Genomic DNA, 49,016 nt, shown 5'->3' with positions numbered 1-49,016 from the left:
TCTCGATGATCTCGCAGCCGTGGCTGAGGAGCAGCTGCTTGGCCTCCTGACAGAGCACTGAATAGTTGGTGGCCGTCACCAGCACCTTCATTACTTAATCCCTCCGAGCGTCATGCCGCTTACCATGTTGCGTGAGACAAGCAGGTACAGGATCATCACCGGGATGGCGGCGACGATGGAGCCGGCCATGAGGGGACCCCAGGCGGCTACGTCGGCCACCACCATGTCCGAAAGGGCCAGCGGGATCGTCTTCTGTGCGGCCTTGGACACAATCACCAGGGCGTACAGGTACTCACTCCAGCACAGCGTGAAGGAGAAGATCGCCGTGGCGGAAATGCCCGGGGCCGAGAGCGGGAACACCACCCGGAACATCGAGCCGAAACGGGAGCAGCCGTCAATCATGGCGGCCTCCTCAATCTCATCGGGAATGGACGTGAAGTACGAGATGAGCATCCAGGTGGCGTAGGGTACCGTGATGGTTGGGTAGACCAGCATCAAGCCGTAGATGGAGTCCGCCAGGCCCGCCGACGTCACCAGCATGTACAGGGGGATGAACATGATGGAGCGTGGCATCAGATAGGCATAGAGGATCGACTTGGAGATGATCTCCCGTCCCCGGAAGCTGAGCTTGGCGATGGCGTAGGCAGCCAGCATGGCGAAGAAGATCGACACGACGGTGACGATCATGGCTACCACGAGGCTGTTCTTCACGTTGTTCAGGAATCCCGACGCGAAGAGTTTCTGGTATCCGGTCCAGACAAACTGCTCCGGCCAGAAGGTGGGGGTCATCCGGTAGATCTCACGCGTGGTCTTGAACGACGTGTTCAGCATCCAGTAGATGGGGAAGAGGGCGAACACCAACATAACGGCAAGCGTGCACCAGAGAATCAGCCGTTTCCTGAGGAAATGCACGATCTTCATATTCCTCACCTACTGGTTGGCTGCCAGCGTCTTCTTCGTGACGATGTTGATCAGCCAGATTAGCGGGGGCAGGGAGATCACGGAGATGGCGATGGCCTTGCCCAGGTTCATGTTCAGGAAGCCGATGGTGTAGCTGTACGTGGAGAATACCTGCGTGGCATTGGCCGGACCGCCGCGGGTCAGCAGCCAGATGATCTCGAAGTCGTTCAGCGTCCAGATCGTGGTGATGACGGCAGCCAGGACGGTGACGTCCCGCACCAGCGGCAGGGTGATACGGAAGAACTTGTAGATGGCGTTGGCGCCGTCGACCTGAGCGGCTTCGTAAATGTCTTTGGGAATGGCCTGCATGCCGGCCAGGATGGCGATGCCAAGGAACGGTGTGCCGCGCCACACGTTCACCAGGATTACCGATAACATCGCCAAGCGGGGTGTGGAGAGCCAGCCGACGGGCTGATCGAGGAGTCCCGTACGAGTGAGCAGGAAGTTGAGCACGCCGCCCACGTCGGAGTACATCCACTGCCAGGAGAAGACCGACACGACCGTGGGCATCGTCCAGGGGAGGAAGAGGAGCACGCGGAACAGGTTGCGGAGTGGCAACTCTTCATTCAGGACGAGGGCCATGACCATGCCGAAGACAACCTTGAGCACAACGGCAACCCCGGTAAAAATCAGGGTGTTGACCACGGCTCGCCAGAAGTACTTATCCCTGAACAGCTCAACGTAGTTGCCCAGCCCGATGAATGTGGCTGGCGCTCCGACCATCTTGTCTGTAAGGCTCACGTAGACGGCCCAGCCAAACGGCACCAGCATCACGGCCAGCAGGTAGATGAGTACTGGGCTCATCAGAAAGTATGCGAGCCTGTTCTGTTGTCTCGTCATGAATTTGGCACCCGCCTAGTTGATACTGTTTGGGAAGGGATGCGGAGGGGTCGGAGCCCCTCCACATCGGTTGTGCCGGACTGGTTGCTACTTGTTGTAGACACTCTCGACTTGGTCGTGCAGCGTGGCGATGGCCTTGGCGGGTGTGACGTTGTCCACCAGCATGCTCATGAACGCATCGTTGACGTACCGGAGGTTGTACACCTCACCGGCGGCCGGCGAGTAGTCGCTGGGATAGCCGAGGAACTTGAAGCTCGGGACGGACTCCACGAAGCCCTTGTAGTAGGGATCCTGCCAGATGGACTCTTCGGCCAGGGCCGGATAGACGGGGCAGTTGAGCGGAACGCCCGTTTCGATCCAGGTCCGGTACCAGTCTGCATCCAACAGGTACGCGATGAACTCCTTGGCCAGTTCCTTGTTCTTCGAGTTCTTGAAGATGCCGAAGTTGTTGCTGATGCCTGGGATGAACGAGCCCTTCGGGCCGGCGGGCATGGGGGCGATGCCGGTGTTGGCGTACAGCTCCGGGTCCTCGTTCTTCACGGTGTTCAGCACGCTGCCGGTGTTGAAGATCATAGCAGCCTGGCCGGAGAGGTAGGCCCGGTTGTTACCGCTGTCATCCCAGCCGACGGCGCTGGGCGGGGTCGTCTGGTCCTTCAGGAAGATGTCGACGATGAACTGGGCAGCCTCCACAGTTTCCGGCGAGTTCACGATGACCACGCCGTCCTTGGCGTCGACGCTGCCGCCGTACGACCAGATGACGGACCGGGTGAACCACTCAGCGTCGGAGTTGCCCTTGCCGTAACCGATGCCGGCGCCGTAGATCCCGTTGGCGGGATCGGTGAGGAGCTTGGCGTACTCCCGGAACTGCTCCCAGGTCTCAGGCGGACCCTGGAGGCCGGCCTTCTCGAACAGGTCCTTGCGATAGTAGAGGACCATGGACTCGGCCCAGAACGGGACGCCGTACATCTTACCGTCGAACGTCACGGCGGACTTCATGCTGTCGTACAGCGGTCCGTTCTTCTCCTCGATGCGCTTCACCAAGTCGGTGGTCTCCTCAAGGACGCCCTGGGCGTAGAACTGACCGACTTCCTGGTAGCCGAAGAACGAGACGTCCGGCGTGTTGCCCGACTCGATGGCAGCTGTCCACTTGGGGAAGAAGTCCTCATACGCGATGGCCTCGACCGAGACTTCCACGTTGTGCTCCTTGCCGAACTGTTTCGCCCGTTCGACGATCATCGTGTTCTGTTCCTCGACGAGCTGCTTCTTAACCCAGACCGTCAGTTTGGCCGGCGTGCCGCTGCTGCTCTCCGTCTTCGGGGCTGCTGTGGTTTGGCTCCCGCTGCTGGTCGAAGGGGTGGTCGACTGGGACGAGGTTGTTCCAGAACTGCCACTGCATCCTGCCACGAGACTGGTGATCAGAGCGACGAGCACTGCCAGAGATAGTCCTCTTTTCACACAGATCCCCCTTTGAAGTTTGGTTCCCATGTGAAGGTTGGTTGACTGAGTTGCGGGACCGATTAACAGGTGCTGTGGTTGGTTTTCCCTTCTGATCTGCGGGGTCAGTCGGGTTAACGCTAACTCGAGTATACGATTGGCAACTATGCGAGTCAAGGGTAAAATAGTATGGGAGGGAGCAATTCCGATGGCTCATTGAGCACTGGTCCTGTCGGGCCACTTCCGGTGTGCAAGGCCTCTTTCGTGTCGAGAAGGCGCAGCACACTTGGTTTCTGCGGCCGGATCGGGCGCGTGAGACCGAGGAGGTGAGAGCCGGCTGTCGTCGGCCTGGTCCGCCTTCCAGTACAAATCGGTAACCGACTGTACTTCTTTGTCAAACAACAGAGCACAAAAATCCCCTTGCCAGGTGTCAATTTCGGTGATATCGTTAACACTGAGGTGAACATATGGCACGGATCGTGGATGTTGCAGAGCGGGCTGGCGTATCGCCTATGACCGTCTCCAGGGTTCTGAACGGCACCGGGCGCGTTAGTCCGGCCACGCGGGAACGCGTGCTCCGTGCTATTGAGGAACTGAACTACGTTCCGAATCAAATCGCGCGCAGTTTGGTGCAGGGCCACACGAACGTGCTGGGCCTGATCATCCCAGATATCACAAACCCGTTCTTTACCACAATTGCCCGCGGCGTCGAAGATGCCGCTCGCAAGAGCCATTACAAAGTTCTGCTCTGCAACTCGGATGAAGATCCGAAGAAGGAGCGGGAGTATATCGAAACCCTCGTCGCCTCAAAAGTAGATGCGCTCGTCATGGCGCCTGTGGGTGACTCTTCAAAGGGAAGTCTCGACTTTCTGCAGAGCAACCAAGTGCCTGTAGTGCTTGTGGACCGGCGCGTAGAAGGGGTTGACGACGTGGACCTCGTCACCAGCGACAGCGTGGCCGGGACGAGAGCGCTGGTAGAGCACCTGCTGGGACTGGGCCACCGGCGCATCGCCCTGGTTGCGGGGCCGCAGACGATATCGACCGCCCGCGACCGGCGCAGAAGCTTCCTGGAGACTGTGGCGGCGGCGGGGGTGGAGCACGACCCGAGCCTGGAGGTGGAGGTTCCCTACACGAAGGAAGGGGGGATGATGGCCAGTCGCACCATCTTGGAGCTCCCCGAAAGGCCCACGGCCGTCTTCTGTTCGAACAACGCCCAGGCGGTTGGCCTGGTGCTTGGCTTCCGCCAGGCCGGGGTTCGCATTCCCGATGAGATTGCCGTGTGCTGTTTTGACGACGTGGAGCTGGCCTCCATGCTCGACCCGTTCCTGACGGTGACGCAGCAGCCAGCTTACACCTTCGGCACCATCGCCGTTCAACTGTTACTGGAAAGGATGGAAGGAAACGTCACCATTCCGCGCAGGGTTGTGCTCGAGCCAACGCTGACCATCCGGCGATCTACCATTGGAGGATCCACCAAACGCAGATAAGACTTGTGAGAAAGGAGCCGGAGTCATGTCTACTTCTCGGTTTTTTGGCGTCTACGCGATTCTGCTCACTCCCACCACGTCTGACGAACGAGTTGATGTGCCCGCGTTGAAGGCCGAGACTGAGCACGCTATTGCCGGAGGCGTTCACGGCTTGGTCGTACTGGGCTCCAACGGCGAGGGGCCCCTGCTGGAGCGGGAGGAGCAGGAAAAGGCCATCGCGGCGGTGGTGGCGGCCGCCCGGGGCCGGGTGCCCGTGCTGGTGGGAACCGGCGAGCCCGGCACTAACCTGGCCGTACAGTCCACCCTCCGGGCCAAGCGGCTGGGGGCAGACGGCGCCCTCCTCTGCCCGCCCTTCTACATTCCCATGACCCAGGAACAGGTCATCCGCCACTATGAGACCGTGGTGGAGCGCTGCGACTTTCCGATCGTCCTCTATAACTATCCTGGCGTCACCAAGGTGAAGATTGAACTGCCCACCGTGGAGCGCCTGGCCCAGGATCCCCGTATCGTCGGCATCAAGGACAGCGGCGGCGACTTTGCGTACCACCAGGCCCTCCTGGCCATGGAACGCACCGAGTTCACCGTGTTCCAGTCCTGGGAAGACTTCATGCACGCGGCGCTCTGGTCTGGCAGCGAGGGGTCGATGTCGCCGACGCCCAGCCTGGTACCGGAGTACAGCGTGGGGCTGTGGAACGCCATCCAGGAGGGAGACCGCACCAAGGCCCTTTCGATTCACAGGCAGTTGATGGCCTTCGTCAAGCTGGTGACGCGCGATCCGTGGCCGGCCGGCTGGAAGGCCGCCATGCATCTGCTCGGGTTCGGCTCTCCCGCGGTCTGCGCGCCCAACACGGCACTGTCGCCTGAGAAGATCGAGCAACTGCGGAAGGACATGCAGGCGCTGGGCATCCTTCGGTAGCCGCACCGCCGGGGGGAGATCTGCGATGAAAGCACTGGAGAGTGCAAGGCGGCTCCTGCGCCTCGAGGGCGAATCAGTACTCCGACTGGCGCAGTCGCTGGATGATAGCTTTGTCGAAGCTGTGGCCCTCATTGAGCGCTGCCGTGGCCGTGTGGTTTTCCTCGGCGTGGGCAAGAGTGGCCATATCGGCCGCAAGCTCGCCGCCACCATGGCCAGTACGGGCACCACAGCCACTTTCGTGCACGCCACCGAGGCGATGCACGGCGACCTGGGCATGATCACCCGGGACGACGTGGTTATTGCGATCTCACACAGCGGGGAGACCGCGGAGACGGTCGTGGCCGTGAAGGCTCTTGCCCCCATCGGCCCGAAGGTCATCGCGATGACGGCCCGCCCGGACTGCACGCTGGCGCGCATGGCGGATGTCGTCCTGCTCACCCGGGTCGAGGCCGAGGGAGACCCTCTCGGCTTGGCCCCCACGGTGTCCACGACGGCCACGCTGGCGCTGGGTGATGCCCTGGCGATTGCGCTCATGGCGAGGCGCGGCTTCTCCCGGGAGGATTTCCACCGCTTCCATCCCGGCGGAGCGCTGGGCAAGCAGTTGGAACAGGAAAAGCAGGCGACGACCCCGGGGCCCGTGGCCCGGCAGACCTCCCCTGCGGTGGTCGTCGTGGGCTCCTTCATGATGGACGTGGTCGTGCGCGCACAGCGGCGGCCGCAACCGGGTGAGACCCTGGTTGGAGACAGCCTGTCCATGTTCCCCGGGGGGAAGGGTTTCAACCAGGCGATCGCGGCCAGCCGGATCGGCGCTCCGTGCGCGATGGTCGGGCGCCTGGGCCGGGACGCCTTCGGCGACCGGTTCATGGAGGTACTGACCGCGGAAGGCGTCGACGCACGGTACGTCCGCCGCGACGCGGAGCATGGCACGGGGGTGGCCACGCCTGTAATTGACACGACTGGCCAGAACAGCATCATCATTGTTCCACAGGCGAATCAGCGGGTCACCCCGGAGGATGTGCAGGCAGCCCGGCCAGTGTTCGAAGCGGCAAGGGTGGTCGTGCTCCAGGGCGAGATTGCTCTGCCGGCCACCGTGGAGGCCGCCCGGCTGGGAAAGGAGCACGGGTGCCTCGTGATTCTGAACCCTGCCCCGGCCGGCTCTTTCCCCGAGGAGTTGCTGGCGTCCACCGACGTGCTGATTCCCAACGAGGTGGAGGCCGCCGCACTCACGGGGATCAACACGGATACGATGGACGGTGTGCGTGAGGCGGCGCGGAAGCTGCTTGCGCTGGGGCCCTCAGAGGTGATCATCACCCTCGGCTCCCGGGGCTGCTTCCGGGTCAACGCGGAGGGGGAGTGGCACCTCCCGCCGTTTCCCGTACAGCCGGTCGACACCACCGGGGCCGGAGACGCCTTCGTGGGCACCCTGGCTGCCTCCCTTGCGCAGGGGATGCCCACGGACAAGGCGCTCCTGCGGGCCAACGCAGCCGGTGCGCTGGCCACCACCCGCCTGGGTGCCATGCCTTCCATGCCCACAGCCGCCGAAGTGGACGAGCTGTTGGCGACCCACTCGGTGCGCTGAGTGTGAAAAAAGCTGGCCGGGGCCGAGCCCCGGCCAGCTTTGACGCGTACGCGCAGTTTACGGAACATCACCGAGACCATGGGGGCGCGGTCGCCGCTCGGACGGCTCGCACTTGCACAACTCCACCGCCAGCGCCACTGCCTCCTCCGGGTCCTCCACAAAGTGAATCGGCACCAGCCGCCGGTGATCCAGATAGCACCCCTCCACCAGTGCCGTCGGGAGCCGGTCGCCCCAGCCCCCCACGCCCCGCAGGGCCACCAGCGGCTTCCGGTGCAGGTAGGCGACAGCGATCTCCGCGAGCGTCCCGGCCCCGCCCCCCACGATGATGAAGGCGTCGGCAGCGTGGATCAGCACCTCGCTCCGCCCCTGGAACGTGAGCCCGGTGGTGACCGGCACGGTGACGTACGGATTGGCCTCCCGCAGGTCGTCGCCCGGCAGGATCCCGACCGTCACGCCGCCCGCCGAGCGGGCGCCCTCGCTGGCGGCGGCCACTACGCCGTCCCGGCCGCCCGTGAACAGCAGCGCCCCCCGGGCGGCGATGGCCCGGCCGACGGCGTACGCCGCCGCCCGCATCTCCTCGCTGATGGGCCCCGACTGTCCGATGACGCCGATCCGCAGGACCATGTTCATCCCCCCTGGTACGGATTACGCCGGCGGCCCCTACGTGTGAGCCATCTCCTCCTCCGGCGTGCCCACCAGCGGCTCGTCCGGGCTGCGGTTCACCAGCATCCGCTGCACCCAGGCTGCGGCGGCCATCATCGTCACGCCCGTCACCACGAAGACCGCGCGGGGGCCCAGGGTGTCGGCCACCCAGCCGCCCAGCGACGGGCCCACCACGGAGCCCAGGTTCATCGCACTGTTGTTGATGCCGTACGCCCGTCCCCGGAAGGAGGGGTGGACCACCTCCGCCAGCGCCGAGTTGACCGACGGCTGCACCGCTGCCGTGGCCATGCCGAAGACGAAGCGGAGCAGCATCAGCCAGCCCACCGTCCGGACCAGCGACTGCGGCAGGACCAGGAGCCCCGCCACCACCAGACCCAGTGAGAGCAGGCGTGCAAAGCCGATGCGCTCGCCCACCTGAGCCCAGCGGGCGGCTGTCAGCACCGTGGCGATGGCCGGGAGGGCGAAGATGAGACCCACGACGAAGTCGGTCGCCTCCCCGGCGCCGAAGAGCAGGTGGGTGATGGCCGTGACCCAACCCTCCTGCGCCAGGGTGGGGACGAAGTTCGAGAGGATCGGCTGCAGGGACTGCAGCGAGGCCTGAATCAGCAGGGCCGACACCATCAGCGCGGCCAGCCGCCGGTTGGAGACGGCCAGCCTGATGTCCGCGATCACGCTGGTGCGGGCCTTTCCCAGGCCGATAATCTTCTCTTTCACCACCAGCACCACGAGCAGGACGGCCAGCAGGTCCAGCGTGCCGGCCACCCGCATGGTCCAGCGGATGCCCACCAGTTCGGCCAGGGTGCCGCCCAGGAGGGGGCCCATGATGGTGCCCGTCGCGATGCCGGTCTGGATGATGGCCAGGTAGCGGCCCACCCGGTCCTCCGGCGTGTTGGTGGCCACCAGCGCGATGGCCGACGGGTTGAAGCCCGAGAGGGCGCCGTTGAGCACCCGCAGCCACAGCAGCTGCCAGTGGCTGGTGACGAAGCTCATCAGATAGTAGATCACGCCCAGCGCGATGCCCGCTCGCACCAGCATGGGCTTGCGTCCGTAGCGGTCCGCCAGGTTGCCCCAGATGGGCGACATGATCGAACTGGAGAGAAAGGTGACGGCGAAGATGATGCCCGACCAGGTGTAGAGGTTCTCGGTCACGCCCAGTTCCCCGATGAAGCGGGGCAGAAACGGCATCACCAGCGAAAAGCTGCTGGACGTGCAGAAAACGCCCAGCCAGAGCACATAGAGGTTCCGCTGTGCCTGATCCATGAAGATATAGTTCGCCTCCCCGAATAGTGACTGGATTAGCCAATCGGAGGCGAACTCCTGCCGCGACCCCTGTCCATCATCTTCCGCACACGTGCCGCATACCCTCCCCTGGAGGGGGGACGAGCATGAGCCGGAAGGAGTCGGTGGTCCGGGGCGCCGCGGCCCTGGCGCTGGCCGGGCTGTTCATCAAGATCGGCAACCTCCTGGTCCGGCTTCCCCTCACCCGCATGATCGGCTCCGAGGGTCTGGGCATCTACCAGATGGCCCTGCCCGCCTACAACGCCCTGCTCCACCTGGCCGTGGGCGGCGTGCCGGTGGCGGTGCAGAACCTCGTGGCCGAGTACGACGAGCGGGGCCGGTGGGATGTGGTCCACCGGGTACTGCGCCTGGCCCTCACCTACAGCCTGCTGGCCGGGGGGGCCGCCGCCTGCCTGATGCTGGCCGGGGCGCCCCTCCTGGCCCGCGCCCTGGGCGACGCCCGCTCCTACTGGCCGCTGGTCGCGCTGGCGCCGGCGGTGATCTTGAACGGTCTCGACTCTGTGTTCCGCCACTACCTGCAGGGGCAGAAGCAGATGACCCCCAGCGCCGTCGCCTCGGTGCTGGAGCAGGGCACCAAGATCGCCGTCACCATGGGCGCCGCCATGCTCCTCCTGCCGCTGGGTCTGGAGTACGCCGCGGCAGGGGCGGCCCTGGGCATCACGGCCGGCGCCCTGGCCTCGGTGCTCTTCATGCTCTGGCGGCTCGGCCGGGAGCGGGCCGCGGAGGAGGCAGGCACTCCGGTCAGCGGAGGAGCCGGGCCTGCGGCGACCGGGGCCGGCAGGCGGGCTGGCACGCCAAAGACCGGGAGGCTGCGCAGGGTGGAGGGGGCCGACCCGGCCGGGGCACCGCGCAGGCTGGGGCTCCGGATGCTGCGGCTGGCCTGGCCCGTCACGCTCGGGTCGGTCAGCATGCCGCTGCTCAACGTGCTGGACGTCTCCATCGTCCAACGGGGCTTCCTCCGGGCCGGCTACCCGCCCGCCCAGGCGACCGCGCTCTATGGCGCCTTCGCGGGCATCGCGGTGCAGGTGGTCTGGTTCCCCTTCGTGCTCACCAACGCCGTGGCCAACGCCATCGTGCCCACGCTCACGGCCGCCCAGGCCCGCGGCGACAGGCCCGGCGTGCAGCAGCGGGTGCTGATCGGGCTGCGCACGGCGAGCCTGATCTGCCTGCCGGTGGCCATCGGTGCGATGGTCCTGGCGACGCCCATCGCCCTGCTCTTCGGTGAGCCGCTGGCGGCCGACCCGCTCCGGCACCTGGGTCCGGTGGCCCTGCTGGGGCCGCTCACGTGGATGACCGTCGCCCAGCTGCAGGCCCTGGGTGAGACGGGCGTTCCGATGCGCAACCTGACGCTGGCCATGGGCCTGAAGCTCGCCCTCGACGCCCTCCTGGCGCCGATCCGGGGCCTGGATGTGAACGGCGTGGCCCTGGCCTCGGTGGCGATGTTCCTCACCGCCTTCTGGCTGAACGCGCGGGAGTTGGAGCGGCTGCTGGACGAGCCGCTGCCGTGGGGCCGGATCCTGACGGGCCCGATGGTGGCCTCGCTGGTGATGGGCATGGGCCTGGCCGGGATGACGGCCGCCCTCTGGGGGACGGCGGGAAGGGTGGAGGCGCTGGCCATGGCCCTGGTGGTGGCCCCCGTGCTCTACGGCGGGACCCTGATCGCCACCCGGAGCATCACCCGGACCGAACTGCTGGCGATGGCCGGGCCGTTTGCCCCCCGGCTGGAGCGCTGGCTGGCGATGCTGTGGCCGTGGAGCTAGGGGAACACGAGACGGAGCCGGGGGCGGCGGTGCGGACCGGCTCTGGTCGCGCGGAGACCACCTGGCGCGTCACCAGGTGGTCCCTCCTTAAATCGCCTCGGTCCGGGGGGTCTCGCCGGCGGCCTTGGGCAGGTCCTCGCCCGCCTTGGGCGCCTCGCCCTTGAGTTCGTAGTAGAGCCGCTCCAGCGCCCGCAGCATGATGATCATCTCGTCGGGCGACCAGATCTTGGCGATGTCGGCCATCTCCTTGGCCAGTGCGCCCTTGATCTCCCAGACCCGCATGCCCTTCTCCGTGAGCCGGATGTTCACGACCCGCCGGTCCTCCGTGCTGCGCTCCCGCACCAGCCAGCCGTCACGCTCCAGGCGGTCGGCGACGCCGGTGAGGTTGCCCCGCGAGCAGTTCAGCTCGTCGGCCAGGCTGCCGAGGGTCGTGGCCTCACCTGCCATCGCCGCCAGGAGCAACTGGTACTGTGGCATCGTCAGGCCGTAGTTGCGGCTGAGGAAGCGTTGACAGCGCTTCTCCACCAGGTCGGCGATGGTCTGAAGAAGGGGCAGGATGTTCTCCGGGGTGAAACGATCTGCCGGGGCCGAATCGGCCTGCTGTCTCAACCCATTCACCAGCCTTTCTCTTTCTCTGTGTCACGGCCTTGACCTAGTGGCCGGGGGCCGGACCAACGCATCCGCAGAAGCAATTATCCCATGTTCACCAAATAATGTCAATAATGGGAGTACGTGAAACTGGGTTCAATTCCTCCATTTCTTCCGAGGCAGGTTCACATGGGACTGATCGCTCTCTTATCACTATGATCCCCATTTACCGTCTAATCATACGAGAGTGTTGCGGATTTTGTGCGTTTAGGACATTTGCTCAGAACGAAACCTTGTGGGATCTGCACGGCGCTGGTCGCACGTCCGAACCGTCGGCGCCGGACTGGGCTGCGTCCAACGTGAAGCAAAGTCAGGGCCTGCCCAGAGCGACGCCCACGCCGACGCCCGCCCGCACTAGGCCACTCCAGTACGAGATGTTGCGCACCGCCCCGTTCCCACCCACAGGAGTGACGGCCAGACCATCATCTCCAGCCCTGTTTCCCATGCCATCCTGCTCGCCCTGATTGCAGACGTGTGGTAGAATTACCGGAAAACATGGTTCAGGAGTGAGCACGATGGCGGTTGTCGCCTTCCAGGGGGAACTGGGGGCCTACGGCGACGAGGCTGTGCGCGCCCGGTTCGGCCCGTCGGTGGAGCCCTATCCCTGTAAGTCCTTCCAGGATCTTTTCGAGGCTGTGGCCAGCGGCAAGGTGGACTACGGCCTCGCCCCGGTGGAGAATTCCCAGGCCGGCTCCATCAACGAGGTCTACGACCTGCTGCGGCGGTATGACCTCTACGTCGCCGGCGAGATCCTCCACCCCGTGAACCATGCGCTGATGGCCCTGCCGGGGCAGTCCCTCGCCGACATCCGCCGGGTCATCTCCCATCCCCAGGCCCTGGCCCAGTGCGACCGTTTCCTGCGGGAGTTGGGCGTCGAGGTGGTGGCCACTTACGACACGGCCGGCTCGGCCAAGATGATCCGGGAGCAGAACCTGACCGGAGTGGCGGCGGTGGCCGGTCTGGGGGCCGCGGAGCGGTACGGGCTGGAGGTTCTGGCAGAGTCCATCCAGACCATCCGCGACAACGTCACCCGGTTCGTGCAGCTGCAGCGCGCCCCGGCGCCGCGGGAGGAGGGGCCGCAGAAGACCATGCTCTTCCTCGCTCTGGCCCACCAGCCGGGGTCGCTCTACCAGGCGCTGGGGGCCCTGGCCCGGCGGAATATCAACCTGTTGAAGCTGGAGTCCCGTCCCGCGCGCAACCAGCCCTGGGAGTACGTGTTCTACCTCGACTTCGAGGGCCACCGGGACGATGAGCCCGTGCGCGAGGCCCTGGCCGAACTGGCCCAGTATGCGAACTACGTCAAGGTCCTGGGCTCTTTCCGGCGGGCGGTGCCTTCCTCCTATTCCTAGTGCTCAGGAGGAGTTTGTCCGTTGCGCGGCGAACAGCAATCCTTGGTGGCGTTACTCCCTCAAGGAGGAAAGGCGTTTGACCAAGAAAATTCTCATCGCCGACGCAAACCATGCGCGCCGCAGCCTGCTCCGGGCCACCCTGAACGACCCCCGCTACCAGATCATTGAAGCCTCCGGGGGGGTACAGGCGTTGGCACTGCGTGAGGTGCACAGGCCCGATCTCGTCATCCTCGACGAGTCGATGCCTGGCATCAGCGGTGTCGAGGTGTGCCGTGCCATCAAGCAAGGTGCGAAGGCGGGAACGACGCCGGTTATCCTGCTCAGTGAGAAAGAGCCCCCCGTGGGTTCCACCGGGGATGAGGGGGAGCCCGACGTCTACCTGTCCAAACCGTACAGCCCCCTGCGCCTGCTCAGCGCGGTCGAACAGCTCCTCGGTCCGGTGGAGGACTGAGCGATGAAAGACGATGTGGCGTGCATGACCCGTGTGGAGTTGGAGCGTGAGGTCCGCTACTGGCGTGAGCAGAGCCTCCTCCTGGCGAACGACTTCGGCCACGTGAAGGCGCAACTGGCGCGCAGCACTGCCGAGCTGGAGGCCCTTCGGGCCCAGCTCATCACCTACGCCGAGGATCTGAACCGGGAGTACCGGCTCGTGCGGGAACGCACCGTAGAGGTGGAGCGGCTGCTGGTGGCCACGGTGGGTGCGCTGGCCAACTCGATCGAAGCGCGCGACCCGTATACCCGGGGCCATACCGACCGCGTGAGCCGCATCACGCTCGCTTTCTGCGCCCGTCTGGGCTGGGAGCGGGAGCGGCTCTCCATTGCGCGGATGGGCGCACTGCTTCACGACATCGGCAAGATTGGCGTTCCGGATGCCATTCTGCGCAAGCCGGGTCGCCTGAGCCCCGACGAGTACGCACTGATGAAACAGCACCCGCGGATCGGCGCACAGATCCTGCAGGGGATCGAGGCGCTCGTACCCGCGATTCCCTTCGTGCTCTGCCACCACGAGCGGTGGGACGGCAAGGGATATCCCCAGGGCCTAACCGGTCCGGAGACCCCGCTGGAGGGGCGGATTCTGGCCATCGTTGACGCGTTTGACGCCATGACCAGCGCCCGGGTCTACCGGTCGCCGCTGGCCATGGACGTGGCCATCGCCGAGATCACGCGCTGTGCCGGCACCCAGTTCGACCCCGAGCTGGTGCCCGAGTTCGTGCGACTGTATGAGGACGGGCTGATCCACCAGGCGCTGGAGAGCGAGACCTCGCTGGAACTCTACGCCGTCTAGGCGGAAGCAGAGAGAACACGGAAACAGAGCAAACACGGGAGGACGGGAGTGCCCGTCCTCCTTCTTCTGTGCGCGCACGAATGGCCGGCGTCTCCGGGGCCCCGGTCGTCCGCACGCCCCTTGGAAAATGTGAAAAAGTGTTCAAGAGGTGGTTGACACGATCGTGACACCTGGGTACAATCCCAATCAATACCCCAACGCGTTAGCAAAGCAAAGCGAGTGGGCCAATGGGCACCACTGGCACCATTTGCAATAGGGCGAAAAGCGATGACGGGGCTAGTAGAACCGATCCGCGGGTTCCAGAGAGCGGCCGGCGCTGGGAAGGCCGTACCTGCCCGGTTCGAATCTCACCCCGTAGCTGCCCCGCTGAACGCCGGCGCCGCCGGGCCGCAAGGCCGGCGTGTGCGGTCAGTAGGTGGGTGCCGGCCTCCGGGCCGTTATGCAGACGAGGCTCCTCCCCCGCGCCGGGAGGGGCGAAGTAGGGTGGTACCACGAGGCCAAGTCGTCCCTATCGCTCGGGAACCCGGGCGATGGGGATCTTTCTTTTTCTCCGACGTACAGGCGATGACAGGAGGTGAGGTCGGGTGAAGCGCATCCTGGCGGTGTTGGTGGAGAACCATCCGGGCGTGCTGGCGCGGGTGGCAGGGCTGATTCGGCGGCGCGGGTTCAACATCGAGAGCCTTGCAGTCGGGGTGACAGACGACCCGGCCATCTCCCGGATGACCCTGGTGGTGGAGGGCGACGAGCCCACCCTCAACCAGGTCTCCAAGCAGCTTGACAAGCTGATCGAGGTGATCCGGGTGATCGACCTGGACGCCGAGAGCAGCGTGGCCCGCGAACTGGCCCTCATCAAGGTCAGCGCGGACCCCGTGCGGCGGCCCCAGATCCTCCAGCTGGCCCAGGTCTTCCGGGCGAGCGTGGTGGACGTCGGCCACGAGGCGGTCATCCTCGAGGTGACGGGCACCCACGACAAGGTGGAGGCCCTCATCAGCCTGGCGCAGGAGTTCGGCGTGCAGGAAGTGGCCCGCACGGGCATCATCGCCCTGGCGCGCGGCGCACAGTCGGTGAGGCTCACGAGGGAGGAGCGGTACGATGACGCGGCTGTACTACGATTCTGATGCGAATCTGGGCGCCCTGCAGGGGAAGAAGATCGCGGTCATCGGCTTCGGCAGCCAGGGCCACGCCCACGCACTCAACCTGAAGGATTCGGGGCTCGACGTGACCGTGGGCCTGCGGGAGGGCCGTCCCTCCTGGGAGCGGGCGCAGCAGGCGGGCCTGAACGTCGCCCCGGTGGCGGTGGCGGCCGAGATGGCCGACGTGATCATGATCCTCATCAACGACGAGAAGCAGGGCGAGGTCTACGAGCGGGAGATCAGGCCGCACCTCAGGCCCGGGAAGGCCCTCGGCTTCGGCCACGGCTTTTCGATCCACTTCGGCCAGGTGCAGCCGCCCCCCGACGTGGACGTCTTCATGATCGCCCCCAAGGGGCCCGGCCACCTGGTCCGGCGGCAGTATCTTGAAGGACGGGGCGTCCCCTGCCTGCTGGCGGTGCACCAGGACGCCACCGGCCGCTGTAAGGAGATCGCGCTCGCCTGGGCGAAGGGCATCGGCGGCACCCGGGCCGGGGTGATCGAGACCACCTTCAAGGAAGAGTGCGAGTCCGACCTCTTCGGCGAGCAGGCCGTGCTCTGCGGCGGCATGACCCAGCTGGTGAAGTACGGTTTCGAGGTGCTCACCGAGGCGGGCTATGCGCCCGAAATCGCTTACTTCGAGTGCCTGCACGAGCTGAAGCTGATCGTGGACCTCATGTACGAGGGCGGCATGGCCGCCATGCGTTACTCCATCAGCGACACCGCCGAGTTCGGCGACTATGTGAGCGGCCCCCGGGTGATCGGCCCCGAGGTGAAGGAGCGGATGAAGCAGATCCTGGCCGAGATCCAGAACGGCTCCTTCGCCCGCACCTGGATCGTGGAGAACCAGGTGGGCCGGCCGCAGTTCAACGCCCTGCGGCGCCAGAACGCGGAGCACCCGATCGAGCAGGTCGGGGCCCGGCTGCGGGCGATGATGCCCTGGCTGCCCAAGCCGGTGAACGCCCAGGGGAACGAGTAAAGCGAGCACATACGTGAGCAGATGCGGCGAAGCCGCCTGAAAACCTTGCGAGAGGAAGGTGACGGCGATGACGCGGCGGATTCGGATCTTCGACACCACCCTGCGGGATGGTGAGCAGGCGCCCGGATTCGGCATGACGGCGGAGGCCAAGCTGGAGGTGGCCCGCCAGCTGGCCCGCCTGGGCGTGGATGTGATGGAGGCCGGGTTCCCGGCCGCATCCCCCGGCGACTTCGAGGCCGTGCGCCGGATCGCCGAGACCATTTCGGGGCCCACCATCGCCGGTCTGGCCCGGGCCAACGAGGCGGACATTCGCCGCTGCTACGAGGCGGTGAAGGGGGCGCAGAAACCGCGCGTCCATACGTTTATCGCCACCTCGCCGATCCATATGGAGCACAAGCTGCGCAAGAAGCCGGAGGAGGTGGTGAAGGCCGCCCGGGACGCCGTGGCCCTGGCCCGGTCGCTGGGGCCGGAGGTGGAGTTCTCGGCCGAGGACGCCACCCGCTCCGACTGGAACTTCCTGGTGCAGATCTTCACCGTGGCCGCCCGGGCCGGCGCGACAGTGCTCAACGTGCCGGACACGGTGGGCTACACCACCCCGAAGGAGTACTACGACCTCATCCGCTTCCTGATCGAGCACGTGGACGCTCCCGAAGGTGTGCAGTTCTCCGTCCACTGCCACGACGACCTGGGCCTGGCGGTGGCCAACACCCTGGCCGCCATCGAGGCCGGCGCCACCCAGGTGGAGTGCACGGTGAACGGCATCGGCGAGCGGGCCGGCAACGCCTCGCTGGAGGAGATCGTGATGGCGCTAAAGGTCCGGCGGGACCAGTGGGGCGTGGAGACCGGCATCAACACCCGCGAGATCTACCGCACCTCCCGCCTGCTGCAGAGCGTCACGGGCGTGTCCGTCCAGCCCAACAAGGCGATCGTGGGGGCCAACGCCTTCGCCCACGAGTCCGGCATCCACCAGGACGGCATGCTGAAGCACCGCGACACCTACGAGATCATGAAGCCCGAGGACGTGGGCGTGCCGGCGTCCGCCCTGGTGCTGGGCAAGCACTCAGGCCGGGCCGCCTTCCGGGCCCGCCTGGAACACCTGGGCTACCACCTCACCGACGCCGAGATCGACTCGGCCTTCCAGCGGTTCAAGGAGGTGGCCGACCGGAAGAAGGCGGTCACCGACCAGGACCTCGTGGCCATCATTGGCGACGAGCAGGCCCGGAGCACGGTGGAGGAGGTCTGCCGTCTGCTCTCGTTCCAGGTGGTGGCGGGCAACGAGACGATGCCCACGGCGACGGTGAGGCTGGAGCGGGACGGCGTGGTGCACCAGGAGGCGGCGTCGGGCGACGGGCCCGTGAGCGCCCTCTACCACGCCATCGACCGGGCGGCGCGCTTCGAGGGGAGCCTGCTGGACTACCGGCTCAACGCCGTGACCGAGGGGCAGGACGCCCTGGGGGAGGTGACGGTGCGGGTGCGGTCGGGCGACCGGGTGGCGTCGGGCCGGGGCACGTCGACGGACGTGATCGAGGCCTCCGCCCGGGCTTACATCAACGCCCTGAACAAGATCCTCTCCGGGGCTGCGCTCACCGTGTCGGACGACCCGGCCCCGGGCTGGCAGATGCGAGCGTACGGAGACTAGGGGCAAGGAGGGGACGGCGGTGTCGATTCAGGTTTACGTGGACGGAGCGTGGTACCCGAAGGACGAAGCCAAGGTCTCCGTCTTCGACCACGGCTTCCTGTATGGCGACGGCGTATTCGAGGGCATCCGGGCCTACGGCGGCCGGGTCTTCCGGCTGACGGAGCACCTGGACCGGCTCTACGACTCGGCGAAGGCGATCTGGCTGGAGATCCCGCTCACGTGGAAAGAGATGGAGGAGGTGGTCCTGGAGACGCTCCGCCGGTCGAACCTGCGGGACGCCTACATCCGCCTGGTGGTCTCCCGGGGGAAGGGCGACCTGGGACTCGATCCCCGCAAGTGCCCCCGGCCGACGGTAGTCTGTATCGCGGACGGGATCACCCTCTACCCGGAGGAGGTCTACACCCAGGGGATGCGGGTGATCTCGGTCTCCACCCGGCGCAACCCGCCGGATACCCTCCAGCCGCAGATGAAGACCCTGAACTACCTCACCAGCATCATGGCCAAGATCAGCGCCGCCACGCAGGGCTACCCCGAGGTGGTGATGCTGAACAAGGAAGGCTACGTCTGCGAGGGCACCGGTGACAACATCTTCATCGTGAAGAAGGGCCGGCTGATCACGCCGGCGGTGCACCTGGGGATCCTCCCGGGCATCACCCGGAACGCGGTGATGGAGTACGCCCGGGACCTGGGCTACACGGTGGAGGAGGGAACGTTCACCCTCTTCGACGTCTACACCGCCGACGAGTGCTTCCTTACCGGCACGGCGGCGGAGATCGTGCCCGTGGTGGAGTGCGACGCCCGGAAGATCGGCACCGGCCAGCCCGGCGAGGTGACGCAGCGGCTGATCGCGGAGTTCCGCCGGCGCACCCAGGTCGAGGGGACGCCGATCTATCCGGAGTAAGGTGCCGTCACGGCACCCTCGCACTGGGTAGACCCATGGAAGGCGCACCTGCTGGGGGCACATCCGAAGCAAGGCACACCCACCGGAAGGTGCGCCCACGGGAGACACAGCCGACGCAGGACAGACCTGCAGGCGGCCCACCCGCTCAGGATATCCCTCCCGGGGTTCACCGATCCGGGCATCCCTATCGTGGGCCCGCCCACACTGCGCACGGCCCGGCTACCCCCCACGCCAGAGACAGAGCCACACACAGAGGGGCCGGAACGGAGAAAGAACATGGAGGGGCAAACGATGCGCAGCGATACGATCAAGAAAGGCCACGACCGGGCGCCGCACCGGGCCCTGCTGAAGGCCACCGGCGTGACCGACGCCGACATGAACAAGCCGTTCATCGGCATCGCCAACAGCTACATCGACATCGTGCCGGGCCACGTTCACCTGAAGGAGTTCGGCGACCTGGTGAAGGCGGCCGTGCGGGAGGCCGGCGGTGTGCCGTTCGTCTTCAACACGATCGGCGTGGACGACGGCATCGCGATGGGCCACATCGGCATGCGCTACAGCCTCCCCAGCCGGGAACTGATCGCCGACGCGGTGGAGACGGTCATCGAGGCGCACCAGCTGGACGCCATGATTTGCATCCCCAACTGCGACAAGATCACCCCGGGGATGCTGATGGCCGCCGTGCGGGTGAACATCCCCACGATCTTCGTCTCGGGCGGGCCCATGGCCGCCGGCCGGCTGAAGGATGGGCGGAAGTCGGACCTGATCACCATCTTCGAGGGCGTGGGGGCCCACAGCCGAGGCATGATCACGGACGCGGAGCTGAAGGAGCTGGAGGACCTCTCCTGCCCGGGCTGCGGCTCCTGCTCCGGCATGTTCACCGCCAACTCGATGAACTGCCTCTGCGAGGCGCTGGGGCTGGCCCTGCCGGGCAACGGCACCGCCCTGGCGAAGTCGGCCGAGCGGGAGGCGCTGGCCCGGGCGGCGGCCCGGCGCATCGTGGAGATGGCGATCGCCGGCGGCCCGAAGCCCCGGGACCTCGTGACGGTGGAGGCCATCGACAACGCCTTCGCCCTGGACATCGCCATGGGCGGCTCCACCAACACGGTGCTGCACACCCTCGCCATCGCCAGCGAGGCAGGGGTGGATTACCCGCTCGCCCGCATCAACGAGCTTTCGGCTCGGGTGCCCTACCTCTGCAAGGTCTCCCCGGCCACGCAGGAGGTCCACATCGAGGACGTGCACGCCGCCGGCGGCGTGATGGCGATCCTGAAGGAGCTCGCCCGCAAGGAGGGCACGCTCCACCCCGACTGCCCCACGGTGGCGGGGAAGACCATCGGCGACCTGTGGGCCGAGGCGGAGAACCGGAATCCGGAGGTCATCCGGCCGGTGGAGCGGCCCTACGGCGAGACCGGCGGCCTGGCGATCCTCTTCGGCAACCTGGCGCCCGACGGCGCGGCGCTGAAGGTGGGGGCGGTGGACCCCTCCATCCGGACCTTCACCGGCCGGGCGATCTGCTTCGACTCGCAGGACGAGGCGCTGGCCGGGATCTTCGGCGGCAAGGTGCAGCCGGGCCACGTGGTGGTGATCCGGTACGAGGGGCCGAAGGGCGGGCCCGGCATGCCGGAGATGCTGGCGCCGACCTCGGCCATCGTGGGGATGGGCCTCGGCAAGGAGGTGGCCCTCATCACCGACGGGCGCTTCTCGGGCGGCACCCGGGGCATCTGCCTCGGCCACATCTCGCCCGAGGCGGCGGAGGGCGGCCCGATCGCCCTGGTACAGGACGGCGACATAATCACCATCGACATCCCGGCCCGGCGGCTGACGCTGGAGGTGGATCCGGCGGAGCTGGAGCGGCGCCGGGCGGCGTGGAAGCGGCCCGCCCCGAAGGTGCGCCACGGCTGGCTGGGGCGTTACGCCGCCATGGTGACGTCGGCCAACACCGGGGCGGTGCTGCGGATCCCGGAGTGACGGGTGGATTGCGGGGCGAGCGCCGCCCCCGGGCGTGGGCGGCGTTACGTGCTTCGGGGGGTGGGGCGCCAGCCCCGGGGTGCGGGCGCCGACTCCGCTCGAGTGAACGTGAGTGACAGGTTCCGGGGTGGCCTGCGACCACGACCCGGCGAACGACAGCGGCGGAATTCCGGGGGTGATTCGGGTCCCGGAGATGCAAGGGCAGAGCATCCGGGGGCGGTCCCGGACCGGAAGGAGGACGTGAGATGGAGATGCAGGCGGCTGTCGCCCTGGTCAAGGCGTTGGAGGCGGAGGGCGTCGAGGTCATCTTCGGCTACCCCGGCGGGGCGAGTCTCTACATCTATGACGCCCTCTATGACAGCCCCATCCGCCACGTGCTGACCCGGCACGAACAGGGCGCGATCCACGCGGCAGAGGGCTACGCCCGGGCCACGGGCCGGGTGGGGGTGGTGCTGGCCACCTCCGGCCCCGGCGCCACCAACCTGGTGACCGGCCTCTGCGACGCCATGATGGACTCGACGCCTATTGTGGCCATCACCGGCCAGGTGCCGCGCTCGCTGATCGGGCGTGACGCCTTCCAGGAGGCCGACGTGACCGGGATCACGATGCCCGTGACCAAGCACAACTACCTCGTCACTGACCCCGACCAGCTCCTGCGGGTGGTGCGCGAGGCCTTCCACATCGCCAGCACGGGCCGACCGGGGCCGGTGCTGATCGACATCCCGAAGGACGTGACCAATACGAAGATCCACTACCACTACCCGCCGCCCATCCACCTGCCGGGCTACCGGGTGCCGCGGGAGGCGGCGCCGGAGGCCGTGGCGGAGGCGGCCGAGGCGATCCGCACGGCGAGGCGGCCGGTGCTGATCTGCGGCGGCGGCGTGGTCTCGTCGCCGGACGCGGCGGGGCCCTTCCGGACGCTGGCCGAACGGATGGACGCCCCGGTGGTGGAGACCCTGATGGGCCTGGGCGGCTTCCCGATGGACCACCCGCAGTGCCTGGGTCTGGTGGGCATGCACGGCACCTTCGCCGCCAACCGGGCGGTGGCCAACGCCGACTTGCTCCTCGCCTGCGGCATGCGCTTCGACGACCGGGTGACGGGCCTGGCGGCCCGCTTCGCCCCGAAGGCACGGGTGATCCATATCGACATCGACCCGGCGGAGATGTCGAAGAACCTGCCGTCGCACATCGAGCTGGTGGGCGACTGCGGCCTGGTCCTGGCGCAGCTGAACGAGGCTCTGGGCGACTGGTCGCAGAAGCTGCCCGAGTGGCGGGCGCAGGTGCAGGCCTGGCACGACCAGCACCCCCTCTGGGGCGTGCGGCGCGGCGAGGAGGTCCCCACCGATCCCAACGGGGTGCCGAAGCCGCAGCAGGTGGTCCAGGCCGTGCAGGCGACCTTCGGGTCGAAGGCCATCATCTGCACCGACGTGGGCCAGCACCAGATGTGGGCCGCTCACTACTGCACCCGCACGGAGCCGCGCACGTGGCTCTCCTCCAGCGGCCTGGGCACGATGGGTTTCGGCCTGCCGGCGGCGGTGGGCGCCGCCATCGGCCGCCCGGACCGGGACGTGGTGCTGGTCACCGGCGACGGCTCGATCCAGATGTGCATCCAGGAGCTGGCCACGGTGGTGCAGGAGAACCTGCCGGTGAAGATCGTGCTGCTGAACAACGGCTACCTGGGCATGGTGCGGCAGTGGCAGGAGATGTTCTACGAGGGCCGCTACAAGGAGGTGGACCTGCGCCGGGGCATGCCGGACTTCGTCAAGCTGGCCGAGGCCTACGGCATCCGGGGGATGCGGGTGACCCGGCTCGGCGAGCTCGCGGACGCCATGGCGGCGCTCCGGGCGCACGACGGCGCGGCGCTGCTGGAAGTGAAGGTGGAGGAGGAGGAGAACGTCTTCCCCATCGTGCCGCCGGGCGGCGCCAACACGGAGGCGGTGCTGGCGAAGCCGTGAACGGTGTTGGTGAAAACGTAAACAAGGAGCGCACCGGGAGGGTGCGCTCCTTGCATTGATGGTGGGGTAGACCAATTTTGAATCAGCAGTGCTTTCTCAAGAGGCGCATACCTGCGGGGCGTCATATCACGCGCAGGAGCGACACCCAACCAGGCGTTGGAACGGTGACATATAATAGAAAATAATTTTGCTTTATGATCTAGCATTACAGAGGAGATATTTGCATAATAGGACTTGCCCGGGTTATAGACCTGCTTGAAGTTTGATCCTTCCAACGCACCTGACATTCGGTCGCTCAAGGATGCGCAGATTGTAGGCGTGCGCCGTGTGCAGGGCCAGGATCAGCCCCGCCTCCACGCGGAACCCGTGACAACTCAGCGAACCTGCAAGGGCAGCGGCTCGTTCTTGTATTGCTTTGCCGGGTTCACTGGATCACGGGCATCAGGGGATTGGGAGCACACGCTTCGCGGCGTGGTGCGGGTGGATAACCGCCTGAGCAGCGAGCCCTCCAAGCTCACGTACAAACAGGCCACGAGCGGGAGTACAACCGTGTCCATCGGGGGCGAGATTGTCCTCGGGACAGAAGGCGATATCAAGACTCCGTTGGTTCAACTCGCGTCCATGAAGCTGCAAGGTCAGATGAACATCTCCGGCTCCGGCACTTGGAGTTGGATCCGAAGCGATGAAATTGAGGATGAGTGGACGATTCCCCCCTACAAGGTGGGCTACACATATTGCGACCTTGGCCACGGATTTGTTGAGGGGGCCACAAAATACGAGGTCTACCATGTCTATACCGGCAACTTTGTCGGGTATGAGTACAGAGACACCCACGGGGATCCACCTTCGGCCGGGGCTTATACCTACAAGCACGTCATCGCGAACAGCTGAGGTGTATCCACATGGGTTGGATGCGAGGAGAACGGCCTCGATCCAACCCATGTCGTGTTGCCTAACCGTGGAAAGCCAGCATTGGCCAAGACGATGGTTCCAGAAGGACAGAATAGATCATCAAGCCGGTTCTTGGAATCTGCCAGGGGGATGATGGATGCGGCGTGTTCGGCCCTATTGGCTCATCACGATGCTGTGCCTCTTGCTGACAGCCTGTTCCCGCAGCGCTGCCGAAAACCAGCGCACCGAAACCTCCGCCCCCCCCACAGACCCATCGGTCCAGGTGCTCGCGCGGTATGCGGCGTTCGCAGAGTTGGCCAGGGATCTTCCGGTCTCCTTCCAGCCGCCCGGGTTTGAGATCCTGAACTATCATCCGGAAAACGCTGTCTACTACGGCTTCGACGCCGAGATGGCATGGGGCAAGCGCGCGAAGACCGTCCTGTTCGAGGACGACTCCAAACCGACGCAACACGAGTACCTGTACATGGAGCAGTCGACGCAGATCGTGTCCGCCGTTGAGATCATGTTCATCCCCACGCCCCTGGAGCCTGACGTGATCGGGTTCATGTCTGTGCCGGAGCAGGAGGCGCAGATTTCCACCGGGGCTGCCGTTCAGGTTCGACCGCCGGAGAACTTTATAGAAGTGTTCTCCTATGGCCACGCCGTCGTGCTGATTCAGACGTTCGGCGCGAACCGGGATCAGGGCGCCGATCCACAGGCGCTGGTCGCTGCCCACAAGAAACTGAGCCTCGGTTTGCGGGACTTCCTGGCCGAACGGCACGCAGATCTCACGGATGCCGGGTCGCCTTAGATGGACTCGGGCAGCATCGGCCCGGGCGCGGCGGCCCGCCGCCAGGATCGACGCCTTCTATCGCATCCATCCAAAACATCGATACCCGCCCCGGTAGGAGCCCATCCGCTGGCTGGCATAACTCTCCCCTAGAAAAACGGCGCCCGCGGGCGCGCAGGGGAGGCAAGGCCGATGTCACTCGTCCCGCTGAGAACGCTTCTGGATGCGGCAGAGCAAGGGAAGTACGCGGTGGGGGCGTTCAACTGCAACAACATGGAGATCGTGCAGGCCATCGTGGCGGCCGCCGAGGAGTGTCGCTCCCCGGTGATCCTGCAGGCCAGCCAGGGGGCCATCAAGTACGCCGGCCTGGATTACATCGTCGCCATGGTGAAGGCCGCTGCGGCCAGGGCGACTGTGCCCATCTGTCTCCACCTCGACCACGGCACGGACTTCAACACCGTGGTGGCCTGCATCCGGGCGGGTTTCACCTCCGTGATGTTCGACGGCTCGCAGTACGAGAAGGCGGAGAACATCGCCCGCACCAAGGAGATCGTGAAGATTGCCCACGCGGTGGGTGTCTCCGTGGAGGGCGAGATCGGCAAGATCGGCGGTGTGGAGGATGAGATCTCCGTCGACGAGCGCGAGGCCATGCTCACGCCCGTTCCCGACGCCATCGAGTTCTTCGAGGCCACCGGCGTGGACGCCCTGGCGATGTCCTTCGGCACCGCACATGGTCCGTACAAGCTGCCGCCCAAGCTGGCCCTTGACCGGATCGCCGCGGTCCACGAAAAGACCGGGGCCTACCTCGTGATGCACGGTGGCTCGGGTGTGCCTGAGGACGACGTGCGGCAGGGCATCGCCCTCGGCATCCGCAAGGTCAACATCGACACCGAGCTGCGGCAGGCCTTCCTGGGTGAGATCCGCCAGCAGCTGGCCGCAAAGCCGCACGAGATCGACCCCCGCAAGATCTTCGCCCCGGCCCGGGAGGTGCTGAAAGAGCACATCAAGGCGAAGATGCGGCTCTTCGGCTGCGCCGGGAAGGCTTGATCGGGCGCAGGCGAGTCCGGGTCGTCCGTGTCGGGAAGGGTCACTCTGGGGCCGAGGAGCCGGCTTCGACCGCGCCCGCAGCGGCTTGTCGGGAGCGGAATGACCCGTCCCGGGTCTGCCTGACCAGCCGGACAGGGCCCGGGGATCTCTGCACAGGAATTGCGGTCGCCGTTGGGGAACTCTACCCAGCGGCGATCACTGTTTCTACCTGAGGAGGGCGGGGGATGCAGCACCTGTTTGTCTTCGGCGACCTGGTCCTGGACGTGGTCGCCACCGCAACTGGACGCCTGGAGCCCGACACCGACACCCCTGGAGAGGTACGGGCGACCCCCGGCGGGTCGGCGGCCAACTTCGCCGTCTGGACCCGGCGCCTGGGGGACCCGGCCTGCTTCGTCACCCGCGTGGGTGACGACCTTCTGGGCCGGGCGCTGGTGGCGGACCTGCGGGAGGAGGGCGTCGAGGTGCACGCGGCGGTGGATCCCACTTACCCCACCGCCGTGCTGGTGCTGTTCAGCGATGGCGTGCAGCGGCACATGCTGGTCCCCCGCGGCGCCAGCCACTTCCTGGAGCCGGAGGACCTCCCCGAGGAGCGCCTCTGCACCGCCGGCTGGCTCCACCTCACCGGCTACGCCTACTTCTGGGAGGCCACCCGCCGCACACTGGAACGGGCCGTGGCCGTGGCCCGGGAGGCGGGGGTGCCGATCTCGTTTGATCCGTCCTCGGCCGGGTTCATCCGTCGGCACGGGCTGGAGTTGCCCCCCGGCATTCGGGTGCTGATGCCGAACCGGGACGAGGCCCGGGCGCTCACCGGCTGCGCCGACGTCGAGGAGGCCGCACGCCGCCTCGCCCGCCGGGCGGACCTGGTGGCGGTGAAGCTGGGCCCCGAAGGGGCGCTCCTGGCCGAGGGCGACCGGCTCATCCACGTGCCCCCGGTGAGGCCGTCGGGTCCGGCGGTGGACGGCACGGGGTCCGGCGACGCCTGGGGCGCCGCCCTGATCCACGGGCTGCGGCGCGGTCTGGACCCGTACCGGGCTGCCCTGCGGGCCAACCGTCTGGGGGCCGAGGTGGTCACCCGGGTGGGTGCCCGTCCGACCCTGCCGACACAGATCCTGACGCAGATGGGGGATGAGACCGATGCCTGACCGCGACGCTGCCGGACGTGAGGTCCGCCGCCACCGATCCGAGACGCCGGGGGCGCACGACGGCCATCGGAACGACTGCCGGCCCGAGACGCCGGAGGTGCACGGCGACCAGGCAGCCCAAGGCGGCCGCCAGACCGGCTATCTGCCCGAGACCCTCGCCATCCACGGCGGCTACCGGAGCGATCCGGTCACCGGGGCGCAGGCGGTGCCCATCTACCAGACCGCCGCCTACGTCTTCGCTTCCACCGAGCACGCCCGCCAGCTCTTCTCCCTCGAGGCGGAGGGCAACATCTACACCCGCATCAACAACCCGACCACCGCCGCCTTCGAGGCGCGGGTCGCCGCGCTGGAGGGCGGGGTGGGAGCGGTGGCCTTCGCGTCAGGACACGCCGCCCTGGTCGCCACGGTAATGGCGATCTGCAACGCCGGGGACGAGATCGTCACCTCGTCCAGCCTTTACGGCGGCACCTACAACCTGTTCGCTGCCACCCTGCCGAAGTGGGGCATCACCGCCCGCTTCGTCGACGCCGGCGACCTGGACGGGTTCCGCCGGGCCATCACGCCCCGGACGCGGCTCATCTTCGGCGAGGTCATCGGCAACCCGCGCCTCGACGTGTTCGACATCGCCGGCGTGGCGGCCATCGCCCACGAGCACGGTATCCCCCTGGTGATCGACAATACCTTTGCCACGCCCGTCCTCTGCCGCCCCTTCGAGCACGGGGCCGACCTGGTGATCCACTCGGCCACCAAGTGGCTGGGCGGGCACGGGGCGGCGATGGGCGGGGTGGTGGTCGACTCGGGCAAGTTCGACTGGAACTCCCCCCGCTTCCCGGGCTTCACGGAGCCGGACCCTTCCTACCACGGGGTACGCTACGCGGTGGATTTCGGCAACGCCGGCTTCATCACCAAGGTGCGGGCACAGATGTTGCGCGACCTGGGCGGCTGCCAGTCGCCCTTCAACTCGTTCCTGCTCCTGCTGGGGATCGAGACCCTCGCCCTGCGGATGCGGGCGGTCAGCGAGAACGCCATGGCCATCGCCCAGTATTTGGCCGAGCACCCGGCGGTGGCGTGGGTGCGGTACCCGGGCCTGCCGAGCCACCCCGACCATGCCCTGGCGCAGCGCTATCTGAAGGGCGGCTATGGGGGCATGCTGGTCTTCGGCCTGAAAGGGGGCCTGGAAGCGGGGGCCCGGTTCATCGACGCCCTGCGGCTCTTCTCCCACGTGGCCAACGTGGGCGACGCCCGGTCACTGGTAATCCACCCGGCATCCACCACCCACAGCCAGCTGACCCCGGAACAGCGGGAGGCCGCCGGCGTGGGCGACGACCTGATTCGGGTATCGGTCGGGTTCGAGGCGCTGCCGGATCTGATCGCGGACCTCGAGCAGGCGCTGGCGCAGGCGGCCGGGTGACACGGGCCCGGCGACCACGTGGTGGGGCCGGATAGTCCGGCCGGTGAGAGCGGAGCCGTCTCGGCAGGGCGGGAGGGCCCGTCTGAACCGTAGAGGTCTACGTCTGAAAGGAGTGTGGGGTGCGGGATGACCATCAACGACCCGCAGACGATCGAGTGGGTGGTGAGCCAGCCGCGGGTGCTGGCGGTGGTGGGGCTGTCGGACAACCCGGAGCGCCCGAGCTACCGGGTGAGCGTCGAGATGCAGCGGCGGGGCTACCGGATCGTGCCGGTGAACCCCAAGGGCGGCGAGGTTCTGGGGGAGAAGGTCTACAGCTCCCTCACCGAGATTCCCTTTCCGGTGGACGTGGTGCAGGTCTTCCGCGCGCCGCAGTACGCTGTGGACGTGGTTCGGGAGGTCGGACGGATGACCACGAAGCCGAAGGTGGTGTGGATGCAGGAGGGCGTCGTGAACGAGCAGGCCGCGGCCGAGGCCGAAGCCATGGGTCTGGCCGTGGTGCAGGACCTCTGCCTGTATAAGGAAGCGAAGAAGCGGGAGCAGTAGAGGAGCCACGTGGAGCAACGCCGGGGTGGGCGGGATCTCACCCGGTGGACGGGAGCGTCCGACCCGTCGCACAACCGCAACGGTAACGATTTGAGCCACGCCCGCGCAGGGTTGTGGCTCAATATGTTACCGCAACGAACGGGTCAGAGGCGTCCGGGCCTTCATCCGGGGGGGTGGGAGGGGGGTGAGGCGGTCCCGGCTCGCCTCGGGGGTGGTCTCGATGGTCGCCTCCCCCCACGAAGGGTCGAGCGGCACATGCAGCGCCGGGGAGCCGGCTCACCGGCCCTGCCCGACCCGCCCTTCCGATCACGCCATCCTGCGGTTGACGCTGGCTGACTTGCACAGCTATGGGGCAGACTAGGGAACAACAGGGGGGAGACAGGATGACGTGGATCTTGCTGTTCCTGGGCGTTCTGGGTATCGCCTGGCTCATGTACGCACCCCGGCCCGAGAGGGAGACCCGCATCCCGATGGCGGAACGGCCAACCGCCGACCGCACGGGCGTGGAAGCGGTCCGGGATCGAACCACGGCCGGCATGGATGTGGCCCGCCGCCGCATCACTGCCGACCCCGGAGGCGTTCGTGGCTGGATCCCGGCGGACCCGCGGGTCGCACAGAACCCGACGGAGGCCGACGCCGGAATCGGCCGTGACCGGCCCGCACCCGATGCAGACGCGGTTCGCCCCGCCTTGGCCGGGGCCGCCGCTCCGGAAACCCACCCGGCGTATGCGTACGACGTCGGCGCGCACGCCACCGGGGCCGAGCCCGAGAGCCCCGCACCGAGGATGGAGACTTACGCCACCGCGGCGGACGTCGAGATGGCGCTCGACGGGGACGACTACGGCCCCGCTGCGCTCGACCAGGGCGAGCTCACCTCGGATGCGGCAGGGGCGGCAGACGGGATCGCCGGCGATACCGCATCCTACCGGCACGAACCCGAACTGGGGGCGTCCGCCGGCGAAGGAGCAGCCCGGCAGGGAGACTGGCTGCCGGAAGATGGCCGGCAACGCACAGGCGACGATCTGCACGATCACGCCTGAGCCGGCCCTCACCCCACGACGCGAACAACCCCCTGGAGGTTTTCACCTGCAGGGGGTTGTGGCGCCCGGGGCAGCTCCTACCTGCTGCCATTTTCCCCCTTCCCGGGCGACCGATAACGGAGCGCAAGAGGATTTCGGAACAACGGGTTCCAGGTACCGGACCGGGTCGCGATTGGGATCGGGCGATCCAAATCGGCTTCTTCGGATCATCTGCCATCCCCCTGCGCCCCATCCACCTACAGTCTAACATATCAGACTCTACAGTGAACAGCGAACAAAGGATTACGAGACTGAAAGAATGAACCGAACAATCACCCGAACAGCGGGGCTAGCCGGCGATGTCCAGACACTTGCCCTCCGTGTCGGCGATGATCGTGCGCAGGGCCTGCCGGGCCCGGTGCAGCCGCGACTTGATGGTCCCCAGCGTCGTGCCCAGGATGGAGGCGATTTCCTGGTAGGAGAGGTCCTGGATGTCCCGCAGGATCACCACGATCCGGTACTCGTACGGCAGCCGGTTGATGGCCCGCTGCACCGCCGCCTGGATCTCGTGCCGCTCCGCACACTCCACGGGCCCCTCGGTCTCGTCCACCGCCTGGCGGGGAACCGTGCCCTCCTCCAGCGGCACGGCTTCGTCCAGCGAGGAGTGACGCAGCCGGCCCCGGCGCCGGAGCTCGTCCAGACAGGTGTTGGTGACCACGCGGTAAAGCCAGGTGGAGAAGGCCGAGTCGCCGCGAAAATTATGGAGACGGATACAGACGCGCACCAGGGCCTCCTGTGCCGCGTCACACGCATCCGCATGATTGCCCATCAAGCGAAAGGCCAGATTATATGTCCGCCGCTCGTAACGCTCCAGCAGCTCACCCAGAGCGCCGCGGTCGCCGTCCTGCGCTCGCTCCACTAACTGTTCGTCCGTAAAGGCAGCCGACATCTCCTGAGGTCCCTCCCGTTCCCGCTTTGTACCATCTCGGCGGCTGCCCGCCGGTGTGCGCTCGCCCTTACTAACGAACTGGGACGACAAAAGTTACGGGTTTCCCGTCACCCTGTCATTTTCTTTTTGGTAAAGAAGTTCGCAGGTCGATGATCATTTATGACAGTAGCGGCGCCCCGAAGTCGGGACGCCGCACGATCGGTAGTGTTGCCCATGTGGAACGGGGGGCCGTGCTGCCTGGCTCCTGTGGAGCTGGTGCGCCGGTTGCGGACCGCCACTCAGGGCTTCGCCTGCCCGGGTTCGCCCGGCGCATCTGCCCCGTTGGCCTCGGTGAGGATGTCGATGAACTTCTGCAGGGTGTTACTGAACACCTTTCCCCGCTTGTAGATGATCCCGACCGGCCGCTCGAGGCGCACGTCCGCGATGGGCAGCGCGACCAGGGAGCCGGAGCGGATCTCCCAGCGCGCACACCGGCGGGGGATGATGGAGATTCCCACCTCGGCCTCCACCGAGCGCTTGATGGTCTCGACGTTGTCAAACTCCTGGACTACCTCCACCTCCACGCCCTCGTCGGAGAGGATCCGGTCGATGGCCTTGCGGGTAGGGATGTCGGGGTCGAAGGCCACGAAGGGCAGCCCGTGCAGCTGGCGCAGGCTCACGGGCTCGCCCCGTGCCGCCAGCGGGTGCGCGGGGTCCACGATCACCACCAGTTCGTCGGGCGGCAGTGGGATCACCCCGAACTGCCGGCTTTCCTGAGGATAGGCCACGATGCCGATGTCCACCTGGTTCTGCTTCACGGCCTCGTAGATCTTGTTGGTGCGGCTGTACTCCACGTGAACCCGGGCCTGCGGGTAGGTCCGGATGAACTTCTTGATGTATGGGGGCAGGTCGTGGAGGCCCACGCTGTAAACGGTCTGGACCCGGATGGAGCCGGTCACCGTCTGGGCCAGGTCGGCCATCTGCCGCTCCAGCGCCTGGTACCGTCTGATGATCTCCCGGGCGCCCTCGTAGAACACCCGGCCGGCCTCGGTGGGGTAGATGCCCTGCGGCGACCGCTCGATGAGCCGCTGCTGAAAGTGCTCTTCCAGCGCTTTCACCTGCTGGCTGACCGCGGGCTGCGAGATGAAGTTGCGCGCAGCCGCCTTGGAGAAGCTGCGGGTTTCGATGATGTCACAGTACACCTGGAGATACGATATAAGCATTTGGCATGCCCCCCACTCTACGAATGCTCCAGAGCGGAACGAAAACAGCCCCACTCATGGTCAGGTTAGACGGAGTTGCGCTGTCGGGCAATAGCCCGGAAGAGCGGATTTGCGCGGGGCCGTACCTGGCGATGGCTGGCAGGCGGGCCGGCCGCGCAGGGGTGCGGGCCGAGAAGCAGCAAGAACAGGAAGGGGTTCGCGGGTACCAGGTGGAATCAAGAGGAAACGTCAGTACTGTCCTGACAGTACAGAAGCATTAGAGGGAGGCCTGTTTTGGTGGATCGGCGGCTCAAGATGTACGAGGAACTCACGAGTGCCAACGGGATTCCGGGTTTCGAGGAACCCGTGCGCCAGGTGATGCGCAGGTACCTCGAACCGCTCTGCGATGAGATCATCACCGACAACCTGGGGTCCATCGCCGGCGTGAAGCGGGGCAAGCCCGGCGGCCCCCGCATCATGGTGGCCGGTCACCTGGACGAGGTCGGTTGGATCGTCACCCACATCACGGAGAAGGGCTTTCTCAAGCTCCAGCCCGTGGGCGGATGGTGGAGCCAGGTGATGCTCTCCCAGCGGGTGAAGGTGCTCACCCGCAAGGGCGAGCTCATCGGCGTGGTGGGCTCGAAGCCGCCTCACATCCTGACCCAGGAGGAGCGCAACAAGGTCGTCCAGATCAAGGACATGTTCATCGACATCGGCGCCAGCTCCCGGGATGAGGCGAAGGAGTGGGGCGTCCGTCCCGGCGACCCCATTGTGCCGCTCTGCGACTTCCACGTCATGCCCAACCCGAAGATCCTGCTGAACAAGGCCTGGGACAACCGGGCAGGCTGCGCGGCGGCGATCATGGTGCTGGAAGAGCTGCAGGGCCAGGAGCACCCCAACGAGGTCTACGCGGTCGGCAACGTGCAGGAGGAGGTCGGCCTGCGGGGTGCGACCACCATGGCCAATACCATCGAGCCGGACATCGCCTTCGCACTGGACGTGGGCATCGCCAACGACGTGCCGGGCAGTGACGAGCAGGTTCAGGGCAAGATGGGCGAGGGCCCGCTGATCATGATCTACGACGCCTCGATGGTCCCCCACCGGGGCCTGCGCGATCTGGTGATCGACACGGCCGAGGAGCTGGGCATCCCGCTGCAGTTCCAGTCCCTGGCGGGCGGCGGCACCGACGCGGGCAAGATGCACCTGCACGGCCGGGGCGTGCCCTCGCTGGCGATCGGGTTTGCCACGCGGTACATCCACAGCCACGTGTCGCTGATCCATCGTGACGACATGGAGAATGCCGCCAAGCTGGTGGCGGCGGTCATCAAGAAGCTGGACGCCGAGACCGTGGCCCAGCTCAAGCGTTACGTGTAAATGCGAGCCGGGGCCGGGCGCACCGCCTGCCCCGGCTCCTTCGCGGAAGAAACACGGGGGGTTGAGCGGTGAAGAGGGTTGTGAGGCAACTGCTCACGGCGGAGCAGATCGCCGCCCGCGTCAGCGAGATGGGGGCCGAGATCAGCCGTGACCTGGCGGGGGAGACGGTGCTGGTGGTGGGGGTGCTCAAGGGGGCGTTCGTCTTCTGCGCCGACCTGGTGCGCGCCCTCACCGTGCCGGCGGAGGTGGACTTCATGGCCGTCTCCAGCTACGGCAGCGCGACGGAGTCGTCCGGCGTCATCCGCATCCTGAAGGACCTGGAGCGGTCGGTGACCGGGCGGCACGTGCTGCTGGTGGAGGACATCGTCGACACCGGCCTCACGCTGCGCTACCTGAAGGAGTACCTGGAGCACCAGAACCCCGCCAGCCTGCGGGTGGCGGTGCTGCTGGACAAGCCCGCCCGGCGCCGGACGGAGGTCTCGGTGGACTACGTGGGCTTCACCATCCCCGACGAGTTCGTGGTGGGCTACGGCATCGACTGTGCTGAGCAGTACCGGCACCTGCCCTACGTCGGGGTGGTGGGAGAGGACTAGATCCAGGATGAGCGCACCCCGATTCGGGGCGCCCGGGGCGGCGCGCTGAGGCGCCGGCGGAGCGCGGTGACTGCGGCGGGCGGCAGGGTGCGGGGCTCCACGAGGCAGGGGAGGTCCGGGCGGAGGGCCCGGGCCTCCGCCGCGATTGGCTCACCGCTGGGGGCTGCCAGCAGGCAGGCGGCTCCGTCCAGGGCGGCGGCGAGCTCCGCCGGGCCGGTGACGGGGCGGAAGGCGAGGTGGGCGAGGCCTCCGCGGGCCAGGCTCTGGCGGATGCGCGCCGCCTGCACCCAGTCGGCGGCGGCCACGACCACCGCCGCGCCCGGCGGGAGCGCGTCGAGCCGGCGCAGGGCGTCCAGCTCCTCCGACCCGGCCAGGGCGACGGCCCCCAGGTCCCGCAGCGCCGGCGCATGGAAGAGCGTCGCCGCCACCGGGGTGGTGGGGCCGACGGGGCCCAACTCCTCCGGCAGGGTCGGGATCACCGCCACGTCTGGCAGCGCAGCCTCCAGATGTCGCCGGAGCGGGCGCAGGTCGGCCCGGGAGGTGCCCACCAGGAGCAGCCGGTCCAGCGCGGGCCGGGGGGCCCGGGCCAGCTGCGCCTGGGCCAGGACCGCCTCGGCCAGGGCGGGGGGGGTCATGCCCCACTCCGCCGCCGAGGCCAGGGCGCCGGCCACAAGGGAGCGCAACGGGGCTCCCGGGGCGCCTCCGGGCGGGCTCTCGGCGACGAAGACGCCGCGCCCCTGTTGGCTCCTCAGGTAGCCCTCCTGCACCAGGTCCTCCACGGCCCGGACGACGGTGTTCACGTTGACGGCCAGGCCGGCGGCCAGGTCCCGGAGCGACGGGAGCTGGTCTCCCGGGTAGAGCAGCCCAGCGGCGATCTGGTAGCGGATCTGTGCCTTGATCTGCTCGCGTGCGGACAGGTTGCTGTCTGGGTTCAGCCGGAACGCGTGCACACCACTTTCCCCACTGTTCTCAAGCTTGCGTACAGTCTAGCTTCCGTCTGCCCGCCCTGTCAATGCATCTTCGCCGCGCTGGCAAGGGTAACCTACGGGCGGAGGTGACGGCGGATGGGCGCGGAGGAGCGCACGCGGGCACAGGGTGAGGAGACTCGCACCCGGGAGACCGGCGGGGCCGCCGCCCTTCCGGAGACCGGCGCGGTGGATGGTGCCCTGGAGCTGGCGGAGGCGGATGGCCCCCGGGGCGAGGACGGCATGGTGCGGCCGGGGGTCTACTACGGTGCGCGCATTGAGGGGCCGCTGAAGCGGGTGGCACCGGTGGGCGACGATCGCCCGTCCGGCTCGCCCCGGCGCAGGGAGTCGACGATGAACATCCCCGGGGCGCGCCAGATTCCGGTGGAGGGCGCCGTGACCGGGCCGGAAGCCCCGCTGCCCGAGGTGGACCTGGTCCGGGGGCAGATGCCCATCGACGAACTGGACGACCTGTCCACGTCCTGACGCCAGGAGGGTCCGGAGCACGGCTCCGGACCCTCTGCTGCGCAAACCTCAGCGACTTTCCGGGGCTCGAACCCGCCTCGCCCGGCCCGGCACCGCCTGCCGCTCCGCCCGTGGGGTACCGGGCTGCCGCGGCAACCCTCGTCGGTGTGGAGGGCCGTCAGTGCATGCCGAACAGGCCCAGCAACTCTTCCCGGCTCAGGCGGCGCAGGTACCGCTGCTCCTCGGCCTCTGCATCGGACGGCTCCGTGAGCGGGTCCATCACCTGGTGGAAGAGCTCCCGCTTCTGCTCTACCAGGGCGGCGATGCGCTCCTCCACGGTGCCCCGGGTGAGCAGGCTGGTCACGTAGACGGGGCGGCGCTGACCGATGCGGTGGGTGCGATCCTCGGCCTGCTGGGCCACCGCCGGGTTCCACCAGTGGTCCAGGTGGTAGACGTGGTTAGCCCGGGTGAGGGTGATGCCCACGCCGCCCGCCTTCAGCGACATGGCCAGCACCCGCGGCACGTCCTTGTGCTGGAAGTGGTGCACCACCAGCTGCCGGCTCCAGTCGCTGAGGGAACCGTCGAAGAGGATGGCCCCGAACCGCTCCAGCCGGCCCATCAGGGGTTCCAGGGTCACCTTGGGGTACTGGGAGAAGATGAGCACCTTCTCGCCGCGGGCGGTGAGGTCCTCCAGCTCCTGCTCCAGGAAGGCCATCTTGCAGGAAGCCCCTGTGGCGGGATCGAGGTTGCAGATCTGCTTCAACTTGTTGAGCAGGGCCAGGGCGATCACCGGGGCGGCGGCGTGGCCGGCCTGCTGGATCGCCTGGATCGCCGCCCGCTCGGCCGCCTCGTAGGCCATGCGCTGGGCGGGGACCAAGTCCAGCCAGACCGTGCGGTGCTCCTTGGGCGGCAGGTGGCGCAGCACGTCGGCCTTGCGGCGGCGGAAGACATACGGTGCGACGCGCCGGTGGATCTCCTCCACCGGGCAGCCCTTGCGGGCGGGGAGTAGGCCCGGTTTCAGGTAGTGGAAGATGGCCTGGAGCTCCTCCACCCGGTTCTCCAGCGGGGTGCCGGAAAGCCCCCAGCGCCAGCGGGCATCCACCTGCGCCACCGCCTTGTGGATGGCCGTGTTGGGGTTCTTGATGCGCTGGATTTCGTCCAGCAGGACCAGATCGTAGGCTTTCGGATCGGCGTGACCCGCCTTCAGGTCCTCCCGCCAGGTCTCGTAGCCCGCCAGGTGGACGTGGCCCTGGCAGCGCCAGTACCACTGGCGGCGGCGCCGGGGTCCCTCGATGGGGATCGTCCGGAGATCGGGGGCCCACTGCCGCAGCTTGTAGTACCAGTCGAAGATGAGGGTTTTCGGGCAGAGCACCAAGGCCCGCTCCACCTCGCCCCGGCGCATCAGGAGCCGCAGCGCTGCGATGGCCTGGATCGACTTGCCCAGGCCCATCTCGTCGCCCAGCAGGGCCACGGGATGCTCCATGAGGTAATGGGCGCCCTCGACCTGGTAGTCGTAGAGCTCCTCGCCGGGCGGGGCGTAGAGGGCGTCGGGGTCCGGGGGCGTGACGTCGGCACCCCCTGGCAAGTCTAAGAACTGGAGGGGCCCGTCCGGGCTCTGCGCGCCCCATTCGCCGTCGGCGAAAATGCTGGGGGCGGGCGGCAACCCGAGGCTCTGGGTAACCGTTGACAGACTCACGGCGCAGACTCCCTCCCGTTCCACTGTTCCTTCCGGGATAGTCTGCGCCGCGGGCTTGTAAACATAAGCGGGATGTTCTGGCAACGTGCGCGAGGAGGTGCCGTGACGGTGGCCGATGTGGCGGAAATCCGCAAGTTCGGTGTGGAGCCCGATTTTGAACGGTATACGTATGATCCCAACGCCTGCTCCTGGTGCGGCCAGCCGGTGCTGATCATCGAGTCGAAGGAGCGGATGCCGGGCTACCGCACCGAGGCAACGGCGTGCGAGAACTGCATGGCAAAGCTTTCGAAGCGTACCCGGGCCAAGGAGTTCCGGTGGGTGTTTCTGAAAGGGTGGAGGCCGGAGTAGCACCGAGTACCGTGCGGTCCAGGTCCGGCCGCTTGGTCGAAGTCGTGCGTGATGCGATGGCCTGGGTCCGGAAGAACCAGTTACCCCCCATTCAGCGCCGCCAGCGTCTCGGCCGGCAGCCTCACCGGCTCCCGCGGGATCCGGGCCAGGTCGAACTCGCCGACCAGTTCCTGCGGGCGGACCGGCTCCAGCCGGTCGATGAGCCCGCTCAGGTGGGCCAGGTGTCCCACCACCACCTCCGGACGGGTGCCTGCCTCACGGATGCCGGCCAGGGTCACCGCCCCGTGCCGCTTGGCCAGTCGGGCGCCGTCGGGACCCAGCAGCAGCGGCAGGTGGCCGAACGCGGGGACCGGCCAGCCTAGGGCGCGGTAGAGCAGGATCTGCCGCGGGGTCGAGTCCAGCAGGTCACCGCCCCGGAGCACGTGGGTCACGCCCATGAGGGCGTCGTCTACCACCACGGCCAGCTGGTAGCCGATGATGCCGTCGGCCCGGCGCACCACGAAGTCGCCGCCGGCGCCGGGCGGGAAGTGCTGCGGCCCGGCGATGAGGTCGGTGAACGTAACCGCCTCGTCCGGCAGGGCGAAGCGAAGCGAGGGCGTCTTGCCACTGGCCTCCCGCTCCCGGCGTTCCGCAGGCGTGAGGTGGCGGCAGGTGCCGGGGTAGGCCGGACCCTCCGAGGCGAGGCCGTGGGGGGCGGAGGCGATGGCCAGGAGCTGCGCCCGGCTGCAGTAACAGGGATAGAGGTGGCCTCCGGCCTGGAGCCGGGCCAGCGCCTCCTGGTAGAGTTCCTCCCGCTCCGACTGGTAGTACGGACCGTGGGGGCCTCCCACCTCGGGGCCCTCGTCCCAGTCGAGCCCCAGCCAGCGCAGGTCGGCGATGGCCTGCTCGGCCAGGTGGGGGCGGCAGCGGGGCCGGTCGATGTCTTCGATGCGCAGGATGAACCGGCCGCCGGCATGGCGGGCGTGGAGCCAGGCCAAGAGGGCGGTGCGGGCGTTGCCGAGATGAAGCGCTCCCGAAGGGGTGGGCGCGAAACGGCCGCAGATCATGTTCCATCACCGGAGGTTTTATTTTGCCTCCGCGACCGGCTTGACCTTCCTTCCGGGGACGGGTTCCCGCCTTTCCCGGGGGGCTCAGCCCTCCCGGGAGGTGCGCGCCCCCGTTGATCAGGCGGCAGGGCTGTCGGAGGCTTGCCCGTCCCCAGGGGGACGGGTTATTCTGTTCAGGAACAGTCGCGACCACTGGAGGGAAACTGTGCATGCAGAAGGGTTGGCAGGCGGCCGCGGCGCTGCTCCTGGCCCTGACGATCCTTTCCGGGTGCGGCGGGACGAGGGGACCGCAGGACGCATACGGACAGACGGGTGGCGGGCAGGCCGGGGGCGGGCAGGCCGAGCGGCAGATCAAGCAGTGGGATTCGCCCCCGGAGATGACCATCGATCCGAACAGGCGCTACACCGCCACGATGGAGACCACCCACGGCACCATGACCTTCGAGCTGTTCGCCAGCGAGGTGCCGCAGACGGTGAACAACTTCGTCTTCCTGGCCCGCGAGGGTTTCTACGACGGGGTGACCTTCCACCGGATCATCAAGGACTTCATGATCCAGGGCGGTGATCCCACCGGCACCGGCAGCGGCGGGCCCGGCTACACGATTCCTGACGAGTACCCGGTGACCCGGCCGTACAAGCGGGGTACTCTGGCCATGGCCCGCACCAGCGAGCCCAACTCGGCCGGCAGCCAGTTCTTCATCTGTACGGGCGCGGACTGCGGCGGCCTCGACCGCCAGCCTGCCTACGTGATCTTCGGCCAGCTCATCGAGGGTGACGATGTGCTGACCCAGCTGGAGTCGGTGCCGGTGGTGCAGGGCAACTCCTTTGACCCGGTGCCCTCCAAGCCGGTGGACCCACCCGTGATCCAGCGGGTGATGATTGAAGAGCATGACGCGCAGTAGCGGTGTGCGCGCCCCTGCCCCGGACGGGGCGGGGGCGCCGCGGCTCCGGCTGCCGGAGCCGCCGGAGGGATGGTCCGCGGGGCTGGACGGGATCTTCCGCCGGCTCCTGGAGGCGTTCGGGCCGCGCCACTGGTGGCCCTCGGCCCTCGCCCCGGCGCCGGCCAAGGCAGCGCCCTTCGAGATGATCGCCGGTGCGATCCTGGTGCAGAACGTGGCCTGGAGCAACGCCGCCAGGGCCGTGCGGGCCCTGGCGGAGGCGGGGCTGCTGGAGGTGGCGGCCGTGCACGCCGCACCGCCGGACGTGCTCGAGCCGCTGATCCGGCCCGCCGCCTACTTCCGGCAGAAGGCGCAGCGGCTGAAGCGCTTTGCCGCCCACGTGGTGGAGCAGCACGGCGGCGACCTGGCGGCGATGCTGCGGCAGCCGCCGGCGCAGCTGCGGGCCGAGCTCCTGGAGCTGCCGGGCATCGGGCCGGAGACGGCCGACTGTATCCTCTGCTACGCCGCCTGCCTGCCCGTGATGCCGATGGACGCCTACACCCGGCGCATCTTCGCCCGGGTCGGGCTTTTCGAACCGGACGTGGACTACCACGCCATGCAGGCCTTCTTCCACGCCCACACGCCGGAGGAGGCCGACCTGCGGGGCGAGTTCCACGCGCTGGTGGATGCGCTGGGCAACGGCGTCTGCCGCAAGCGTGACCCCCGCTGCAGCGCCTGCCCCTTGGGGCAGATCTGCCAGCGGGTGGGGGTGGGGTCCGCAGCGGCGGGTCCGGCGGACCCGTGAGCGGCTGTGTGGCCATCTGTACTGCGGGCCGGACTGCGGGGGACCGGGTCGAAGGGCCGGGGCGCGGTGAACCGCGCCGCGGCGTGCCGGGGCCAGTGAGGGAGGGGCGCCTGTGCGCATCGTGTTCAAGGACAAGAAGAACTCGTCGGGTACGATCAAGGACGGCGAGATTGTGCTCTATATCTCCAGCCGCCTGCCGGCGGCGGTGCAGGCGCGCCACATCGAGGAGCTGACGCGCCGGCTGTCCGCCCGACTGGAGCGGGCGCAGCAGGCGGCGATGGCCGCCCGGGATCCGCTGCTCGGCCTCACCCCCTCACCGGTGACGGACGATGCGGCCCTGGCCGCCTGGGCCAGGGAGATCAACGCACGCTACTACGGCTTCCGCATGGGCCAGGTGCGCTTTCGGCACCAGGAGTCGCGCTGGGGCTCCTGCAGCGGGCGCACCCGCAACATTCAGATCAGCCACCGCCTGCGGGGCGGCCCCCACGAACTGCTCGAGTACGTCCTGGTGCATGAGATCGCCCACCTGGGCCAAATGAACCACAGCCCGCGCTTCTGGGCCCTGGTGGAGCGGGCCTGCCCGGACTGGCGGGAGCGCCGCCGGTTGCTGCGCCGGTACGAGGAGTGGCTGCGGAGCCAGCCCCCGGGATGGGAGCAGCGCTGACGGGCACCGCCCGGTGGGTTCGGCACCGAGCCGGTGGGGCTCGACGGCTCACCTTACGACGGCTCCGTCCTTGCGGATCGGAATGGACGGCTCCCAGGCGGATGAGCCATCGCCGGCGGGAACAGGTGGCTTCCCAAACGAACGAGCCACCCCGCAGGTGGGGGTGGCTCGATCCTATATTGCGGCGGAAGCGGCCTAGTTCGGGTTGCAGGCGACGCCCTTCACCGCCGGCACCTGGTCCGGGGAGTTGCACGCTGGCCGGTAGTACTCGTAGAGGCTCCGAAGGCATCCCAGCCGTTCGGTCTCATCGGTCACCACCGCGTAGGAATAGGCCGTTTCGGACGTGGCGATGCGCGCCTTGGCGCACGGGTTGATGCCGGCGGCCTCTGCATCGCCCTCGATGATGGTGCCCAGGTAGGCCAGCAGCGTGTTGTAGAGGTTGCTGGCCTGGCCCACGTAGAAGACCTCCCACTCGCCGCTTTCCCGCCGGGCGTGCAGCTTGAAAACGCCCGGCTTCTGCGGCACGTCTACAATATCGAAGGCGTGGGCGAACCGCCCGCCCTTCCAGTCCAGGCCCAGGATGGTCATCCAAGCCACGGGCTGCTCCCCTTTCATGTCTATACTGAGATATTATTCCCTCATGCACCATTGGTCAGTATCGTATCACAGAAGGGTGACTACCGTCTAGCGGTGGCCTGTCCAGGCGATGGCAGGGGACTGGGGAAGGGAGAGCATCACCGGCCGCCGAATCTGGTCAGGGGTCACTGCGTGAAAAACTCGACGGGCCGAATGGAGTGGGCCTTTACTTAAGGAGATATGCTTGTGACACGACCTGGTGTGAAGCGCTCTATTGTACGACCGCTGCTTCTGGTCATGCTGGCGGCGCTGGTGGGCTGCAGCGCCCTCTGGGCCGCGCCTGCGGCGGCGCCGGGTCCGGGTATCGAGGCCCGGGGCGAGCCGTCCCCGGGTACGGACGCCGTGACGCCTGGCGGCGAATCGGGGTCCGCGACCGGGTCCGGAGACGAGAACGGGAATGGGACCGCCCCGTCTGACTCTGGGGTGGGGTCCGGAACGGGCGACGCAGCCAACCCCGGGGCCGTAGGCGAGGGCAGTGCGGAGGCCGGCGCGGGAAATGGCACGAGCGCGGGTGGAGGTGACGGCGCGGCGTCGAGCGGGAAGCACGGTGCGGGCGCCGACGTTGCACCGCGCACGGAGCCGGCCGATCCGCGCCAGGTGACCATCGCCTTCACGGGCGACATCATGCTCACCCGGATCCCGGGCGAGTACCTGGCCAGTGGCGAGGATCCCTTCGCCGGCGTGGCGGACGCGCTCACCGCCGCGGACCTCACCATCGGCAACCTGGAGTGCGTGGTGGCCACGGTGGGCGAGCCCGTCCCCAAGTGGTGGAACTTCCGCTGCCACCCGCGCGTCGTGCCGGTGCTGGCCCGGTACTTCGACGCGGTCTCGGTGGCCAACAACCACTCCGGCGACTATGGCAAGGAGGCCTTCGCGGAGCAGCTGCAGATCCTGAAGGAGGGCGGCCTGCCCTACTTCGGCGGCGGCATGAACTTCGCCGAGGCGCACCAGCCCCTCATCCTGGAGCGAAACGGCCTGAAGGTGGCCATCCTCGGCTACAACAACGTGGAGCTGCGCAGCTACGAGGCCGGGCCGGATACGCCGGGGCTGGCCTGGATTGAGCTGGACCAGCTGGCGGCCGACGTGCAGGCGGCCCGGGCGCAGGCCGACATCGTGGTGGTCTACCCGCACTGGGGCTACGACTACATGCCCTGGCACGCGGAGGACCAGGCGGAGATTGCCCGGGTGGCCATCGACGCGGGGGCCGACCTGGTGGTGGGCAACCATCCGCACGTCACCCAGCCCGTCGAGCTGTACAACGGCCGGCTCATCGCCTACAGCCTCGGCAACTTCGTCTTCGACGACTTCGTGGACGTGGGACCGGAGCTGCAGGAGGCGGCCCGTACCAGCTGGGTCCTGACGGTGACGGTGGGGAAGGACGGCATCCGCCACTGGGAGACGCGGGTCGCCCGCACGGACGACCGGGGTTTCCCGCAGTGGGTGGAGGGGGTTGCCTCGCCGTGCAGCGACGGGGCGCCCGAAGACGGTTTCCTCTGCTACCCCTGATCGGGATTGGCGCACACGCCGAGGACGTTTGTGGGCTGCGGGTGCTTATCACGGCACCGGCAGCCCACTTGCATGTGAAGGGTGTGAGGGCTCGTGCGCCAGGCAACTCGCCGGCAACGGGAGCGGTCCGGATGCTGCCCCGGTTAGGCAGGTTCGTGACCGCTCGAACCCATTGGTCTGAACGGGCCTGGCAGGCAATAGATCATGAGTAGAGCAGACGGAGGCATGGCTGGGATCGTTGCGCCATAGTCGCCGGCGTGGGGCAGACTACTTGCGGGGGCCGGTCTGGCCCGGGGCAGGTCCCCCGCACCCAGGGGGAGCAGACCGGCCAGGAGAAAGGAGGATGCACCCCGTGGAACGGGACGCCGCACTGAGACAACTCAAGTTCCTGTACGACCGGATTCAGCGGACCACACAGCGCCAGGAGCACCTGCCGGATGCCCTGGCCGCGGCCGTCGAGCCCGAGTCGCTGAACTACAGCCAGGATCTCGTTCGTTTGCAGTCGGAGTACAACCGCATCGCGTGGGATGCGCAGGCCGAGGGAATCCTCTCGGCCGCCGAGCTGGCGGAACAGGGCCTGCCAGACCGCTTCTGAACAGAGCCCGGCCGCTTCCCGGCCCGGCCTTTCCAGCGCGAGGTCGGCCAGACCGCTTCCTCCGGATGCGCGACCAGCCCGCCGAAGAGAGCCCGGCCCAAGGTGGCCGGGCCTTGTGTCGTGTCTGTGCCCGGAGATTCAGCCCAGCTGGACCGGCAGGTCGAGGGCGATGGCCGAGCGGCAGAGGCGGGTGAGCGCATCCCACACGCCCACCGGTCCGCCGACGCCGGCGGGGGCCTCGTCCGCCGGCACTGCCCGCGCCCGGGCCATCGCCTCGGGGAAGCGTTCGGCCAGCAGCGGCTCCAGTGCGTTCAGCTCGGCCAGCAAGGCCACGGCCGATCCCAGCGAGAGATCCCCCAGCACAAACGCCTGGGGGAAGTCATACGGCACGTACAGGCCCGAATCCCCGGCGTGGTTGATCAGGTGGTTGAACTGCAGCCCGGCCTTCACCCGCCCCTCCTGGTAATCGGCCACGGTGTAGCCGTGCTGCGCCGCAGCCAGCGCACGCAGGGCCTCCAGTTCGTCCATGGTCCCCACGGTCGCGGAGAGGCCTTCCTCGGCCCGCGGCTCCGCCAGGTGGGTTTCCAGGAAGTACAGGGTGTTCAGGGCCTCATCAATCTCCTCGGCCCGGGCGCGGTCTTCTTCCTGCATCCGGGCCAGCTCTTCCGGGTCGTCTTCCCCGGTGGTCATCTGGTAGGCCTCGAGGGTGAGGACGAGCGGGGCCACTGCTGCGAAGATCTCCATCCGTCCTTGTCCTTTCTCCATGCAGGGTGCCTAACGCCGCAACGCGGCCGTACGGCTGCAACGCTGGTTGCACCACTCGGTGAGGGCGGCCTGCAGCACCGCGTGGGCGAGGCGTTCGGTGCGGCCGTCTGAGTCCCGGTCCGGGTGGAACTCCACCAGGTCCATGGCGACCAGATTCCGCCCGCGCACGATGGCGCGCACCAGGTCCACGGCCTCGGCCGTGGTGAAGCCGCCGGGCACGGGAGTCATCGTGCCGGGGGCCTCGCCGGGATCCACGGAGTCGATGTCGAACGAGAGGAAGATGTTGGGCCGCAGCCGGGCGAGAAGCCTGTCTCGCTGGGCCCTGACTTCGTCGGGGGAGAACACCTCCACCCGCTGCTCGGCCAGCAACCGGCGCTCGCCCGGATCGAGGTCACGGATGCCCCACAGGTGCAACCGGTCCGGGCCCACCACCCGCGCCAGGAAGTTCGGGAGAAGCCCGGTCGCAAGGGAGAGCACCATGCCATGAGGATTCCCCGTGGGCGAGGTTTCGATGATGTTGAAATCGCCGTGGGCGTCGACCCAGACCACGTCGAAATCGTGGCCCAGCGCGGCCAGGGCCATGATGGTGCCCAGCGAGGTGGAATGGTCGCCGCCGATGGTCAGGAGCAGGTCGCCAGGCCGGGCGGTGCGAAGCCAGTGGTCGCGCTGCAGACGGGCCGCCTCGACGACCTTGGCCACGCGGACCGGAACCGGGTCAGAGGTGAGGCCGGGCTGCAGCGACAAGTCTCCGTGGTCGACGACCTCGGCGTCGAAGCGTCGAAGCGCGCTCAGCAGACCCGACGCCCGCAGCGCTTCGGGCCCGTGCCGCGTGGCGCTCCGCGGGAGCCCAAGCGTGGTGGGAAAGCCGAGTACCTGTATGGTCATTGCGTCACTGCGCCCCCAATGTTCGGAAGAGTGTATGCAATGTGGTATATGCACGTCTGCATATTCGGGTTCCACGGCGGCGATTCCTTCCGGAAGGGTTATGGAATGGCTTCCGGGTTCAAGCTAGGGTGGGGAGGTTGGTGTGATGCCGAAGAAGGTCAAGGGCACAGCAGGCAAGACCCGGCAGAAGCAGCCCAAGGAACTCACGCCGCTGGACCGTCTGAAGCTGGAGATCGCGCAGGAACTGGGGCTGAGCGAGAAGATCGCCCGGGCCGGGTGGGCCGAACTGACCGCTGCAGAGTCGGGCCGCCTGGGCGGCATCCTGAGCCGGCGGCTGAAGGAGCTGCAGTGCGTCATCGGTCCCAAGGGGACGCTCATCCCGTCCGCAAAGCCCTGACCCCCTGCGCCAGTCAGGGAGGAGCGGCGTCCTCCGGCGGCCGGAGTGCAGTGTGCCGGTGCGAACCCCCTGGCGGGTTTGCAGCCAGGGGGTTCGTGCTGCGAATCGGCGGTGACGCACGGCAACGCACCGGCGGTAACGCGCGGCCTCAACTGGACTTGGAACCGGGTTCGTTCCCCGGAGGGTAGGCGGCCTTCGGCGGAGCGGCACCGATGGCGCACGTACTGGGACGGTCCCCTGTACATCAGGTTTGACTTTCCCACCGACGAAAAAGTGTCGGCCCCGACGACATGAAAACGACCGGAATTACTGCCGGTTCTGCCGGAGCGACTCGGCGATGGACTCCAGGGCCCGTACGGCCCGTGTGGCCAGCCACAGCGACCAGGCACAGACCGCTATCGGAACGAGAATGCCCAACATGGCAGGCAACAGCATCAGCGCGGACCTGGCGAAGAAGACGTTGCCGGAGATCCTCCCACCCCTCAGGTTGTTCATGCTCGTCTCACGAGATGCGCAGATGTCGCTATCCGCTTCGCTCACTTGGACGGCGAAACGTGTAGCTGCGGAACATCGCAGTCCGCGTTACCCGAGTTGTGAGCGCTTCGGCCTGTGCCTGGGTTCAGCGCGACCCCCCCTGGTGCCCCCGAGACCAGGGGGGCGTGCTCTGGCCGCCCGTTGCGGGCGCCGGTGAAGCGGGGCCAGAGAGCCGCGACCCGGGAAGGGCCATCACACGGTGACGGTCGTCCCGGCGGCCGCAGCGGCCAGCTCCGCGTGACGGAAGCAGTCTACCAGGTGGTCGTTCACCATGCCCGTGGCCTGCATGTACGCGTAGCAGATGGTGGGTCCGACGAAGGTGAACCCCCGCTGCTTCAGGTCTCGGCTCAGCGCGGTGGACTCGGGGCTGCTGGAGGGCACTTCTTCCGGCGAGCGCCAGTGGTGGATGCGCGGCGCACCGCCCACAAAACGCCACACGTACCGGGCGAAGCTGCCGAACTCCTCCTGGATCCCGACGAAGGCGCGGGCATTCTGAACCGCCGCCTCGATCTTGCGTCGGTTGCGGATGATCGTGGCGTCGCCCAGCAGTGCCTCGATCTCCGCCGGTCCGAAGCGGGCCACCGCGGCAGGGTCGAAGTCGGCGAAGGCCCGGCGGTAGGCCTCCCGTCGTTGCAGAATCGTGGTCCAGCTCAGGCCGGCCTGGGCGCATTCCAGCACGAGGAACTCGAACAGGGTGCGGTCATCGTGGACGGGCACGCCCCACTCGGTATCGTGGTAAGCGGCGAGAAGCGGGGTGCTGGCCCACTGGCACCGGTGCAAGGTCATGGGGGACACTCCTTCCGCACATGGGACTGGTCAGAGCGGTCGTACATCCGATCCCATCATCATCTGGTTGCGCTGGATGAATTCGCCAGAGACTGCCGAACTCCAGCTCGCTTCGCCGGAAAACTTGTTCTCCCCGCTCGGATGCGCGCGTCCCCCGCTAACGTGAACCGGGGGATTGGGCACGGGGGCCGCCGGCCGTTACCTGCCGCCGGTGGCGCCCCCGCCGTCCGCCGAAGGCGTCCCCACCACCACTGCCGCTACTCGATGTAGATCATCTTCCGGGTCATCCCCCCGTCCACCACCAGCTGCTGGCCGGTGATGAACCCGGACTGCGCCGGATCGGCCAGGAAGACGGCGGCCGCGGCGATGTCCTCGGGCCGGCCCACCCGGCCCACCGGGTGCTGAGCGTGGTCCTCGGGCCGCAGTTCTTCGTTCCGGACGTCGATCCAGCCAGGCAGGATGGCGTTCACCCGCACCGCCGGCCCCAGCGTCATGGCCAGGGCGTGGGTGAGGGCCAGGATGCCGCCCTTGCTGGCCGCATAGGCTTCGGTGTTGGGTTCCGACATGAGGGCCCGGGTGGAGGCGATGTTGACGATGGCCGCCTGGCCGGCCGCCCGCAGGAGGGGCGCCGCAAACCGGGACATGAGATAGGTCCCCCGTAGGTTGATGGCGATGACCCGGTCGAAGTGGGCTACCGGGGTCGACTCCAGGGGGCCGAACTCGGAGATGCCGGCGTTGTTCACCAGCACGTGCAGCACAGGGCCCACGCGGGCCAGGAACTCTTTCACCTGCGCCTCGTCCGCGACGTCGCAGCGGTACATCTCGACCCCATCCACCGGAAGCGGGTCCACGTCTATCCCCAGCACCCGGGCGCCCCGGGCCGCAAAAGCCAGGGCGATGGCCCGTCCGATGCCCCGGGCGGCGCCGGTTACGGCCACGACCTTGCCTGCAAAGGTCTGCTCCATGATGCATCTTCCTTTCTTCCCGTGATTCGTGCGGGTGCCCTGATCGCCCGCCCCGCGGGTTCCGGTTCCCCCTCATGATGGGAGGCTACGACGCGCGGCACTCAGCCATGTGCCCCGGGGCATCCCGGTTGCCTCCGCGTCAGGCCGGAAGCTCCCTTGCCTCTTCTCATCTGCCCAGCTGCACCAGTGCAGCTCAGCCGCGTCCGGCGAAGCTGGCCGGCGCGTACCGTTGCCCTCGCGCCCCCAAGACCGTCCGGCGTTCACCCACACGGGGCCGGGCGGGGACTGCGCCGGACCGCCTGATTCCGGGTCGAGCGCGGTGAGGCCGGTCCCAAAGGCGCCGGCGGGTTTCCGCACCTCTCCCTCGTAATTCTTGGAAACTAACGCTTTCACTCCTCCGTCCCATTGAACAGCGAATATTAAGGGAGGTGAGGCGCATGCGCCGATTCCGGAGAGTACTCGCCGCCGTGCTGGCCCTGGTGGCGCTGACCGCTGCCCGTGCGCAGGCGGCGACGTTCGAGTGGCGGACGCCGGCATTGCCGCTGGACAAGCCGATGGTCAGCAATATTGCGTACGGAGCGGGACGCTTTGTGATGATGGCCGGCGACACCCTGCGCACCTCCACCGACGGCGTGACGTGGACCGACGTGCCTTTGGACCTCAACGAATATTTTGGGTCCGTTCACATCTACTACACGGGCAACGAATTCGTTGCCCTCGGTTGCACTGTGCGCTGCGATACGATCCTGACGTCTGCTGACGGTCTCTCGTGGGAACTCCGCTCCCACTACTACACTGTGGCCGGCCTCGACCGATTCGCCTACGGGAACGGGCGGTACCTCCTCACCTTCGTCAGCTCCTTCGACACGCTGACCTCCACCGACCTGGAGGAATGGACCCGCACCCCCCAGACGACCTGGTTCCAGCAGGTGGTCTTCGGCCAGGGCCTCTTCGTCGGGGCCGAATGGTCTGGCGGCCGGATCCTCACCTCGCCCGACGGGGTCGAGTGGACCGTGGCGTTCCAGCCCGACCAGCCGATCTGGATCTATGACCTGGCATACGGAGACGGCCTCTTTGTCGCTGTGGGCGAGACCGACCCCCTCCGCCAGACCGTGGTCCTGACCTCCACAGACGGGAAGGACTGGACGCTACAGGTGTTGGATGGGCAGCCAAGTCTGAAGTGGATTAGCTACGGCAACGGCCTGTTCTTCGCCAGCGGCCCCGACGCCCTGGCCATCTCGGATGACGGTGCAAACTGGGAGATCGGCCCGAACCCTGCCGGACAGCCCCTCGCCGTCATCTACGGCGCCGGTCACGATCCCATCCACGTGTCCCTGCCGGGCCA

The 49,016-nt window shown here is 67.5% G+C and carries 48 protein-coding genes; 31 read left to right on the top strand and 17 right to left on the bottom strand.

Annotated features, from left to right (window positions below; genetic code table 11):
- Nucleotides 1-90: 90 nt before the first annotated feature.
- The 3 genes from AB2385_RS10495 to AB2385_RS10485 form a co-directional block, all read right to left on the bottom strand.
- Nucleotides 91-921, bottom strand: coding sequence for a carbohydrate ABC transporter permease (locus tag AB2385_RS10495; protein WP_367654939.1), 831 nt, complete (start codon nt 919-921; stop codon nt 91-93).
- A 9-nt stretch (nt 922-930) separates the two neighbouring features.
- Nucleotides 931-1,800: a carbohydrate ABC transporter permease gene (locus AB2385_RS10490; RefSeq protein ID WP_367654938.1), complete on the bottom strand. Its 870-nt coding sequence runs from the start codon at nt 1,798-1,800 to the stop codon at nt 931-933.
- 87 nt (nt 1,801-1,887) lie between these two features.
- Nucleotides 1,888-3,036, bottom strand: coding sequence for a sugar ABC transporter substrate-binding protein (locus AB2385_RS10485; RefSeq protein WP_367654937.1), 1,149 nt, complete (start codon nt 3,034-3,036; stop codon nt 1,888-1,890).
- A gap of 665 nt (nt 3,037-3,701) precedes the next feature.
- On the opposite strand from AB2385_RS10485, the gene AB2385_RS10480 reads away from it, so the two are divergent.
- Genes AB2385_RS10480 through rbsK form a run of 3 tightly spaced genes read left to right on the top strand, consistent with a single transcriptional unit; the run spans nt 3,702 to nt 7,216 of the window.
- Complete coding sequence (locus tag AB2385_RS10480; RefSeq protein ID WP_367654936.1) at nt 3,702-4,721, top strand: LacI family DNA-binding transcriptional regulator; 1,020 nt, start codon at nt 3,702-3,704, stop codon at nt 4,719-4,721.
- Nucleotides 4,722-4,746: 25 nt separating this feature from the next.
- Complete coding sequence (locus AB2385_RS10475; RefSeq protein WP_367654935.1) at nt 4,747-5,637, top strand: dihydrodipicolinate synthase family protein; 891 nt, start codon at nt 4,747-4,749, stop codon at nt 5,635-5,637.
- Nucleotides 5,638-5,662: 25 nt separating this feature from the next.
- Nucleotides 5,663-7,216, top strand: coding sequence for a ribokinase (gene rbsK, locus AB2385_RS10470; protein WP_367654934.1), 1,554 nt, complete (start codon nt 5,663-5,665; stop codon nt 7,214-7,216).
- 57 nt (nt 7,217-7,273) lie between these two features.
- On the opposite strand, the gene AB2385_RS10465 is transcribed toward rbsK, so the two are convergent.
- Together AB2385_RS10465 and AB2385_RS10460 are read right to left on the bottom strand one after the other, a co-directional pair.
- A complete protein-coding gene (locus AB2385_RS10465; RefSeq protein WP_367654933.1) occupies nt 7,274-7,840 on the bottom strand; it encodes a TIGR00725 family protein in 567 nt (188 codons plus the stop codon).
- Nucleotides 7,841-7,876: 36 nt separating this feature from the next.
- Nucleotides 7,877-9,139, bottom strand: coding sequence for an MFS transporter (locus AB2385_RS10460; RefSeq protein WP_367654932.1), 1,263 nt, complete (start codon nt 9,137-9,139; stop codon nt 7,877-7,879).
- A 125-nt stretch (nt 9,140-9,264) separates the two neighbouring features.
- Here AB2385_RS10460 and AB2385_RS10455 point away from each other — a divergent pair, with 125 nt between their 5' ends.
- Nucleotides 9,265-10,938 carry an oligosaccharide flippase family protein gene (locus tag AB2385_RS10455; protein ID WP_367654930.1) on the top strand — a complete coding sequence of 558 codons (1,674 nt, stop codon included), beginning with the start codon at nt 9,265-9,267 and terminating at the stop codon, nt 10,936-10,938.
- A gap of 87 nt (nt 10,939-11,025) precedes the next feature.
- Here AB2385_RS10455 and AB2385_RS10450 read toward each other — a convergent pair whose 3' ends face one another.
- On the bottom strand, nt 11,026-11,556 hold the full coding sequence (locus AB2385_RS10450; RefSeq protein WP_367654929.1) for a MarR family winged helix-turn-helix transcriptional regulator: 531 nt from the start codon (nt 11,554-11,556) through the stop codon (nt 11,026-11,028).
- 545 nt (nt 11,557-12,101) lie between these two features.
- Between AB2385_RS10450 and pheA the strand changes: the two genes are divergently transcribed.
- The 16 genes from pheA (at nt 12,102) to AB2385_RS10370 (ending at nt 29,659) form a co-directional block, all read left to right on the top strand.
- A complete protein-coding gene (gene pheA, locus AB2385_RS10445; RefSeq protein WP_367654928.1) occupies nt 12,102-12,935 on the top strand; it encodes a prephenate dehydratase in 834 nt (277 codons plus the stop codon).
- Nucleotides 12,936-13,011: 76 nt separating this feature from the next.
- On the top strand, nt 13,012-13,386 hold the full coding sequence (locus AB2385_RS10440) for a PleD family two-component system response regulator (RefSeq protein ID WP_367654927.1): 375 nt from the start codon (nt 13,012-13,014) through the stop codon (nt 13,384-13,386).
- Nucleotides 13,387-13,389: 3 nt separating this feature from the next.
- Nucleotides 13,390-14,220: an HD-GYP domain-containing protein gene (locus AB2385_RS10435; RefSeq protein WP_367654926.1), complete on the top strand. Its 831-nt coding sequence runs from the start codon at nt 13,390-13,392 to the stop codon at nt 14,218-14,220.
- A gap of 584 nt (nt 14,221-14,804) precedes the next feature.
- Complete coding sequence (ilvN, locus tag AB2385_RS10430; RefSeq protein WP_367654925.1) at nt 14,805-15,338, top strand: acetolactate synthase small subunit; 534 nt, start codon at nt 14,805-14,807, stop codon at nt 15,336-15,338.
- Nucleotides 15,313-16,329 (top strand): ketol-acid reductoisomerase, encoded by a 1,017-nt coding sequence (gene ilvC / locus AB2385_RS10425; RefSeq protein WP_367654924.1) that lies wholly within the window; start codon nt 15,313-15,315, stop codon nt 16,327-16,329. Before ilvN ends, ilvC begins: the two co-directional genes overlap by 26 nt.
- Nucleotides 16,330-16,396: 67 nt before the next feature.
- Nucleotides 16,397-17,968: a 2-isopropylmalate synthase gene (locus AB2385_RS10420; RefSeq protein WP_367654923.1), complete on the top strand. Its 1,572-nt coding sequence runs from the start codon at nt 16,397-16,399 to the stop codon at nt 17,966-17,968.
- Nucleotides 17,969-17,987: 19 nt separating this feature from the next.
- Nucleotides 17,988-18,869 (top strand): branched-chain-amino-acid transaminase, encoded by an 882-nt coding sequence (gene ilvE, locus AB2385_RS10415; protein ID WP_367654922.1) that lies wholly within the window; start codon nt 17,988-17,990, stop codon nt 18,867-18,869.
- Between the two features lie 291 nt (nt 18,870-19,160).
- Nucleotides 19,161-20,840 carry a dihydroxy-acid dehydratase gene (gene ilvD / locus AB2385_RS10410; protein ID WP_367654921.1) on the top strand — a complete coding sequence of 560 codons (1,680 nt, stop codon included), beginning with the start codon at nt 19,161-19,163 and terminating at the stop codon, nt 20,838-20,840.
- Between the two features lie 245 nt (nt 20,841-21,085).
- On the top strand, nt 21,086-22,795 hold the full coding sequence (gene ilvB / locus AB2385_RS10405) for a biosynthetic-type acetolactate synthase large subunit (RefSeq protein ID WP_367654920.1): 1,710 nt from the start codon (nt 21,086-21,088) through the stop codon (nt 22,793-22,795).
- A 255-nt stretch (nt 22,796-23,050) separates the two neighbouring features.
- Complete coding sequence (locus tag AB2385_RS10400) at nt 23,051-23,686, top strand: hypothetical protein (protein ID WP_367654919.1); 636 nt, start codon at nt 23,051-23,053, stop codon at nt 23,684-23,686.
- A 157-nt stretch (nt 23,687-23,843) separates the two neighbouring features.
- The gene (locus AB2385_RS10395) at nt 23,844-24,497 is read left to right on the top strand and encodes a hypothetical protein (protein ID WP_367654918.1); all 654 of its coding nucleotides are present in this window, start codon (nt 23,844-23,846) and stop codon (nt 24,495-24,497) included.
- Between the two features lie 171 nt (nt 24,498-24,668).
- Nucleotides 24,669-25,523, top strand: a complete 855-nt coding sequence (locus AB2385_RS10390) for a class II fructose-1,6-bisphosphate aldolase (RefSeq protein WP_367654917.1) — start codon at nt 24,669-24,671, stop codon at nt 25,521-25,523.
- A 224-nt stretch (nt 25,524-25,747) separates the two neighbouring features.
- Complete coding sequence (locus AB2385_RS10385; RefSeq protein WP_367654916.1) at nt 25,748-26,665, top strand: carbohydrate kinase family protein; 918 nt, start codon at nt 25,748-25,750, stop codon at nt 26,663-26,665.
- Nucleotides 26,658-28,076: an O-acetylhomoserine aminocarboxypropyltransferase/cysteine synthase family protein gene (locus tag AB2385_RS10380; protein WP_367654915.1), complete on the top strand. Its 1,419-nt coding sequence runs from the start codon at nt 26,658-26,660 to the stop codon at nt 28,074-28,076. The genes AB2385_RS10385 and AB2385_RS10380 overlap by 8 nt, the downstream gene beginning before the upstream one ends.
- Before the next feature lie 126 nt (nt 28,077-28,202).
- Entirely contained in the window at nt 28,203-28,619 is a 417-nt protein-coding gene (locus AB2385_RS10375) for a CoA-binding protein (protein ID WP_367654914.1), read from the top strand.
- A gap of 383 nt (nt 28,620-29,002) precedes the next feature.
- Complete coding sequence (locus AB2385_RS10370) at nt 29,003-29,659, top strand: hypothetical protein (RefSeq protein ID WP_367654913.1); 657 nt, start codon at nt 29,003-29,005, stop codon at nt 29,657-29,659.
- Between the two features lie 328 nt (nt 29,660-29,987).
- On the opposite strand, the gene AB2385_RS10365 is transcribed toward AB2385_RS10370, so the two are convergent.
- Complete coding sequence (locus AB2385_RS10365) at nt 29,988-30,587, bottom strand: sigma-70 family RNA polymerase sigma factor (RefSeq protein ID WP_367654912.1); 600 nt, start codon at nt 30,585-30,587, stop codon at nt 29,988-29,990.
- A 278-nt stretch (nt 30,588-30,865) separates the two neighbouring features.
- Nucleotides 30,866-31,789 carry a LysR family transcriptional regulator gene (locus AB2385_RS10360; RefSeq protein ID WP_367654911.1) on the bottom strand — a complete coding sequence of 308 codons (924 nt, stop codon included), beginning with the start codon at nt 31,787-31,789 and terminating at the stop codon, nt 30,866-30,868.
- Nucleotides 31,790-32,065: 276 nt separating this feature from the next.
- Between AB2385_RS10360 and AB2385_RS10355 the strand changes: the two genes are divergently transcribed.
- Nucleotides 32,066-33,142, top strand: coding sequence for a M42 family metallopeptidase (locus tag AB2385_RS10355; RefSeq protein WP_367654909.1), 1,077 nt, complete (start codon nt 32,066-32,068; stop codon nt 33,140-33,142).
- Nucleotides 33,143-33,210: 68 nt separating this feature from the next.
- Complete coding sequence (gene hpt, locus AB2385_RS10350; RefSeq protein ID WP_367654908.1) at nt 33,211-33,735, top strand: hypoxanthine phosphoribosyltransferase; 525 nt, start codon at nt 33,211-33,213, stop codon at nt 33,733-33,735.
- Here hpt and AB2385_RS10345 read toward each other — a convergent pair.
- Nucleotides 33,732-34,685 carry a GntR family transcriptional regulator gene (locus AB2385_RS10345; RefSeq protein WP_367654907.1) on the bottom strand — a complete coding sequence of 318 codons (954 nt, stop codon included), beginning with the start codon at nt 34,683-34,685 and terminating at the stop codon, nt 33,732-33,734. The genes hpt and AB2385_RS10345 overlap by 4 nt on opposite strands.
- A 114-nt stretch (nt 34,686-34,799) precedes the next feature.
- Between AB2385_RS10345 and AB2385_RS10340 the strand changes: the two genes are divergently transcribed.
- On the top strand, nt 34,800-35,186 hold the full coding sequence (locus tag AB2385_RS10340; RefSeq protein ID WP_367654906.1) for a hypothetical protein: 387 nt from the start codon (nt 34,800-34,802) through the stop codon (nt 35,184-35,186).
- Between the two features lie 157 nt (nt 35,187-35,343).
- On the opposite strand, the gene AB2385_RS10335 is transcribed toward AB2385_RS10340, so the two are convergent.
- Nucleotides 35,344-36,861 (bottom strand): DEAD/DEAH box helicase, encoded by a 1,518-nt coding sequence (locus AB2385_RS10335; protein WP_367654905.1) that lies wholly within the window; start codon nt 36,859-36,861, stop codon nt 35,344-35,346.
- Nucleotides 36,862-36,969: 108 nt separating this feature from the next.
- Between AB2385_RS10335 and AB2385_RS10330 the strand changes: the two genes are divergently transcribed.
- A complete protein-coding gene (locus tag AB2385_RS10330) occupies nt 36,970-37,209 on the top strand; it encodes a hypothetical protein (protein ID WP_367654904.1) in 240 nt (79 codons plus the stop codon).
- Nucleotides 37,210-37,289: 80 nt separating this feature from the next.
- On the opposite strand, the gene gluQRS is transcribed toward AB2385_RS10330, so the two are convergent.
- Nucleotides 37,290-38,255: a tRNA glutamyl-Q(34) synthetase GluQRS gene (gene gluQRS / locus AB2385_RS10325; protein ID WP_367654903.1), complete on the bottom strand. Its 966-nt coding sequence runs from the start codon at nt 38,253-38,255 to the stop codon at nt 37,290-37,292.
- 209 nt (nt 38,256-38,464) lie between these two features.
- Here gluQRS and AB2385_RS10320 point away from each other — a divergent pair, with 209 nt between their 5' ends.
- The 3 genes from AB2385_RS10320 (at nt 38,465) to AB2385_RS10310 (ending at nt 40,602) form a co-directional block, all read left to right on the top strand.
- A complete protein-coding gene (locus AB2385_RS10320; protein ID WP_367654901.1) occupies nt 38,465-39,157 on the top strand; it encodes a peptidylprolyl isomerase in 693 nt (230 codons plus the stop codon).
- Nucleotides 39,144-39,938: an endonuclease III domain-containing protein gene (locus AB2385_RS10315; protein WP_367654900.1), complete on the top strand. Its 795-nt coding sequence runs from the start codon at nt 39,144-39,146 to the stop codon at nt 39,936-39,938. Before AB2385_RS10320 ends, AB2385_RS10315 begins: the two co-directional genes overlap by 14 nt.
- Before the next feature lie 112 nt (nt 39,939-40,050).
- Complete coding sequence (locus AB2385_RS10310) at nt 40,051-40,602, top strand: M48 family metallopeptidase (protein ID WP_367654899.1); 552 nt, start codon at nt 40,051-40,053, stop codon at nt 40,600-40,602.
- Nucleotides 40,603-40,797: 195 nt separating this feature from the next.
- Here AB2385_RS10310 and AB2385_RS10305 read toward each other — a convergent pair whose 3' ends face one another.
- Nucleotides 40,798-41,199: a hypothetical protein gene (locus tag AB2385_RS10305; RefSeq protein ID WP_367654898.1), complete on the bottom strand. Its 402-nt coding sequence runs from the start codon at nt 41,197-41,199 to the stop codon at nt 40,798-40,800.
- Nucleotides 41,200-41,424: 225 nt separating this feature from the next.
- Between AB2385_RS10305 and AB2385_RS10300 the strand changes: the two genes are divergently transcribed.
- Both AB2385_RS10300 and AB2385_RS10295 read left to right on the top strand, forming a co-directional pair.
- The gene (locus AB2385_RS10300; protein WP_367654897.1) at nt 41,425-42,744 is read left to right on the top strand and encodes a CapA family protein; all 1,320 of its coding nucleotides are present in this window, start codon (nt 41,425-41,427) and stop codon (nt 42,742-42,744) included.
- Nucleotides 42,745-43,087: 343 nt separating this feature from the next.
- Nucleotides 43,088-43,339, top strand: a complete 252-nt coding sequence (locus tag AB2385_RS10295) for a hypothetical protein (protein ID WP_367654896.1) — start codon at nt 43,088-43,090, stop codon at nt 43,337-43,339.
- Between the two features lie 138 nt (nt 43,340-43,477).
- On the opposite strand, the gene AB2385_RS10290 is transcribed toward AB2385_RS10295, so the two are convergent.
- Both AB2385_RS10290 and AB2385_RS10285 read right to left on the bottom strand, forming a co-directional pair.
- Complete coding sequence (locus tag AB2385_RS10290; RefSeq protein ID WP_367654895.1) at nt 43,478-44,083, bottom strand: hypothetical protein; 606 nt, start codon at nt 44,081-44,083, stop codon at nt 43,478-43,480.
- Nucleotides 44,084-44,113: 30 nt separating this feature from the next.
- The gene (locus AB2385_RS10285; RefSeq protein ID WP_367654894.1) at nt 44,114-44,989 is read right to left on the bottom strand and encodes an arginase; all 876 of its coding nucleotides are present in this window, start codon (nt 44,987-44,989) and stop codon (nt 44,114-44,116) included.
- 145 nt (nt 44,990-45,134) lie between these two features.
- Here AB2385_RS10285 and AB2385_RS10280 point away from each other — a divergent pair, with 145 nt between their 5' ends.
- Complete coding sequence (locus tag AB2385_RS10280) at nt 45,135-45,386, top strand: small, acid-soluble spore protein, alpha/beta type (protein WP_367654893.1); 252 nt, start codon at nt 45,135-45,137, stop codon at nt 45,384-45,386.
- A 306-nt stretch (nt 45,387-45,692) separates the two neighbouring features.
- Here AB2385_RS10280 and AB2385_RS10275 read toward each other — a convergent pair whose 3' ends face one another.
- From AB2385_RS10275 to AB2385_RS10265, 3 genes are all read right to left on the bottom strand, one after another.
- On the bottom strand, nt 45,693-45,881 hold the full coding sequence (locus AB2385_RS10275) for a hypothetical protein (protein WP_367654892.1): 189 nt from the start codon (nt 45,879-45,881) through the stop codon (nt 45,693-45,695).
- A 231-nt stretch (nt 45,882-46,112) separates the two neighbouring features.
- Nucleotides 46,113-46,706, bottom strand: a complete 594-nt coding sequence (locus AB2385_RS10270; protein ID WP_367654891.1) for a DNA-3-methyladenine glycosylase I — start codon at nt 46,704-46,706, stop codon at nt 46,113-46,115.
- Nucleotides 46,707-46,963: 257 nt separating this feature from the next.
- Nucleotides 46,964-47,671: an SDR family NAD(P)-dependent oxidoreductase gene (locus tag AB2385_RS10265; protein WP_367654890.1), complete on the bottom strand. Its 708-nt coding sequence runs from the start codon at nt 47,669-47,671 to the stop codon at nt 46,964-46,966.
- Nucleotides 47,672-48,108: 437 nt separating this feature from the next.
- Here AB2385_RS10265 and AB2385_RS10260 point away from each other — a divergent pair.
- Nucleotides 48,109-49,016, top strand: a 908-nt coding sequence (locus tag AB2385_RS10260; protein WP_367654889.1) for a hypothetical protein, incomplete at its 3' end; no start/stop codon positions are given.

Source organism: Symbiobacterium sp. (assembly GCF_040797425.1).
Taxonomy (GTDB): domain Bacteria; phylum Bacillota; class Sulfobacillia; order Symbiobacteriales; family Symbiobacteriaceae; genus Symbiobacterium.
This window is presented reverse-complemented; position numbering and strand designations above follow the sequence as displayed.

What these genes read in the sequence shown, in the direction of transcription:
- AB2385_RS10365 (WP_367654912.1), bottom strand. Translation starts at nt 30,587, where the DNA reads ATGTCGGCTGCCTTTACGGACGAACAGTTAGTGGAGCGAGCGCAGGAC.
- AB2385_RS10270 (WP_367654891.1), bottom strand. Translation starts at nt 46,706, where the DNA reads ATGACCTTGCACCGGTGCCAGTGGGCCAGCACCCCGCTTCTCGCCGCT.
- AB2385_RS10460 (WP_367654932.1), bottom strand. Translation starts at nt 9,139, where the DNA reads ATGGATCAGGCACAGCGGAACCTCTATGTGCTCTGGCTGGGCGTTTTC.
- AB2385_RS10280 (WP_367654893.1), top strand. Translation starts at nt 45,135, where the DNA reads ATGCCGAAGAAGGTCAAGGGCACAGCAGGCAAGACCCGGCAGAAGCAG.
- rbsK (WP_367654934.1), top strand. Translation starts at nt 5,663, where the DNA reads ATGAAAGCACTGGAGAGTGCAAGGCGGCTCCTGCGCCTCGAGGGCGAA.
- ilvB (WP_367654920.1), top strand. Translation starts at nt 21,086, where the DNA reads ATGGAGATGCAGGCGGCTGTCGCCCTGGTCAAGGCGTTGGAGGCGGAG.
- AB2385_RS10285 (WP_367654894.1), bottom strand. Translation starts at nt 44,989, where the DNA reads ATGACCATACAGGTACTCGGCTTTCCCACCACGCTTGGGCTCCCGCGG.
- ilvC (WP_367654924.1), top strand. Translation starts at nt 15,313, where the DNA reads ATGACGCGGCTGTACTACGATTCTGATGCGAATCTGGGCGCCCTGCAG.
- AB2385_RS10385 (WP_367654916.1), top strand. Translation starts at nt 25,748, where the DNA reads ATGCAGCACCTGTTTGTCTTCGGCGACCTGGTCCTGGACGTGGTCGCC.
- pheA (WP_367654928.1), top strand. Translation starts at nt 12,102, where the DNA reads ATGGCGGTTGTCGCCTTCCAGGGGGAACTGGGGGCCTACGGCGACGAG.
- AB2385_RS10340 (WP_367654906.1), top strand. Translation starts at nt 34,800, where the DNA reads ATGGGCGCGGAGGAGCGCACGCGGGCACAGGGTGAGGAGACTCGCACC.
- AB2385_RS10465 (WP_367654933.1), bottom strand. Translation starts at nt 7,840, where the DNA reads ATGGTCCTGCGGATCGGCGTCATCGGACAGTCGGGGCCCATCAGCGAG.
- AB2385_RS10390 (WP_367654917.1), top strand. Translation starts at nt 24,669, where the DNA reads ATGTCACTCGTCCCGCTGAGAACGCTTCTGGATGCGGCAGAGCAAGGG.
- AB2385_RS10435 (WP_367654926.1), top strand. Translation starts at nt 13,390, where the DNA reads ATGAAAGACGATGTGGCGTGCATGACCCGTGTGGAGTTGGAGCGTGAG.
- AB2385_RS10290 (WP_367654895.1), bottom strand. Translation starts at nt 44,083, where the DNA reads ATGGAGATCTTCGCAGCAGTGGCCCCGCTCGTCCTCACCCTCGAGGCC.
- gluQRS (WP_367654903.1), bottom strand. Translation starts at nt 38,255, where the DNA reads ATGATCTGCGGCCGTTTCGCGCCCACCCCTTCGGGAGCGCTTCATCTC.
- AB2385_RS10485 (WP_367654937.1), bottom strand. Translation starts at nt 3,036, where the DNA reads ATGATCGTCGAACGGGCGAAACAGTTCGGCAAGGAGCACAACGTGGAA.
- ilvD (WP_367654921.1), top strand. Translation starts at nt 19,161, where the DNA reads ATGCGCAGCGATACGATCAAGAAAGGCCACGACCGGGCGCCGCACCGG.
- AB2385_RS10265 (WP_367654890.1), bottom strand. Translation starts at nt 47,671, where the DNA reads ATGGAGCAGACCTTTGCAGGCAAGGTCGTGGCCGTAACCGGCGCCGCC.
- AB2385_RS10275 (WP_367654892.1), bottom strand. Translation starts at nt 45,881, where the DNA reads ATGAACAACCTGAGGGGTGGGAGGATCTCCGGCAACGTCTTCTTCGCC.
- AB2385_RS10495 (WP_367654939.1), bottom strand. Translation starts at nt 921, where the DNA reads ATGAAGATCGTGCATTTCCTCAGGAAACGGCTGATTCTCTGGTGCACG.
- AB2385_RS10420 (WP_367654923.1), top strand. Translation starts at nt 16,397, where the DNA reads ATGACGCGGCGGATTCGGATCTTCGACACCACCCTGCGGGATGGTGAG.
- AB2385_RS10360 (WP_367654911.1), bottom strand. Translation starts at nt 31,789, where the DNA reads ATGCTTATATCGTATCTCCAGGTGTACTGTGACATCATCGAAACCCGC.
- AB2385_RS10395 (WP_367654918.1), top strand. Translation starts at nt 23,844, where the DNA reads ATGCGGCGTGTTCGGCCCTATTGGCTCATCACGATGCTGTGCCTCTTG.
- AB2385_RS10370 (WP_367654913.1), top strand. Translation starts at nt 29,003, where the DNA reads ATGACGTGGATCTTGCTGTTCCTGGGCGTTCTGGGTATCGCCTGGCTC.
- AB2385_RS10315 (WP_367654900.1), top strand. Translation starts at nt 39,144, where the DNA reads ATGACGCGCAGTAGCGGTGTGCGCGCCCCTGCCCCGGACGGGGCGGGG.
- AB2385_RS10380 (WP_367654915.1), top strand. Translation starts at nt 26,658, where the DNA reads ATGCCTGACCGCGACGCTGCCGGACGTGAGGTCCGCCGCCACCGATCC.
- AB2385_RS10480 (WP_367654936.1), top strand. Translation starts at nt 3,702, where the DNA reads ATGGCACGGATCGTGGATGTTGCAGAGCGGGCTGGCGTATCGCCTATG.
- AB2385_RS10375 (WP_367654914.1), top strand. Translation starts at nt 28,203, where the DNA reads ATGACCATCAACGACCCGCAGACGATCGAGTGGGTGGTGAGCCAGCCG.
- AB2385_RS10295 (WP_367654896.1), top strand. Translation starts at nt 43,088, where the DNA reads ATGCACCCCGTGGAACGGGACGCCGCACTGAGACAACTCAAGTTCCTG.
- AB2385_RS10475 (WP_367654935.1), top strand. Translation starts at nt 4,747, where the DNA reads ATGTCTACTTCTCGGTTTTTTGGCGTCTACGCGATTCTGCTCACTCCC.
- AB2385_RS10320 (WP_367654901.1), top strand. Translation starts at nt 38,465, where the DNA reads ATGCAGAAGGGTTGGCAGGCGGCCGCGGCGCTGCTCCTGGCCCTGACG.
- AB2385_RS10490 (WP_367654938.1), bottom strand. Translation starts at nt 1,800, where the DNA reads ATGACGAGACAACAGAACAGGCTCGCATACTTTCTGATGAGCCCAGTA.
- AB2385_RS10455 (WP_367654930.1), top strand. Translation starts at nt 9,265, where the DNA reads ATGAGCCGGAAGGAGTCGGTGGTCCGGGGCGCCGCGGCCCTGGCGCTG.